The organism is Piscinibacter sp. PDB5-1 (genome assembly GCF_056676035.1).
Genome location: NZ_JBWVZL010000001.1, coordinates 1,365,059 through 1,422,729, shown reverse-complemented (window position 1 = coordinate 1,422,729; position 57,671 = coordinate 1,365,059). Strand labels below are relative to the sequence as shown.

43 protein-coding genes and 2 pseudogenes (1 of these 45 cut by a window edge) are annotated in these 57,671 nt (G+C 70.4%); 27 read left to right on the top strand and 18 right to left on the bottom strand.

All coding sequences use genetic code 11. The features are described from left to right. The 3 genes in view from AC1KAT_RS06445 to AC1KAT_RS06435 are tightly spaced (at most 59 nt apart) and all read left to right on the top strand, a layout consistent with a single transcriptional unit that may run on beyond the window. Positions 1-4,227 carry the 3' portion of a DNA repair ATPase gene (locus tag AC1KAT_RS06445; RefSeq protein ID WP_480323924.1) on the top strand. The gene continues 957 nt to the left of window position 1, outside the view, so the window shows 4,227 of its 5,184 coding nt (coding positions 958-5,184); its start codon lies off the left edge, out of view; its stop codon occupies positions 4,225-4,227. Positions 4,228-4,286: 59 nt separating this feature from the next. Next, on the top strand, positions 4,287-4,967 hold the full coding sequence (locus AC1KAT_RS06440; RefSeq protein WP_480323923.1) for a phospholipase D-like domain-containing protein: 681 nt from the start codon (positions 4,287-4,289) through the stop codon (positions 4,965-4,967). A 21-nt stretch (positions 4,968-4,988) separates the two neighbouring features. Next, entirely contained in the window at positions 4,989-5,756 is a 768-nt protein-coding gene (locus tag AC1KAT_RS06435) for a hypothetical protein (protein WP_480323920.1), read from the top strand. A 19-nt stretch (positions 5,757-5,775) separates the two neighbouring features. Here AC1KAT_RS06435 and AC1KAT_RS06430 read toward each other — a convergent pair whose 3' ends face one another. Together AC1KAT_RS06430 and AC1KAT_RS06425 are read right to left on the bottom strand one after the other, a co-directional pair. Continuing rightward, on the bottom strand, positions 5,776-6,354 hold the full coding sequence (locus AC1KAT_RS06430; protein ID WP_480323918.1) for a 5-formyltetrahydrofolate cyclo-ligase: 579 nt from the start codon (positions 6,352-6,354) through the stop codon (positions 5,776-5,778). Positions 6,355-6,410: 56 nt separating this feature from the next. Then, positions 6,411-6,753, bottom strand: a pseudogene (locus AC1KAT_RS06425) (Lrp/AsnC family transcriptional regulator); the annotation flags it as partial. On the opposite strand from AC1KAT_RS06425, the gene AC1KAT_RS06420 reads away from it, so the two are divergent. Then, entirely contained in the window at positions 6,719-7,339 is a 621-nt protein-coding gene (locus AC1KAT_RS06420; RefSeq protein ID WP_480323916.1) for a TfoX/Sxy family protein, read from the top strand. The pseudogene AC1KAT_RS06425 and the gene AC1KAT_RS06420 overlap by 35 nt on opposite strands. Here the strand turns inward: AC1KAT_RS06420 and AC1KAT_RS06415 are convergent. After that, complete coding sequence (locus AC1KAT_RS06415; RefSeq protein WP_480323914.1) at positions 7,263-7,622, bottom strand: DUF2917 domain-containing protein; 360 nt, start codon at positions 7,620-7,622, stop codon at positions 7,263-7,265. The genes AC1KAT_RS06420 and AC1KAT_RS06415 overlap by 77 nt on opposite strands. A 118-nt stretch (positions 7,623-7,740) precedes the next feature. Here AC1KAT_RS06415 and AC1KAT_RS06410 point away from each other — a divergent pair, with 118 nt between their 5' ends. Next, a complete protein-coding gene (locus AC1KAT_RS06410; protein WP_480323912.1) occupies positions 7,741-8,700 on the top strand; it encodes a LysR substrate-binding domain-containing protein in 960 nt (319 codons plus the stop codon). Between the two features lie 11 nt (positions 8,701-8,711). On the opposite strand, the gene AC1KAT_RS06405 is transcribed toward AC1KAT_RS06410, so the two are convergent. Beyond that, on the bottom strand, positions 8,712-9,284 hold the full coding sequence (locus AC1KAT_RS06405) for a 5-formyltetrahydrofolate cyclo-ligase (RefSeq protein WP_480323910.1): 573 nt from the start codon (positions 9,282-9,284) through the stop codon (positions 8,712-8,714). A 36-nt stretch (positions 9,285-9,320) separates the two neighbouring features. On the opposite strand from AC1KAT_RS06405, the gene AC1KAT_RS06400 reads away from it, so the two are divergent. The 5 genes from AC1KAT_RS06400 to AC1KAT_RS06380 all read left to right on the top strand — a co-directional run bounded on the left by AC1KAT_RS06400 (position 9,321) and on the right by AC1KAT_RS06380 (position 15,563). Continuing rightward, positions 9,321-11,384: a lytic transglycosylase domain-containing protein gene (locus tag AC1KAT_RS06400; protein WP_480323908.1), complete on the top strand. Its 2,064-nt coding sequence runs from the start codon at positions 9,321-9,323 to the stop codon at positions 11,382-11,384. 29 nt (positions 11,385-11,413) lie between these two features. Then, the gene (locus AC1KAT_RS06395; RefSeq protein ID WP_480323906.1) at positions 11,414-12,376 is read left to right on the top strand and encodes a complex I NDUFA9 subunit family protein; all 963 of its coding nucleotides are present in this window, start codon (positions 11,414-11,416) and stop codon (positions 12,374-12,376) included. Between the two features lie 118 nt (positions 12,377-12,494). Continuing rightward, positions 12,495-13,175 carry a glutathione S-transferase family protein gene (locus AC1KAT_RS06390; protein WP_480324317.1) on the top strand — a complete coding sequence of 227 codons (681 nt, stop codon included), beginning with the start codon at positions 12,495-12,497 and terminating at the stop codon, positions 13,173-13,175. A gap of 49 nt (positions 13,176-13,224) precedes the next feature. Continuing rightward, positions 13,225-14,466: a multifunctional CCA addition/repair protein gene (locus tag AC1KAT_RS06385; RefSeq protein WP_480323904.1), complete on the top strand. Its 1,242-nt coding sequence runs from the start codon at positions 13,225-13,227 to the stop codon at positions 14,464-14,466. Positions 14,467-14,522: 56 nt separating this feature from the next. Then, positions 14,523-15,563 (top strand): LacI family DNA-binding transcriptional regulator, encoded by a 1,041-nt coding sequence (locus AC1KAT_RS06380; RefSeq protein WP_480323902.1) that lies wholly within the window; start codon positions 14,523-14,525, stop codon positions 15,561-15,563. Positions 15,564-15,633: 70 nt separating this feature from the next. Here the strand turns inward: AC1KAT_RS06380 and AC1KAT_RS06375 are convergent, their stop codons facing one another. The 5 genes from AC1KAT_RS06375 to AC1KAT_RS06355 are packed head-to-tail and all read right to left on the bottom strand — an operon-like array spanning position 15,634 to position 21,939. After that, the gene (locus AC1KAT_RS06375) at positions 15,634-16,587 is read right to left on the bottom strand and encodes a UbiA family prenyltransferase (protein WP_480323900.1); all 954 of its coding nucleotides are present in this window, start codon (positions 16,585-16,587) and stop codon (positions 15,634-15,636) included. Positions 16,588-16,598: 11 nt separating this feature from the next. Continuing rightward, positions 16,599-19,277, bottom strand: coding sequence for a PEP/pyruvate-binding domain-containing protein (locus tag AC1KAT_RS06370; RefSeq protein WP_480323898.1), 2,679 nt, complete (start codon positions 19,275-19,277; stop codon positions 16,599-16,601). Continuing rightward, positions 19,274-20,233, bottom strand: a complete 960-nt coding sequence (locus AC1KAT_RS06365; protein WP_480323896.1) for an NAD-dependent epimerase/dehydratase family protein — start codon at positions 20,231-20,233, stop codon at positions 19,274-19,276. The genes AC1KAT_RS06370 and AC1KAT_RS06365 overlap by 4 nt, the downstream gene beginning before the upstream one ends. Then, on the bottom strand, positions 20,233-20,895 hold the full coding sequence (locus AC1KAT_RS06360) for a methyltransferase family protein (RefSeq protein WP_480323894.1): 663 nt from the start codon (positions 20,893-20,895) through the stop codon (positions 20,233-20,235). The genes AC1KAT_RS06365 and AC1KAT_RS06360 overlap by 1 nt, the downstream gene beginning before the upstream one ends. 12 nt (positions 20,896-20,907) lie before the next feature. Further along, positions 20,908-21,939 carry an AfsA-related hotdog domain-containing protein gene (locus AC1KAT_RS06355; RefSeq protein ID WP_480323892.1) on the bottom strand — a complete coding sequence of 344 codons (1,032 nt, stop codon included), beginning with the start codon at positions 21,937-21,939 and terminating at the stop codon, positions 20,908-20,910. Positions 21,940-22,240: 301 nt separating this feature from the next. Here AC1KAT_RS06355 and otnI point away from each other — a divergent pair, with 301 nt between their 5' ends. Continuing rightward, on the top strand, positions 22,241-23,029 hold the full coding sequence (gene otnI, locus AC1KAT_RS06350; RefSeq protein WP_480323890.1) for a 2-oxo-tetronate isomerase: 789 nt from the start codon (positions 22,241-22,243) through the stop codon (positions 23,027-23,029). A gap of 12 nt (positions 23,030-23,041) precedes the next feature. Here the strand turns inward: otnI and AC1KAT_RS06345 are convergent, their stop codons facing one another. Then, entirely contained in the window at positions 23,042-23,947 is a 906-nt protein-coding gene (locus AC1KAT_RS06345; RefSeq protein WP_480323888.1) for a 5'-nucleotidase, read from the bottom strand. 193 nt (positions 23,948-24,140) lie between these two features. On the opposite strand from AC1KAT_RS06345, the gene AC1KAT_RS06340 reads away from it, so the two are divergent. The 3 genes from AC1KAT_RS06340 (at position 24,141) to AC1KAT_RS06330 (ending at position 27,253) form a co-directional block, all read left to right on the top strand. Continuing rightward, positions 24,141-24,980: a poly(ethylene terephthalate) hydrolase family protein gene (locus tag AC1KAT_RS06340; RefSeq protein WP_480323886.1), complete on the top strand. Its 840-nt coding sequence runs from the start codon at positions 24,141-24,143 to the stop codon at positions 24,978-24,980. 258 nt (positions 24,981-25,238) lie between these two features. Further along, a complete protein-coding gene (locus AC1KAT_RS06335) occupies positions 25,239-26,075 on the top strand; it encodes an alpha/beta hydrolase family protein (RefSeq protein ID WP_480323884.1) in 837 nt (278 codons plus the stop codon). 326 nt (positions 26,076-26,401) lie between these two features. Next, on the top strand, positions 26,402-27,253 hold the full coding sequence (locus AC1KAT_RS06330; protein WP_480323882.1) for an alpha/beta hydrolase family protein: 852 nt from the start codon (positions 26,402-26,404) through the stop codon (positions 27,251-27,253). 202 nt (positions 27,254-27,455) lie between these two features. Here the strand turns inward: AC1KAT_RS06330 and AC1KAT_RS06325 are convergent, their stop codons facing one another. From AC1KAT_RS06325 to AC1KAT_RS06310, 4 genes are all read right to left on the bottom strand, one after another. Continuing rightward, on the bottom strand, positions 27,456-28,457 hold the full coding sequence (locus AC1KAT_RS06325; RefSeq protein ID WP_480323880.1) for an AAA family ATPase: 1,002 nt from the start codon (positions 28,455-28,457) through the stop codon (positions 27,456-27,458). Between the two features lie 222 nt (positions 28,458-28,679). Further along, a complete protein-coding gene (locus AC1KAT_RS06320; RefSeq protein WP_480323878.1) occupies positions 28,680-29,090 on the bottom strand; it encodes a hypothetical protein in 411 nt (136 codons plus the stop codon). A gap of 315 nt (positions 29,091-29,405) precedes the next feature. Beyond that, the gene (locus AC1KAT_RS06315; protein ID WP_480323876.1) at positions 29,406-31,709 is read right to left on the bottom strand and encodes a TonB-dependent receptor plug domain-containing protein; all 2,304 of its coding nucleotides are present in this window, start codon (positions 31,707-31,709) and stop codon (positions 29,406-29,408) included. Between the two features lie 65 nt (positions 31,710-31,774). After that, a complete protein-coding gene (locus AC1KAT_RS06310) occupies positions 31,775-32,074 on the bottom strand; it encodes a hypothetical protein (RefSeq protein WP_480323874.1) in 300 nt (99 codons plus the stop codon). A gap of 81 nt (positions 32,075-32,155) precedes the next feature. On the opposite strand from AC1KAT_RS06310, the gene AC1KAT_RS06305 reads away from it, so the two are divergent. The 3 genes from AC1KAT_RS06305 to AC1KAT_RS06295 are packed head-to-tail and all read left to right on the top strand — an operon-like array spanning position 32,156 to position 34,121. Continuing rightward, on the top strand, positions 32,156-32,995 hold the full coding sequence (locus AC1KAT_RS06305) for a PA4780 family RIO1-like protein kinase (protein ID WP_480323872.1): 840 nt from the start codon (positions 32,156-32,158) through the stop codon (positions 32,993-32,995). Between the two features lie 11 nt (positions 32,996-33,006). Next, positions 33,007-33,621, top strand: coding sequence for a DUF938 domain-containing protein (locus AC1KAT_RS06300; protein ID WP_480323870.1), 615 nt, complete (start codon positions 33,007-33,009; stop codon positions 33,619-33,621). Next, the gene (locus tag AC1KAT_RS06295) at positions 33,618-34,121 is read left to right on the top strand and encodes a M48 metallopeptidase family protein (RefSeq protein ID WP_480323868.1); all 504 of its coding nucleotides are present in this window, start codon (positions 33,618-33,620) and stop codon (positions 34,119-34,121) included. Before AC1KAT_RS06300 ends, AC1KAT_RS06295 begins: the two co-directional genes overlap by 4 nt. Positions 34,122-34,134: 13 nt before the next feature. Here the strand turns inward: AC1KAT_RS06295 and AC1KAT_RS06290 are convergent, their stop codons facing one another. Then, entirely contained in the window at positions 34,135-35,445 is a 1,311-nt protein-coding gene (locus AC1KAT_RS06290) for a S8/S53 family peptidase (RefSeq protein ID WP_480323866.1), read from the bottom strand. Between the two features lie 119 nt (positions 35,446-35,564). Here AC1KAT_RS06290 and AC1KAT_RS06285 point away from each other — a divergent pair, with 119 nt between their 5' ends. From AC1KAT_RS06285 to AC1KAT_RS06255, 7 genes are all read left to right on the top strand, one after another. Next, entirely contained in the window at positions 35,565-37,079 is a 1,515-nt protein-coding gene (locus AC1KAT_RS06285; RefSeq protein ID WP_480323864.1) for a malonate--CoA ligase, read from the top strand. Between the two features lie 154 nt (positions 37,080-37,233). After that, on the top strand, positions 37,234-38,040 hold the full coding sequence (locus AC1KAT_RS06280) for a PEP-CTERM sorting domain-containing protein (RefSeq protein ID WP_480323862.1): 807 nt from the start codon (positions 37,234-37,236) through the stop codon (positions 38,038-38,040). A gap of 98 nt (positions 38,041-38,138) precedes the next feature. Next, positions 38,139-39,824: an ABC1 kinase family protein gene (locus AC1KAT_RS06275; protein ID WP_480323860.1), complete on the top strand. Its 1,686-nt coding sequence runs from the start codon at positions 38,139-38,141 to the stop codon at positions 39,822-39,824. Between the two features lie 220 nt (positions 39,825-40,044). After that, positions 40,045-43,209 (top strand): hybrid sensor histidine kinase/response regulator, encoded by a 3,165-nt coding sequence (locus AC1KAT_RS06270; protein WP_480323858.1) that lies wholly within the window; start codon positions 40,045-40,047, stop codon positions 43,207-43,209. A gap of 14 nt (positions 43,210-43,223) precedes the next feature. Next, the gene (locus AC1KAT_RS06265) at positions 43,224-44,351 is read left to right on the top strand and encodes a response regulator (RefSeq protein WP_480323856.1); all 1,128 of its coding nucleotides are present in this window, start codon (positions 43,224-43,226) and stop codon (positions 44,349-44,351) included. An 11-nt stretch (positions 44,352-44,362) separates the two neighbouring features. Next, the gene (locus AC1KAT_RS06260; RefSeq protein WP_480323854.1) at positions 44,363-45,670 is read left to right on the top strand and encodes a hypothetical protein; all 1,308 of its coding nucleotides are present in this window, start codon (positions 44,363-44,365) and stop codon (positions 45,668-45,670) included. 10 nt (positions 45,671-45,680) lie between these two features. Then, entirely contained in the window at positions 45,681-46,112 is a 432-nt protein-coding gene (locus tag AC1KAT_RS06255; protein WP_480323852.1) for a hypothetical protein, read from the top strand. A gap of 39 nt (positions 46,113-46,151) precedes the next feature. Here the strand turns inward: AC1KAT_RS06255 and AC1KAT_RS06250 are convergent, their stop codons facing one another. Next, positions 46,152-46,433 (bottom strand): hypothetical protein, encoded by a 282-nt coding sequence (locus AC1KAT_RS06250; protein WP_480323850.1) that lies wholly within the window; start codon positions 46,431-46,433, stop codon positions 46,152-46,154. 79 nt (positions 46,434-46,512) lie between these two features. Here AC1KAT_RS06250 and AC1KAT_RS06245 point away from each other — a divergent pair, with 79 nt between their 5' ends. Then, the gene (locus AC1KAT_RS06245) at positions 46,513-46,980 is read left to right on the top strand and encodes a MerR family transcriptional regulator (RefSeq protein WP_480323848.1); all 468 of its coding nucleotides are present in this window, start codon (positions 46,513-46,515) and stop codon (positions 46,978-46,980) included. Positions 46,981-47,002: 22 nt separating this feature from the next. Here the strand turns inward: AC1KAT_RS06245 and AC1KAT_RS06240 are convergent, their stop codons facing one another. Both AC1KAT_RS06240 and AC1KAT_RS06235 read right to left on the bottom strand, forming a co-directional pair. Next, positions 47,003-55,645 carry a GH36-type glycosyl hydrolase domain-containing protein gene (locus AC1KAT_RS06240; RefSeq protein ID WP_480323846.1) on the bottom strand — a complete coding sequence of 2,881 codons (8,643 nt, stop codon included), beginning with the start codon at positions 55,643-55,645 and terminating at the stop codon, positions 47,003-47,005. After that, positions 55,642-55,863, bottom strand: a complete 222-nt coding sequence (locus AC1KAT_RS06235) for a hypothetical protein (RefSeq protein WP_480323844.1) — start codon at positions 55,861-55,863, stop codon at positions 55,642-55,644. Before AC1KAT_RS06235 ends, AC1KAT_RS06240 begins: the two co-directional genes overlap by 4 nt. A 161-nt stretch (positions 55,864-56,024) precedes the next feature. On the opposite strand from AC1KAT_RS06235, the gene AC1KAT_RS06230 reads away from it, so the two are divergent. Beyond that, complete coding sequence (locus AC1KAT_RS06230; RefSeq protein WP_480323842.1) at positions 56,025-57,071, top strand: NAD-dependent epimerase/dehydratase family protein; 1,047 nt, start codon at positions 56,025-56,027, stop codon at positions 57,069-57,071. Between the two features lie 212 nt (positions 57,072-57,283). Further along, a pseudogene (locus tag AC1KAT_RS06225) lies at positions 57,284-57,671 on the top strand (SGNH/GDSL hydrolase family protein); the annotation flags it as partial.

Below are 57,671 nucleotides of genomic sequence, written 5' to 3'. Positions count from 1 at the left end.
GACCACGGCATCCTCTTCCCCGGCGGCTACTACCTGCAGTCGGGCGAGAACAAGCGCTTCGACCTGCCGGGCGAGGTGGTCGAGAACCTGCGCTTCAAGCGCATGCTCAAGTCGCCCAACGGCGAAGACGTGCTCTATGTCTTCTACCAACCGGGTTCGGGGCACTACGCGCTCTTCACCTACAACCTGATCGAGAAGACGCTCACCACGCCCATCGTGGCGAACGGCTACGCGCGCTTCCCCGACGGGCGCATCCTCGTGTTCCAGGCTGACCGCGGCGAACCGACGCGCGTGCACCCCATGCAGCTTTGGCAGACGCCCTTCGCGAGCGACGAGCACGCGGCCGCGCAACCGGCTGGCACGGGCTTCTTTGGCCGCATCGGCAATGCCGAGCTGGTGCGCGGGGTTTCTGACCTGATGGGCATCGCCCGCGCCGTGCGCGAGCAGGCCCCGACCAAGGCGGCCTACGAAGACCTGATCCGCCAATGCACGCGCGTGGCCGATGCCTACTTCTGGCTCGATGCGCCCGAGACCGGCGGCCTGCAAGCCATGCTGCGCGGCATCGCCGACTCGGCGCGTCACACGCTGGCCGAGTTCGAGAAGGTCGATGCCATTCGCCGCGAGACGGCACGCGCGCTCGCCAATGCCGAGAGCGAACAGCGCGCGCTGGCCACCGACATCGCCAGCATGATGTGGCGCGAGCCCGGTGACTTCGTCGCCGCGCTCAACCGCCTGCGCGAGCAGCGCGGCAAGCTGCAGATGCTGAAGGAGCTGCGCTACGCCGACCTGCCGCGCATCGCCGGCATGGACGCCGACATGCAGGCCGAGCAGCAGCGCGTGGGCGAACGCGCGATGCGCTTCCTCGCCGATGAGAAGGCCTTCGACGGCCAGCGCAAGGCGCTCGACAAGCTCGTCGCCGAGCTGCCGGCCGCGACCACCACCACGGCCGTCGGCCAGTTGCTCGAATCGCTCGACACGCAGGCCGCCGGCCTCGACCTGCTGACCGAACAGCTCGGCAACCTGCCCGGTGGCGACGCGGTCACGCGCACGGCCATCCTCGACCGCATCTCGGGGCTCTACACCGACATCAACCGCCTGCGGGCCGATGCGCGCAACCGCCGCAAGGCCATGGGCGCGACCGAAGCCGCGGCCGAGTTCGGGGCACAGTTCAAGCTCTTCGGCCAGGCCGTCGAGAACGCGCTCGAATTCGCCGACACGCCCGAGAAGTGCGACGACGCGCTGACGCGCCTGCTCGCGCAGCTCGAAGAACTCGAAGGCCGCTTCGCCGAGCAAGAGGGCTTTCTCGGCGACATCGCCGCCAAGCGCGAGTCGGTCTACGAGGCGCTGAGCGCACGCCGCCAGAGCCTGATGGACGCGCGCCAGGGCCGCGCGCAGGCGCTGGGCCAGGCGGCCGAACGCATCCTCGATGGCATCCCGCGTCGCCTGGGGCAGTTGAACGACCTCGCGGCGGTGCACAGCTACTTCGCCGCCGATGCGTTGATCGCCAAGCTGCGCAAGCTCATCGACGACCTGCGCACGCTGGGTTCGGCGGTCGCTGCCGACGACCTCGCCACGCGCCTCAAGACCGCGCAAGACCAGGCCGTGCGCTCGGTGCGCGACAAGCGCGAGCTGGCCGCCGACGACGGCCACACGCTCAAGCTCGGCCGGCACGCGTTCACCATCAACAAGCAGCCGCTCGACCTGACGCTGATCGTCAAGAACGAGCGGCCGACCTTCCACCTCGCCGGCACCGACTACGACGCGCCGGTGAACGACGCGCGCCTCGCGCCGCTGGCCGGCTACTGGGCACAGACGCTGGTGTCCGAAGGGCCGCAGCTGTCGCGTGCCGAGTACCTGGCCGGCGCGATGCTGCAAGCCTGCCAGCACGGGCAGGACGAGCTGACCGGGGCCGAGCTGCAGCGCCTCGTCGCCGAAGGGCCGGAAGGCTTCGCCGCGCTGCTGGCCCACGTGCGCCGCTTCGCCGCGCCGCGCTACCAAGAGGGCTACCAGAAGGGCATCCACGACGAAGACGCGGCGCACCTCCTGGCCGCGCTCGCGGCGATGCAAGACGCGGCCGGCCTGCTGGTCTACGGCCCGACCGAGCGGGCGCTGGCGCTGCTGTACTTCCAGCACAGCCGCTTCGTCGCCGAGCGCGAGGCGCTGCAGCGCAAGTCGCGTGCGGCCTTGCAGATGCAGCAGCTGTTCAACAGCCGCGAGGCGCTGGCGCGGCTCGAAGCCGAGACGGCTGCGGCGCTGACGCAGTTCGCCCGCGAGTTCACGCCCGACCTGCTCGACGCCGGCGACGACCACACCGAGCGCCTGCACACGCTCACCACGCAAGCTGCTGCCTACCTGGTGCGTCAGCTCGCCGCCGATCGCGGCACCGAGGCCTGGGTCGTGTCGGGCGCGGGTGAAGACCTCGTCGCCGCGCTGCACCGCGAGCTCGACCGCGGCGGCCGCTGGCAGGCCTGGCAGCACGACCTCGACGCCGCCACGCCGCCCGAGCGCTGGCGGCTCGCGCGCCAATGGGTGCGCGCCTTCGCGCAGGCGCAGGCGCCGCAGTCGCTGGTGTGGGCGGACGACGCGGCCAGCATCCTCGCCGCACCCGCCGCACGCCAGCGCGTGAACGCGACGCTCGACATGCAGCTCACCGGCCTGCGCAGCGAGCACGCGCGCATCACCGACGGCACGCTCGCGCTCAACCTCAACGACTTCTGGCGGCGCTGGCTGCACCACACCGCGCACGACGTGCCGGGCTTCAACGCGCTGCAGACACTGCGGCACGAACTCATCACGCAAGAGAAGGCGCGGCTGCGGCTGGGGCAGTTCCAGGCCAAGCCGCTGTCGAGCTTCGTGCGCAACCGGCTGATCGACGAGGTGTACCTGCCGCTGGTCGGCGACAACCTCGCCAAGCAGCTGGGCGCAGCCGGCGACAAGGCCCGCACCGACCGCATGGGCCTGCTGCTGCTGATCTCGCCGCCGGGTTATGGCAAGACGACGCTGATGGAGTACGTGGCCGACCGCCTGGGCCTCATCTTCGTGCGCATCAACTGCCCGGCGCTGGGCCACGGCGTCACCGCCATCGACCCGGCCACCGCGCCCAACAGCGCGGCCAAGCAAGAGCTCGAAAAGCTCAACCTCGGCCTGGCGATGGGCAACAACGTGATGCTGTACCTCGACGACATCCAGCACACGAACCCCGAGTTCTTGCAGAAGTTCATCGCGCTCGCCGACGGCACGCGGCGCATCGAAGGCGTGATGAACGGCGAGACGCGCAGCTACGACCTGCGCGGCAAGCGCTTCGCCCTCGTGATGGCCGGCAACCCGTACACAGAGTCGGGCGACGTGTTCAAGATCCCCGACATGCTGGCCAACCGGGCCGACATCTACAACCTGGGCGACGTGCTCTCGGGCAATGAGTCGCTGTTCGCGCTGTCGTACATCGAGAACTGCCTGACCGCGAGCCCGACGCTCTTGCCGCTGGCTTCGCGCGACCCTAAAGACGTGCACCTGCTCGTGCAGATGGCCGAAGGCGCGCAGGTGCCGGCCAGCAGCTTCTCGCACGGCTACAGCGGGGTCGAACTCGAAGAGCTGGCCGCGCTGATGAAGCGCCTGTTCCGTGCGCGCGATTTGCTGCTGAAGGTCAACCTCGCGTACATCGAGTCGGCCGCGCAGCACGACGCCTACCGCACCGCGCCGCCGTTCAAGTTGCAGGGCAGCTACCGCAACATGACCAAGCTCGCCGGCAAGATCACGCCGCTGATGCGTGACGAAGAATTGGATGCACTGCTGCGCGATCACTACCGCGGCGAGGCGCAGACGCTGACCACCGGCGCCGAAGAAAACCTGCTCAAGCTCGCGCAATTGCTCGGCACACCGACCGACGACGAGCGCGAGCGCTTCCAGAACATCTGCGACGAGTTCGTGCGCCGCAAGAAGCTCGGCGGCGACGACACCGACGGCAGCACGCGCATCGCCAGCACCTTGCTCGATGTGGCCCGTGCGGTCGATGGGCTCAAGCCCGCCGAGACCAGCGAAGGCCTGCGCATGGCCGAAGCGCTGCTGGAGCTGTCGGTCACCTACCGCAAGATCATGCTGCCGCTCATCACCGCGACCGAGCAGCGCTTGAAGCTCGACAGCAACATCCGCGACGAGGTCGAGCGCGTGGGGCGTGCACTCGAAGACGTGAAGAAGGGCAAGAAGCCGGGCACGCCAGACAAGGGCTGAGCGTGGGCTTCGGCCGGCTCCACCCACGCAAGCCGCGGATGGCCAACAGGACACCAGACATGGACGAACTGCTGAACGAGATCGAGCAAACCCTCCTCGACGAGCGCCTGAGCGACGAGGAAAAGCGCTCTCTCACGCAGGCGCTGCGTGAGGCCTGCCCACCCGAAGACGGCCTGCGCCAGTTGCGCAACCGGGCCTTCGACCTCGTGCGCGAGCGCACCACCGACGCCGAACACCTCGGCCTGTTGAAGTGGCTCGAAGGCGTGATGCGCGCACTCGACGTGGGCCGCGCACCCATCGGCGCCTTGCGCTCGCACGCGCACTTCAGCCCCGGCAACGACTGCCTCCTGGCCATCCAGCAGCAACTGCGCAGCGCCAAGCGTCAGGCCGACCTGTGCGTGTTCACGATCTCCGATGACCGCATCACCGAAGACGTGCTCGCCGCGCACCGCCGCGGCGTCGCGGTGCGCCTCGTCACCGACAACGAAAAAGAGTTCGACGCCGGCAGCGACGTGGCCCGCTTGCGCGACGCGGGCGTGGCGGTGGCGGTCGATCGCACCGAGGCCCACATGCACCACAAGTTCGCCCTCTTCGACGGCACCTGGCTGCTCAACGGCAGCTACAACTGGACGCGCAGCGCCTGCCAGTACAACGAAGAGAACCTCGTCATCTGCAACGACCCCGGCCTCGTGCGGCAATTCCAGGCGCAGTTCGACGCGCTGTGGAAGTCGCTGCGCTGAGCCCCTTCACCGACCATCGCCATGTCACGCCCCGAATACAACTGGAAGCTGCCCCGCGAGATTGCCGAACGGCTGGGGGCTGAAAGCTACGGCGCGCAGCGCGCGATCTTCGAGAAGGGCTACCTGATGGTGGTGCTGCACGAGCCGCCCAGCGGCGAGGGCAACGAGCGCGTGCACCGGGTCTTCTTGCGCAAACCCGAGGGCGACTGGCTCTTCCACGGCAATCCGCAGGGCCAGCACGCGCTGGCCGACCTGCTCGACCAGTACGACAAGCTGCTCGACCAGCTCGACAAGCGCTACCGCCAGGCGCACAGCGCCGAACTGCTGTTTCAGTTGATCGACCGGCTGATGCCGCTGGCGCGTGCCGGCACCAACCTGAAAGACGCCTTGCAGGCCGCCCGCCAGCACATCGACGGCGACGCGGCGCTGATCACCGCCCGCGACCGCGCGGTCGAGGTGGCGCGCGGGCTCGAACTGCTGCTGGCCAACGCCCGCCTGGCGCTCGACTACCGCCTCGCCCGCCACGCCGAAGAGCAGACGCAGGCCGCGATGGCCGGCACGCAGGCGCAGCTGAAGCTCAACACCATCGCGGCGCTGACCTTTCCGCTGATGACGCTGGCGGCCGTGTTCGGCATGAACCTGCCGAGCGGCCTCGACGGTGCGCCGGCCTGGGTCTTCTGGGCCGTGTTCGCGGCCGGGCTGGGGGTGGGTTTTCTGGTGAAGGGCTGGGTGCGGGCGCTGCCGAAGCCGGCGCTGCCCGCCAAGCCGGTGGCCAAAGGCAAGAAGTAGCGCTTGCCCGCTCAGCCGCTCAGGCGGGCCGCTGCCACATCACGCCCTCTTCGGTGAGCATCGCGTCGAGCGTCAGCTCGTCGGGCTCGGCGCGCAGCATCGGCAAGAAGCCGTGTGAGTAACCCACGCCGACCATCAGGGGGCGCGGGTTCATGTCGATCAGCGAGCGGTGGAAGAAGCCGCCGCCGTAGCCCAGGCGCACGCCGCCGGGGCCGTAGCCGATGCAGGGCAGCAGCAGGATGGCGGGCTTGAACGGGTCCGTGCCCTTGGGCTTGGGGATGTCGTGCGCGTCCAGCTCCATCGGGCAGCCCGGGTACCAGACGTGGAAGCGCAGCTCGCCGGTGGTGCGGTCGCTCACCGGCAGGCCGATGCGGCGTGGCGATCCCTCGGGGCCGCCTTCGCTCCAGCGGTACAGCGCGGCCATCGGGTCGAACTCGCCCTTGATCGGCGAGTAGGCGCCGATCGACGACTCCTTGCGGCTCACCAGCCAGGCGCGCAGCACGCTTTGCAGTTGCACCGCGCGCTCCAGCCGGTCGGGCATGGCTTGGCGGGCGGCGATCAGTTTCTCGCGCAGGGCGCTGCGTTCTTCGGGCGTCATTCAGGCACTTTCGAAGCGTGATGAAGGCGGCTGGATTGTGCAGGAGCCCGTGTGACTCAAATCGGGCTCGGCGCCTTGGCCACCGGGTGCGAGAGCACGAGCGCGGTGGTCACGCTGCCATGCGCGGCGAGCCGGTCCACCACGCGCTCCAGGTCTTCGGGCCGGGCGAAGGCGCAGCGCACGACGAAGCAGTCTTCGCCCGGTCACGCGCACGGCGTCGAGCACCTCGGGCAAGTCCTGAAACAGCGCCACATAGCGCTGGAGGTGCTCGTGCGTCGTGCGCACCCGCACCACCGCCAGCAGGCGCAGGCCGATCGCTTCGACCTTCTTCACGCGCTCGCTCACGGCCGGCTGCGACAGCCCGATGCGCTTGCCCAGCGCCGAGAGCGGGCTGGGCGCGTGGCCGCAGGCCTGGGGCGGGGTGCAGGGCTGGCGAGGCGAGCCACCGGGCCTTCGGCCGAGCCCCCCGGGGGCCGAGGTGGCCGGTCTTCGCGGCACACTGCGGCGCATGGCTGCTTCCAATGAATTCGCTTCGCACTGTGTCGAACTGCTGTCGGCGCTCGGCCCCACGCGTTCGCGCCGCATGTTCGGCGGCTACGGTTTCTATGTGGACGATCTCTTCATCGCCCTGGTGGCCTTCGAGCGGCTGTACCTCAAGGTCGATGGCACGACCCAGCCGCGTTTCGAGGCCGCGGGCTGCGAGCCCTTCGTCTACGAAGGCGGCGGCAAGCGGGTCACGATGGGCTATTTCACCGCGCCCGAGGACGCGATGGAGTCCCCGGCCCTGATGCACCCCTGGGCACGGCTGGCGATGGAAGCGGCGCTGCGGGCGCGTAACGCCAAGCCGGCGCCGAAGCCACGGGCCGCGGAGACGGCCCCGGTCAAGAAGGCGACGCGCCAGCCGGCCCTCAAAGCGCCGGCGACAACCCCGGCGCGAAAGCCCGCCGCGAAGAAAACCGCCGCCGCAGCCAAGCGCCGGGCGTGACCGGCACGCAGGCCGCCGGCGGCACCAGCAGCTGAAAGCGCGCCGCGCCCCAGCCTTCGAGCACCCAGGTGCTGCCGGCCTCGAGCGCCCAGCTGTCGCCGGCACTCAGCCACACGTCGTGCGACGGGGCCTGCACCGTGCCATCGCGCGTCAGCCACACGCGGCCTTCGAGCACGTGGATCTCGCGCCGCCCCGGCCCGACGGTCAGGCGCAGGGCCTGGCCCTCGGCGAGCGGCCAGTGGGCGGTGGACTGTTGCGAATCGGTCATCGAAGCGTGGGGCATGGCGAACCTCGGCGGGCAGGTGATCCAGCAGGTATTTCGGATCGGATGTGCTGGAGAATAGGCAGCCGTCGCCACCCCGTCCAATGACTTGCCAGCCGGGCATTGATTCCACCAGCGCATGAATACGATCCGCCGCCGCCCGCTGTCCGTCGGGCCGATCCGCGCCTTCGAGGCCGTGGCCCGGCACCTGAGCTTTCGCGCCGCCGCCGACGACCTGCACCTCACGCAGTCGGCCGTCAGCCGGCAGATCCAGGCACTCGAAGAAGAACTCGGCGCGGTGCTGTTTCTGCGCGGCACGCGCAAGGTCGAGCTGACCAGCGCCGGCGTCTCGCTGCTGCGCGCCGTGGCGCCCTCGCTCGACCGCATCGACGCGGCGGTGCGGCAACTGCGCCAGGCACGCGGGCGGCGGGTGGTGAGCGTCAGCACCTTCGCGTCGTTCTCGACGCTGTGGCTGATCCCGCGGCTCGAAGCCTTCCAGCGCGAGCACCCGCAGATCGACATCCGCGTCAGCGCGAACGACAACTTCGTGGACCCGGACGGCGGCGAGACCGCCGAGGTGGACATCGCGCTGCGCTACTGCCGCCCGCGCGACTGCCCGCCGCACGCCGTGCGCCTGTTCGACGAACAGCTCACGCCCGTGGCCAGCCCCTGGTTGATCGAGCGCGCGCGCCGCGAGGGCCCGCCGCTGGCCCGGCCCACCGACCTGGCCGCCCACACCCTGATGGAAGAGGACAACCCGCGCGCCAGCGCCGAACACCACAGCTGGGCCAACTGGCTCGGCTCGCAGGGGCTGGCCGAGCTGCAGCCGGCGCGCTGGGTCTACTTCAACTACACGCACCAGCAGGTGCAGGCGGCGGTGGCGGGGCAGGGTGTCGCACTGGCGCGGCTGCCGATGACGGCCGACATGCTGGAGCGCCGCGAGCTGGTCGAGCTGTTTCCCGGCCGGCGCCTCGAATCGCCCTATGCCTACTGGCTGGTCAAGCCGGCACAGGCCAACCTGCCAGCCGAGGTGCAGCAGTTCTGCGACTGGATCGAAGCGCAGGCCGCGCTGACACGCACCGCGATGCAGGCGGTGTGAGCTCGCCGGGCTCAGCCCACCACGCCGCGCTCGGTGATGACGAACATCAAGGCCTGGTCGTGCGCTTCGGGCGCAAACTCGTCGGCAGCGAGGCGGCCGACCTCCCAGGCCACGCCGATCGCCGTGACGTGCGGGTGCGCGGCCAGGTAGCGGTCGTAGTAGCCGCCGCCGTAGCCGAGGCGGAAGCCGCGGTCGTTGAAGCCCACGCAGGGAACCAGCAGCACGTCGGGCACCACCAACTCGCCCTGCGCGGTCGGGATGTCGCACTCGTCGCGCAGCGTGGGCGGCGTGCCGTCCCAGCGGCGAAAGTGCATCTCGTGCGGCTGTTTGCGGGCAAAGGGCAGAGCCAGGGGGATTGCCGCGGTCTTTTCGTCGGCCTGCGCCAGGGTGGCTGCGTTAAATTCAGCACGCAAGGGCCAGTAGATGCCGAGGCAGTCCGGCCCCAGATGGGCCAGGACTTGCAAGAGATGCGCATGCAGCGCCCGCGACGCGGCATCGAACTCGGGCGACGCGGCGAACTGTCGCCGCAGGCTCAGCAGACGTTGCCGCAGCGCGGGGCGATCAGAAATGGCTTCTTGGGGCACAACCCGAGGCGGCGACATCGACAGACAGGGACCGAATTGAACAAGCTCGAATCAGTATATGGGTGGGGTTTTGCGGCGCGCCGCGTGGCAAGCCGTGTGCTCGTCGCAGGCCTTGCGGCAGCGGCCGTGTTGCCGGTGGCGGCGCAATCCAGCGGACCGTACGGCGGCAACAACGCCCTGGTGACCGATGCGCGCAACGCCTACGCCCGCCGCGACCTGCCGCGCCTGGCCTCGCTGCGCGCCAACGCCATTGCCGACAAGCACTCGCTCGCGCCCTGGGTCGATTACTGGGACTTGAGCAGCCGCCTGGCCGGTGCCAGCGTGCCCGAGGTCGAGGCCTTCTACCAGCGCTGGCCCGGCAGCTACGTCGAAGACCGCCTGCGCAACGACTGGCTGCTCGAACTGGGCCGCCGCCGGGACTGGCCGGCGATCGCCGCCGACTACCCGCGCTTTCGCATGAACGACGACCGCCAGGTCGCCTGCTACGCGCTGATGGCCGACCACCTGGCCGGCAAAGACGTGGCCGCCGCGGGCCGTGCCGCCTGGTTTGCGCAGAAAGAGGCCGACGACGGCTGCGCGCTGCTGGCGGCCACCCTCTACGCCAGCAAGCAACTGCCGGCCAGCGTGGTGTGGCGCCGCGCCCGTGTGGCCATCGACGGCAACAAGCCGCGCACCGCGCAGCAGGCCGTCGCGCTGGTCAGCCCCGGCAGCTCGGCCGAGATGGCCGAGGTCACCGACAACGCCGAGCGTTACCTCAAGCAGAAGGCCTCGCCCAACGGTCGGGTCGCGCAAGAGCTGGCCACGCTGGCGCTGATGCGCCTGGCCGCGAGCGACGCGGACACGGCCGCCTCGCTGCTGCGTGCGCGCTGGGAAGAAGCCCTGCCGCCTGAGCTGGCCGCCTGGGCCTGGGCCGCGGTGGGCAAGCAAGCCGCGATGAAGCTGTCGCCCGACGCCCCCAGCCACTACCAGCGCGCCGCGCTCTTCACCACCAAGACCTCGGCCGACATCGACTGGGCCGACGACACGCTCGCCTGGAAGGCCCGCGCCGCGCTGCGCGCCAACAACGGCCAGCCGCGTTGGCAGCAGGTGGTGCAGGCCATCAACGCCATGCAGCCGGCCGAGCAGAAAGACCCGACCTGGGTCTACTGGAAGGCCCGCGCCCTCGCTGCCCTCGCCAAGGATTCGAGCGATCCGGCCGCGCTGAAGACGCAGTCGCAAGAGATGCTGGCGTCGATTGCCGGCCAACTGCACTTCTACGGCTCGCTGGCCGCCGAAGACCTGGGCCAGCCCATCGTCGTGCCGCCCAAGCCCGAGGCGCTGAGTGCTGCCGAGCGCGACGCCGCCGCCCGCGAACCCGGCCTCGTGCGGGCGCTGATGCTCATCGGCATGGGCCTGCGCAACGAAGGCAACCGCGAATGGAACTTCACCCTGCGCGGCATGAGCGACCGCCAGCTGATCGCCGCCGCGCAAGTCGCCTGTGACCGCGAGCTGTGGGACCGCTGCATCAACACCAGCGACCGCACCAAGGCCCTGGTGGACATGGACCAGCGCTTCCCGACGCCGTTCAAGAAAGAGCTGCGCGGCACGCTGCGCGAGGTGGGGCTCGACATGGCCTACGTGTACGGCCTGATCCGCCAAGAGTCGCGCTTCATCGCCGATGCGCGTTCGGGGGTCGGCGCCTCGGGCCTGATGCAGGTGATGCCCGCCACCGCCCGCTGGACGGCCAAGAAGATCGGCCTGCCCTTCACGCAAGACATGATCACCGACCGGCAGACCAACCTGACCATCGGCGCGCACTACCTCAAGCTCGTGCTCGACGACCTGGGTGGCTCGCAGGCCATGGCCGCCGCCGCCTACAACGCCGGCCCCGGCCGCCCGCGCCGCTGGCGCGAAGGCCCGGTGCTCGAACCCGCGATCTGGGCCGAGAACATCCCCTTCAGCGAAACGCGCGACTATGTGAAGAAGGTGATGTCGAACGCCATCTTCTACACGGCGGTGCTGACCGACGCGCCGCAGGCGCCGTCGTTGAAGGCGCGGCTGGGCCGCAGCATCGGCCCGCGCGAAGGCGGCCTGCCGGCGCCCGACCGCGAACTGCCCTGACCGGCGACCCCCACTTCAAGGAACGCGCGATGGGCCACATCCTCGTGTTGGGCGGCACCGGCTTCGTCGGTCGCGCGCTGTGCGAACACCTCGTGCGTCGCCATGGCGGCGGCGGCCCGCGCCTCGTCGTGCCCACGCGGCAGCTGCACCGTGGCGCGCACCGGCTGAGCATGCTGCCGACGGTGGACGTGACCGCCGCCGACGTGCACGACGAAGCCACGCTGGCGCGGCTGGTCGATGGCGCCGAGGCGGTGGTGAACCTCGTGGCCATCTTGCATGGCAACGAGGCCGCGTTTCAGCGCACCCACGTCGAGCTGGCCCGCAAACTGGGGCGCGCCTGTGCCGCAGCGGGTGTGCCGCGGCTGGTGCACGTCAGCGCGCTGGGGGCCAGCGAGGCCGCACCGTCGATGTACCAGCGCAGCAAGGCCGCGGGCGAAGCCGCGCTGCGCGAGGCGGTGCCGCAGGCGGTGGTGCTGCGGCCGTCGGTGATGTTCGGTGCCGAAGACCGCTTCATCAACTTCTTCGCGCAGCTGCAACGTTTCGTGCCCTTCGTGCCGCTGGCGGCGGCCGAGGCGAAGTTCCAGCCCGTGTGGGTGAACGACGTCGCGCTGGGCATCGTGCATGCGCTCGACCGGCGCCCGGCCGCCGGCGGCCTTGTCGTCGAAGCGGTCGGGCCGCAGGTCTTCACGCTGCGTGAACTGGTGCAGTGCGCCGGCCGCTGGTCGGGCCACCCGCGCCCGGTGTTCGGCCTGCCCGACGCCTTGGGCCGCCTGCAGGCGCTGGCGATGGAATGCCTGCCCGGTGAGCCGATGATGTCGCGCGACAACCTCGACTCGGCCTCGGTGCCCAACGTGGCCACCGGCGAACTGCCGGGCCTCGACGCGCTGGGCGTCACGCCGACCGCCATCGACGCGGTGATGCCGGTGCTGCTGGGCGGCCGCGAAGGGCCGGCCCGGCTCGACCCGTGGCGGGCCCGCGCGCGGCGGTCCTGACTCTTTTCGCCCGGGCGCCTTGCCCTGGCGGCATCGTTGCGATGCCGCAAACGCATCGCCAGCGGGCGTGGCTTCTTCTAGCATCGCGGCCCACCCCACGACGAAGGACACCCCGGCCATGCAGCTCTACATCGGCAACAAGAACTACTCGTCCTGGTCGATGCGCCCCTGGGTGCTGATGACGCAGGTCGGCATTCCCTTCGACGAGGTCCGGCTGCGCTTCGACTCGTTCGACGCGGGCTCGCAGTTCAAGACCGCCATCGCGCAGCACAACCCGGTGGGCAAGGTGCCGGTGCTGGTCGATGACGGCTTCGCGGTGTGGGACACGCTGGCCATTGCCGAGTACCTGGCCGAGAAGTTTCCCGACAAGCGCCTGTGGCCGACGGATGTGAAGCAGCGCGCCCGCGCGCGCAGTGTGGTCGCCGAGATGCACTCGGGCTTCTCGGCCCTGCGCAACCACTTCGGCATGAACATCGAAGCCACCTTGCACGAGGTGGGCGCGCGGGTGCTGAAAGAAGAGCCGCAGGTGCGCGCCGACGTCGAACGCCTGGTGCAGATGTGGACCGAGTTGCTCGCGCAATCGGGCGGGCCCATGCTCTTTGGCGAGTTCACGATCGCCGACGCCTTCTATGCGCCGGTGGTCACGCGCTTCGTCACCTATGGCGTGCCGGTGCCGCCGGCCATCGCCGCCTACATCGAGCGCGTGCAGGCCCTGCCCAGCGTGTCCGCGTGGCGCCGCGACGCGCTGGCCGAACAAGACTTTCTGCAGTTCGAAGAGCCGCACCGCACGTCGCGCTGAACGGCGCGCTGGGGCGTGAAGCGCAGGGGCCGCACCTACACTGCGCCGCATGAAACTGTGGACGGTGGGCGGTGCGATCCGCGACGAGATGCTGGGGCGGCCGGTCAACGACCGCGACTGGGTGGCCGTGGGCGCCACGCCCGATGAACTGATCGCCGCCGGCTACCTGCCGGTGGGCAAAGACTTTCCAGTCTTCCTGCACCCGGTCACGAAAGAAGAGGTCGCGCTGGCGCGCACCGAGCGCAAGACCGCACCGGGGTACCACGGCTTCGTCTTTCACGCCGACCCGGCGGTCACGCTCGAAGAGGATCTCGCGCGCCGCGACCTCACCATCAACGCGATGGCACGCGACGAGGTCGGCACCCTGGTCGACCCCTTCCATGGCCAGCGCGACCTGCAAGACCGCGTGCTGCGCCACGTGTCACCGGCCTTTGCCGAAGACCCGGTTCGCATCCTGAGGCTGGCGCGCTTCGCCGCGCGCTTCACCGACTTCAGCGTCGCCCCCGAAACCCAGGCGCTGATGCGCCAGATGGTCGAGGCCGGTGAGGTCGATGCGCTGGTCGCCGAACGGGTGTGGCAAGAGATCTCGCGCGGTCTGATGGAAGCGCGGCCCTCGCGCATGTTCGAGGTCTTGCGTGGCTGCGGGGCGCTCGCGCGCCTGCTGCCCGAGGTGGACCGCCTGTGGGGCGTGCCGCAGCCCGAGGCGCACCACCCCGAGGTGGACACCGGCGTGCACCTGATGCTCGTGATCGACATGGCGGCCTCGCTGAACGCGCCGCTGCCCGTGCGCTTCGCGTGCCTGGGCCACGACCTGGGCAAGGGCACCACGCCGCCCGACGAGTGGCCGCGCCACATCGCACACGAGGCGCGCAGCGTGTCGCTCGTCACCGCCATGAGCGAACGCCTGCGCGTGCCGGTCGAATGCCGCGAGTTGGCCGAAGTGGTGGCGCGCGAGCACGGCAACGTGCACCGCAGCCTGTCGCTCGACGGCGCGGCCGTGATGCGTCTGCTCGAACGCTGCGACGTGTGGCGCCGCCCGCAACGCTTCTCGCAACTGCTGCTGGCCTGCGAGTGCGACGCACGCGGGCGCACCGGGCTCGAAGACCGACCCTACCCGCAACGCGCGCGCCTGCAGGCCGCGCTGGATGCGGCCCTGGCGGTGGACACGGCCCAGGTCTCGGCCGATGCGCTCGCCCAGGGTTGGAAGGGCCACGCCATCGGCGATGCGATCCGCAACGCGCGGGCGGCGGCCGTGAAGGCCTGCTGGGGCGCGTTCGACGGCGTGGTTTGATCTGCATCGCGCCGCGCAGCGGGGCACCGCCGCACGAAGCGCCGACAATCCCGCCCATGTCTGCACGCCCCAAGCCTTCGACCGTCAGCATCCGCGACGTGGCCCAGCTCGCCGGCGTGTCCCTGGGCACCGCTTCGCGGGTGATCAACAAGGTGCCGAACGTGCGCGAGGCCACGCGGCTGAAGGTCGAGGCGGCCATTGCGTCGCTGGACTACCGGCCCAACCACGCGGCGCAGTCGCTGCGCTCGCGCAGCAGCCGCACCATTGGTTGCCTCTTCGCCGATGTGGGCAACCCGCTGTACGCGCAGCTCTTTCGCGCGGCCGAAGAGCGCCTGCTGGCCGAGGGATACATGCTCTTGCTGGCCAACGGCCTGAACGACCCGCAGCGCGAGGTGGCCCTGCTCGGCATGTTCGAAAGCCGCGGCATGGACGGCCTTTTGATCGCCCCCGGCAACGAGCGCGACCCGCGCGTGCAGGCGGCGGTCGAGTCGTTGGCGATGCCGGTGGTCGTGCTCGATCGCGACCTCGCGACGCACAAGGACCAGGTGCTGTTCGACCACGAGCCCGCGATGGCGCAGGCCGTTCGCCACCTCACCGACCTGGGCCACCGCCGAATCGCCCTGGTGCTGGCGCAAACGCCCAACCGGCCGATGCGGCGCCGTGTCGAGGGCTATGAGGCGGCGCTGCGCGCGCGGGGGATCCACCGGGCGCCGCAGTGGCTGGTGCACATCGCCTCGTCCACCAGCTCGGCATTCGAGCCGGTGGCTGCGCTGCTGGCGGCCGACCCGGCCGAGCGCCCCACGGCGCTGATCGTGCAGGGCACGACCATCCTCAACGATGCGCTGAACGCCATCCAGGCGGCGGGCTTGCGCATCCCCGACGACGTGTCGGTGCTGAGCCTGGGTGACCCCACGTTCGCCCGCCACCACCTGCCCGCGATCACCACCTTGCGCATGGACCTCGAACGTGCCGCCGCCGAAAGCACGCGCCTGCTGATGGTGCGCATTCGCGGTGAGCAGGCCGAGACCCCGGTGCGCGTGCTGGTGCCGGCCGAGTTGATCGTGCGTGCGTCGTGTGCCCCACCGCGTGAGCGGTGATGAACCTGATGCCGCGTGAGCGGCGATGACCCTGCACCCGCGTGAGCGGTGACGGGAGTGATCGACCCGATCAGGCCGCGCCCAGCCCCACCGCCGCGTTCAGCACGAAGAACAAAATCATCGCGCCGCCGAACCAGGGCTTGAGCGCACGCGGCGTGGCGGCCTGCCGGTCGCGCGCGAAGCGCCACAGGCCCACCGCCGACAGCAGCAGCGACAGCCACGGCAACCAAGCCCACTCCCCCGCCGTGTGCAGCACCAGCGTGGCCTGCGCGCAGGCCGCCACCCCCAGCGCCATGCACACGAGCACCGCGCCCGTCACGCCCAGCGCCCGCGTGTAGCTCGCTTCGCCGGGCTGCAGGTGCGCGGGCCACGCGAGCTTTCGGCCGAATTCCATGTGCAGGAAGACGGCCACGTGCATCAGCACGGCGGGCCACACCGCGCCCACCGGCATGCCGCGCGCGACCAGCCACTGCAGCACCCACAGGTTCAACACCGCGCTCACCGGGAAGGTCACCACGAGGTTGAGCAGGATCGTGTCTTTGAAGCGTTGCGAGCGGCGTTCGAGCACCAGCAGCACGAGGCCGTAGCCCAGTTGCGCGGCGACCCCCAGCGCGAGCGGCGGCGACAGCCACGCGGCCAGCGCGACCACGAGCCCCGCGACGACGGTGGCGAAGCACGCGACCTCGGTCACGCCGACCGCCCCGCGCACCAGTGGCCGCTCGGGGTGGTGCTGGCGGTCGTAGGGCAGGTCCTTGATCTCGTCGATGGCGCGCAGGTAGAGCAGCACGAGAAAGAAGACCAGCGCCATCAGCGGCGCATCGCGTGGCGGCGCGACGCCGGTGCCGGCCAGCAAGGCCGCGCACAGCGAATACACCCAGCCCACCGACACCAGCGTGTAGACGAGCGGCGGGTGCGTTTCGACCGCGAAGGCGAGCAGGCGACTGAGTGGCGGGCGAGGCGAAGACACGGCGACGCGTTGTTCGGCCTCGCCCGGTGCGTGAGCACCGGGCGGAGGTGTGGGCATGGACGGCAGCCTCACGACAGCACGCACACGCTGCCCCGCCCGCCGTCGATTTCGAGCGTCGCGCCATCGGCAATGCGCGTGCACGCATCGTCCACCCCCACCACGGTCGGGATGCCGAACTTGCGCCCGGTGATCGCGGTGTGCGACAGCATGCTGCCGCGCTCGACCACGATGCCGGCCGAGGCCAGCATCAGGAAGAGCCAGCCGGGGTCGGTCTCGCGGGCGACGAGGATGCTTTGCGGCGGCAGCTCGTCCACGCTGTGCGGGTCGAGCACCACGCGTGCCGTGCCGCGCGCCACGCCCATGCTCGACCCCAGGCCGCTCAGCTCGCGCTCGTCCGAGGTGGCCGCGCGGCGCTGGCGTGTCAGCGGGTTATTGCGCAGCGCCCCATCGGTCACCAGCGTCTCGTGCACCTCGCTTTCGGCGTAGGTCGCCAGTTGCGCGCGGCGGCGCGCGACGGTGGCCTGGAAGCTCTCGTCCACGCCGGTGCCGTCGGTGAAGCCGAGCAGTTCGTCCACCGTCAGGCAGTAGACGTCGGCCCGCTGGTCGATGGCACCGCGTGCGATCAGGTGCTGCGCCTGCGCATGGAAGATGTCGCGGCAGATGCCGAACAGCTCGCTGCGGCAGTAGCGCGAGTTCTCGCGGTGCGCGATCACCTCGCGCAAGAGTTTCAGCATGCCGCGCAAGAGCGCGCGCCGCAGCGAGATGCGGCCCAGGCGCTGCGCCAGCTGCGCTTCGGCCTCGGCGCGTTTGCCCAGCTCGGCGCGGCGGCAGGCCTCGGCGTCGAGCTCGCTCTTGACGAAGCGGCGGATGCCCTTGAACAGCACGCCCGGGTCTTCGCGCAGGCTCGGGTTCTCCATCTTCAGCTCTTCCATCGAGCGGTCGCCGAAGCGCGCGATGTGCGTGTCGATGAGCGCCAGCAAGTCGGCATCGAGGGTGCGCGCGCGGTAGCGCGCCACCACCGCCGCTTCGTCGCCTTCGGCGAAGGCGGCGGCCAGCTCTGGCCGCTCGCGGATGTGCCCGGCGATGCGCAGCACCGACAGGAACACCTCGACGCTCTCGACCGTGTCGTCACCGCACAGCAGGTTGGCGAGCAAGGCCGGGTCGTCGCTGAGCTTCCAGCGCTTGAACAGCCACTCGACCAGCGCGTGCAGCGTGAAGATGTACGCGTCGTTGACCAGCGTCACGCCCCACTCGCGGCCCACGTCGCGCCACAGGCGGTGGAACTCTTCGGTCAGCGCCAGCGCGTCGGGCTTCGCGGCCAGCACCTGGCGCGACTGCGCGGCGCGCTGCGTCCACCACTGCTTGTAGTGGCGCATGCGCCGCGGCAGGCACACGAACTCGACCGCGAAGGTGCCCATCGCGCGCGCGACCTGCCAGCCCCGCGCCCAGCGGCCTTGCGGCGCCGGGGCTTCGCCGCTGTGCATGACGTACGAGGTCTTCAAGCCGACCATGTTTTCCCAGGCCTTCGCCAGCCACGGGAAGATCGGCACCATGCCGTGCAGCAGGTAGAAGGCGTTGAGCGAGTAGTGGATGCGGCCGTTGACGTAGCCGATCATGCGGTCGAGCCGGTGGTGGTTGTCGTGGAGCTGCGTGTCCGACGCGCCGGCGCGCCGGTAGATGTCGCGGAAGATCACGCGGTAGAACAACCGCGCGAGGCTGTAGGTCAGCGGGCTCGACACGCCGGGGTAGCTCTCGGTGACGTTGAGGCCGGTCCACACGCGCTTGGTGGTGTAGTCGATGGCGACCGGCCGCGCCTGCAGCAGGTGGATGCGCCCCTCGGCATCGATCGTGCCTTCGATGTCCTGCGGCCAGCCGAAGAGCTTTTCGATGCGCTCACCCATCGCGCGCAGCGTGTGGATCTCGTCGTCGCCGAGGCAGGGTGGTTCGATGCGTTCGGGCTCGACCGGCATCTCGTGCAGGCCGTGGCCTCGGGTCTCGTCGAAGCCCAGGCGGTGCGTCTTGCGCGCGAGAACGCGCTCGATGGCGCCGCTCTTGGCGTTCACGAAGTAGTGGTCCACCGGCACGGCCTCTTGCACCACGCCTTCGCCGATGCCGTGGCCGGCGACGATCAGCGTGTCGCGCGCGGCCGTGTTGGGGTTGCAGGTGAAGAGCACGAACGAGCGCTCGCCGAAGACCATGCGCTGCACGCCCACGGCCACGCTCACGTCGAGCGGGTCCATGCCCTGCGAGAGGCGGTAGGTCAGCGCCTTCTCAGAGAAGGCCGAGGCCCAGCAGTCGCGCACGCGTTCGATCACGTCGGCGCGGCGCACGTAGAGGTGCGTTTCGCTGATGCCGGCGAAGGGGTTGTCCACCGAGTCTTCGCTGTGCTCGGCCTTCGAGGCGACCATGCAGGCGCGCACCGAGACCCAGCGCGCGTCGGGCAGCTCGCGCGCCATGTGCTGGTCGATGGCCTCGCGCGTGGCGGCCGGCAAGGGCAGGGCGCGCACCAGGGCCTGCAAGGTCTTGGCGGCTTGCGCGAGGCTGGCGCGGTCGCTCACCTTCACCGGTGCGAGCGTGGCCTGCATGCGTTCGCGCTGCGGGGCCACGAGGCGGGCGAACAGGGGCGCGCCGAGGCAGAAGAAATCGGGCACGGGCAGGCCGTGCGTGCGCATCACGGCCTGGTGGGCGAACTTGCCGCCCACGGCCTCGCGCGGCATGCGTTTCGGGTCGGTATAGAAGTCGCTCATCGCGGGGCCTCCAGAGGCAGGGATTGCGCGGCGCGCCGCAGCGCGTCGAGCGGGTTCAGTCGCAGCCAGGGGGCGGGGCCGAGCCGGGCCTGCAGGCGGCTCACGTCGCCGTAGTGGTCGAGGCCGAGCAGGCTCAGGCGCTGAGCCAGTGCGCGCGTGGCGGGCACGCGTTGCAGCAGGCGCAGCAGCGCAGGAGGTGTCGGGATGCGCTTGCGCGGTGGGGCGCTGTGCAGCGCCTGCTCGATCTCGCGCAGCGACAGCGGCCGTTCGTAGCCCACGTTGAAGGCTTCGAATGCCGGCGGGGCACGTTCGGCGTCGAGCAGTTGCCGCGCACGCGCGACGAGGATGCGCGCGAAGTCGTCCACGTCGATCACCGAAAAGCGCTGCTCGCCGCTGCCGAGCGACCAGCCGCGGCGAAACAGCCGCACCAGCCCCGGCAGCACGTGGCGGTCACCGCGCCCCAGCACGAAGCGCGGGCGAAACACCTCGACGCGGCAGGCGCCGGTCTGCGCGAGCCGCTGCAGGCGCGCTTCACAGTCGGCGCGTGAGCGGGCCAGCGCGGTCGTGGGGCGCAGCGGGGCGTCTTCACGCACGCCGCGCTGAGGCCCGTCGCCATACACCGAGCACGAGCTGACGAAGAGCACCGCGCGGGTCTGCGGCCGGGCCGTGACCTGGGTGCAGAGGTGATCGATGCCTTGCGCGTTGACCGCGAAGCCGCTGCCGTCATGGTCGATTTGCTTGCTCGCGCAGTGGATGACCACGTGCGGGCCGTGCGGCCACAAGGCATCGGGCAAGGCCGTCACGTCGCCCAGGTGCGCATGCACGCCGGGCGGCAGCGCGGCGGGCGGGCTGCGGTGCAGCAGCACGTCGGCGCGCAGGCCCTGTTCGGCGATTTGCCGCAGCACCGCACTGCCAACGAAGCCGCTGGCGCCCAGCACCACCAGGTGCGGGCCCATCACCACACCCCGGGCGCGAGGCGGGCGCGGTGCGCCGCGAAGGCCTGGTACTCGGGCATGCGCAGCAGGTGGGATTCTTCGACGCGGATGCGGCGCACCAGCGCAGGCACCAGCGCCAGGCACAGCGCCGCCACCACGAACACGTTGAAGAACAGCACCGCGATGCCCACGTGCGCCAGCAGCATGCCGGTGTAGGCCGGGTGGCGCAGGTGGCGATACGGGCCGTGCGCGACGATGCCGGGGCCGCCCGGCGCCATGCCGTCGGGCGTGCGCACGCGGTGCGAGTAGCTGCGGCCCAGCGTCACGATGGCCCAGGCGCGCAGTGCGATGCCGCCGGCGAAGATGGCCAGCCCGATGGGCAGCCACGGGCCGGCTTCAGTCCACAGCGGGCTGGGTGCGAAGGCCGCGACCATCGTCAGGAAGCGCGCCGTCGCGTAGGCCTCGCAGGTGTAGTGGTCGGTGCGTGCGTCCTGGCTGGCGTCGGCCGTGGTGATGCGCCATTCGGACAGCACCCACAGCACGTAGGCCACGCCGATGGCCGGCGCCAGCCATTGGAAGACGCCGCTTCGCGCGAACGCCGTGTAGGCGGCGGTGGCGCACATCAGCGCGATGCCCGTCGAGGCGATCAGGGGGGCGAAGTGAGAGCGGTTCGGGGTGTTCATGTCAGGTGTCCTTCAGTCCGAGAGGAAGTCGCCGGTGGCGAAGCAACGGTCGAGCTGCTTGGCCTCGATGTGGATCGACAAGGGGCCCGGGTGGGTCGGGTCGATGGGGCCGAGCGTGGCCACCAGCTGCACCGGGGCGTCGAGCTCGGCGAAGTTCTTGAACGCCACTTCGATGCGGCGCAGCAGGGCCGGTGTGTCGGGCGTGCGGCGGAACTTGCCGACGATGTCGAGCGCCATCGCGCGCATGCCTTCGAGCACCAGCATCCCGGGCACGTGGTCGTTGTCGTGGTCGAAGAAGAAGAGGTTCTGCCGGTCCACGTGCAGGGTCGAGACGAAGCGGTTGCCGCTGCTGGCCACCCACAGACCGGGTTCGAGCACGGGCTGTTTCGCGGGTGTGTCCAGGCTGACCAAAAAGCCCGGGCCCAGCGGCGCAACGTCGGTCTTGGCGCCGGGGTGGCGCGCGAAGCGGCTGCGGGCGATCTCGCGCAGGCGCTGGTAGCGGTCGCGCGGCAGGATGCTCCATTGGCTCGACTGGGTGCAGATGCAGCGGTCTTGCGCATGGAAGGCGCCATCGGCCTGCGCGCTGGTCAGCTCGCCCTCGGCGTTGTGCTTTTGCTGGCTGATGGTCGCGTGGCCCCACACGGTCTCTTGCGAGCGCCAGTCCTGTGCGTCGAGCGCGGGCAGGGCCTCGAAGACCATGCGGTCGAGCACGAAGGCGTTGTCGGGCTGCACGTCGAGGTACTCGTGCGACAGCGCGATGCCGATCTGCCGGCCGATCTCGACGATCGACAGCGCCACGTCGTTGGCGTGCGAGCGCATGCCGTTGATGTAGACGTTCGACTGCGGCACGAAGGCGCCGAAGAGAAACTCGTTCGGCAGCGCGGCCGGGCTGAGCGACGTCACGTAGACGTTTTCAAGCCGGCGCTTGTGGGCCAACTCACGCGAAATGGTGTGGCGGTGGGCCACGCGGGAAATCATTTCCCGGGGCGTCGGTGTGGCCGTGGGGTTCAGGCCCATCGATCGGATGTCGGTGACAGCGTTCATGCACTCCCTCGCTTTCAAGCGTGCGATTCGAAACAACGTGCGCGGCGGCCTGCCACGTGGCCGCCGACATGCACTCGATTTGCTCCTCTCACCGCCTGACCCACGTCGGGGCCTCAGGGTATGCACTGATTGCGTTTTTGTTCTTGAATGTGTCTCAACGCAATGTGTGTGCCACGATTCTGACATCCTTTGATGTCAGAAATGCGCTGTTATTGTTCGCGGCCGCCCCGATGTCGCGCATTCGCTTCGACAAATGCTGCATTGCGGGGATTACGTATTCCCTCTGCCGCACGCTTTTGACATGCCCCGTTTTGCCGCGAACCTGAGCCTCATGTACGGCGAGCACGCCTTCCTCGACCGCTTCGCCGCGGCCCGGCGCGACGGCTTCGAGGCGGTCGAGTACCTGTTTCCTTATGAGCACCCGGTGTCGGATTTGTCGGTGCGTCTGCGTGAGCAGGCGCTGACTCAGGCCTTGTTCAACGCGCCGCCCGGCGACTGGGCAGCGGGCGACCGCGGCCTGGCCTGCCTGCCCGACCGGCGCGACGAGTTCCGCGTTGGCATCGCCCGGGCGCTGGTCTACGCGGCGGGCCTGCAGTGCCGGCGGGTGCACGTGATGGCGGGCCTCGCGCCGGCGGCAGCCGACCCTGCGCGCCTGCGCGCCTGCTATGTCGAGAACCTGGCCTGGGCGGCCGCGCAGGCCGCGCCGCAGGGGGTCGAGTTGCTGATCGAGCCGATCAACCGGCGCGACATGCCGGGGTACTTCTTGAATCGCCAGCAGGACGCGCACGAGACCGTCCAGCAGGTCGGCGCCGTCAACCTCAAGGTGCAGATGGACCTGTACCACTGCCAGATCGTCGAGGGCGATGTGGCGATGAAGCTGCGCCAGTACCTGCCCACGGGCCGCGTCGCGCACCTGCAGGTCGCCGGTGTGCCTGAGCGGCACGAGCCGCACACCGGCGAGTTGAACTACCGCTACCTGTTCGAGTTGGTCGACGCGCTGGGCTACGACGGGTTCATCGGCTGCGAGTACCGCCCGGCGGGCGACACCTCGGCCGGCGTGGCGGCCTGGCGCGCGGCCTTGCTGGACTGACGGCGAGCGGGCTCAGCCCGCCGCGTTGACGATGCCGGCCGCGACGTGTCCCGAAGGCACGTGCGCCGAGGCGTTCTCGATGTGCCCGGTCTGGTCGTCGAAGAAGAAGTCGGGCTCGAACTCGCGCAAGAAGGCGCCCTTGGGCAGGCCGCCGAGAAACATCGCTTCGTCGATCTCGATGTCCCACTCCATCAGCGTGCGAATGGCGCGTTCGTGTGCCGGGGCGCTGCGTGCGGTGACGAGCGCGGTGCGGATGCGCATGGCGGGCGTGGCCTGGTCCTGCAGCAGCTTCAAGGCGTCGAGCAGCGGCTTGAACGGCCCGGCCGCCAGCGGCAGGTCGGCACGCTCGCGTTCGTGGGCCTGGAAGGCATCGAGCCCGGCGCGCTGAAACACCTGCTCGGCCTCGTCTGAGAACAGCACCGCGTCGCCGTCGAAGGCAATGCGCACCTCGTTCGGGTGCGCGCCCGAAGCGCGCGCCGAATGCGGAAACACCCGTGCGGCCGGAACCCCGGCGTCGAGCGCCGAGCGCACATCGGGCTCGTTGGTCGAAAGAAAGAGGTGTGCGTTCAGCGGCTTCAGGTAACGCCAGGGTGACTCGCCGCGCGTGAACACGCCGCGCTGGATCGGCAGTCCGTAGTGCTGCGCCGAGCGGAAGACCCGCATGCCCGAGACCGGGTCGTTGCGCGAGAGGATCACTACCTCGACCAGCGGCACTGCCTTGCCCTGGTTGAAGGCCAGCAGCTTGTTCACCAGTGAGAAGGCCACGCCCGGTTTGGCCGGTTGCCCCACGCGCTCGAGCTGCAGTTGCATGTAGGCGCGGTCGTCTTCGGCCTCGAAGAGCCGGTTCTCTTCTTCAAAGTCGAACAGCGCGCGCGAAGAGATGGCCACCACGAGTTGGCCGGCAAGGGTGACGGGCATCGGCCGATGATAGCCAGCGACCCGCGGCTGGAGTGGGGCGGTCAATCCCATACCACAAAGCGTTGAATATGTCTTTTGTTGACTGGCTGGTATCGGCCCGGATGAGACATTTGGCGCAGGTCTGAAGAATGGCGTCACCGGTTTGAACCGGACCCATGGCCTTCAAGGCCGACTCATCCAATCAGGAGACAGCATGTTCAAGATCTGCAAGCTCGCGTTGATCGCCTCGGCGCTCGTCGCCACGTCCTCGGCTTCCTTTGCTCAGTACGAGAAGGGCCCGAACCCCACCGCCAGCGCGCTGGAGCGCACGGGCTCGTTCGCGACCCGCTCGTCGTCGGTCTCGTCGCTGAGTGCCTCGGGCTTCGGTGGTGGCAACCTGTACTACCCGACCGCGTCGGGCTCTTACGGCGGCATCGTGCTGTGCCCGGGCTTCACCGCGGGTGCCAGCTCGATCGCCTGGCTGGGCACCCGCCTGGCTTCGCACGGCTTCGTCGTGCTGATCATCGACACCAACACCCGCCTGGACCAGCCGGGCAGCCGCGCTCGCCAGCTCGAAGCCGGTGTGGCGTACCTGCGCAGCCAAAACTCCAGCGCCAGCAGCGCCATCCGCGGCAAGGTGGACACGAACCGCATGGCCATCGGTGGCCACTCGATGGGTGGTGGCGGCACGCTCGAAGCCGCGCAAGACAACCCGTCGTACAAGGCAGCCCTGCCGCTGACGCCGTGGCACACCACGAAGAGCTTCCGCAGCAACCGCGTGCCGACGCTGATCATCGGTGGCTCGTCCGACACCGTGGCGCCGGATGGCTCGCACTCGATCCCGTTCTACACGAGCCTGCCCTCGACCACGCCGCGCATCTTCCTGGAACTGCGTGGTGCCAGCCACTTCTTCCCGCAGACGTCTAACGCGACTGTGAGCCGCTTCGCCATCTCTTGGTACAAGCGCTACGTCGACGAAGACACCCGCTACTCGCAGTTCTTCGTGCGCCCCAGCGCCACGGTGGCCAGCGACTACCGCTCGGGCGGCTTCTGATTGGTTGTGCCGGCGCTCGCCCTACCGGGTGAGCGCCCTGCTTCATGTGTTTCCAAGGTTCAGGCGCTGCGGCGCCTGTTTTTTTGGAGGTGCGGTGACCGGTTTGGCAATTAACACAAAAAAAGACTCTTGTCTTGAATGGTTGCGGTGGTGAAGCCCCCAAGTTTGCTCCCAGCACGTGCGGACAAAAATCTCTTCGCGCCAAATTGATTCTCACAGGCGCTGGCAACAAGCCAAGACAACCCTCTAGGAGACAACATGTTCAACATCCGCAAAGTCGCAGCGATCACCTCGGTTCTGCTGCTGTCCGCCACGGCATCGGCCCAATACCAAAAGGGCCCGAACCCCACCGCCAGCGCCCTGGAGCGCACCGGCTCGTTCTCGACCTCGGCCACGACCATCTCGTCGCTGAGCGTCTCGGGCTTCGGCGGTGGTCGCCTGACCTACCCGACGGCCTCTGGCAGCTACGGCGCCATCGCCATTTGCCCGGGCTTCACCGCCACCGCTTCGTCGCTGTCGTGGCTCGGCACCCGCCTGGCGTCGCACGGCTTCGTCGTGCTGATCATCGAAACCAACTCGACGCTCGACCAGCCCGGCAGCCGCGCCAACCAGCTCGAAGCCGCCGTCAACTACCTGAAGGCCCAAAACACCCGCACCGGCAGCCCCCTGCGCGGCAAGGTGGACGTGAACCGCGTGGCCATCGGTGGTCACTCGATGGGTGGTGGCGGCACGCTCGAAGCTGCTCAATCCAACCCGTCGTACAAGGCAGCCATGCCGCTGACGCCGTGGCACACCACGAAGAGCTTCCGCAGCAACACCGTGCCGACGCTGATCATCGGTGGCTCGGCCGACACCGTGGCGCCGGACGGCTCGCACTCGATTCCGTTCTACACCAGCCTGCCCTCGTCCACGCCGCGCGTGTTCCTGGAACTGCGTGGTGCCAGCCACTTCTTCCCGCAGTCGTCTGACCCGACCGTCAGCCGCTTCGCCATCTCTTGGTACAAGCGCTATGTGGACGAAGACACCCGCTACTCGCAATTCATCGTGCGTCCCAGCACCACGGTGGCCAGCGACTACCGCGCCGGTGGTTTCTGATCTGACGGTCTGAATTGAACTGACCTCGCCGGCCTTCGGTCGGCGCAACGGCGGCCCCGTGGTGTTCCACGCGGCCGCCGTTTTTCATGGTGCTGCGTTTTCGGTGCTGCGTGCTGGCGGCAATAGTGGCGCCATCTCAAGCGCGTGCGATTACCACATGCGGACAGAATTGTCTTGTACGAGACATGGTTGAAAGCCCTGTGTCGCACACTGGTGCGAAAAAACACAATGGCCTGGCTCGGTGGCAGTTCCATGCATCACCGGGTCCTCGGCAAGGGCCAAAGCCAGCCTGCCGGGGCACATCAACAAGACCCTTGGAGACACCCATGTTCAAGACGCTTCACAAACTGTCGCTGATCGCCGCCGGTGCTTTGGTCGTTTCGACCGCCGCCTTCGCACAGACCAACCCCTACCAGAAGGGCCCGGCCCCCACCGCGAGTGCGCTGGAGCGCACCGGTTCGTTCTCGACCTCGGCCACGACCATCTCGGCACTGAGCGTGTCGGGCTTCGGCGGCGGCCGCCTGACCTACCCGACCGCTTCGGGCACCTACGGCGCCATCGCCATCTGCCCGGGCTACACCGCCTCGGCTTCGTCGCTGTCGTGGCTCGGCACCCGCCTGGCTTCGCACGGCTTCATCGTGCTGATCATCGAAACCAACTCGACGCTCGACCAGCCCGGCAGCCGTGCTCGCCAGCTCGAAGCCGCCGTCAACTACCTGAAGGCGCAAAACACCCGCACCGGCAGCCCGCTGCGTGGCAAGGTGGACGTGAACCGCGTGGCCATCGGTGGTCACTCGATGGGTGGTGGCGGCACGCTCGAAGCCGCGCAAGCCAACCCGTCGTACAAGGCAGCCCTGCCGCTGACGCCGTGGCACACCACGAAGAGCTTCCGCAGCAACACCGTGCCGACGCTGATCATCGGCGGCTCGTCCGACACCGTGGCACCGGATTCCGACCACTCGATCCCGTTCTACACGAGCCTGCCGAGCACCACGCCGCGCATCTTCCTGGAACTGCGTGGCGCCAGCCACTTCTTCCCGCAGTCGGCCGACCCGACCGTGAGCCGCTTCGCCATCTCTTGGTACAAGCGCTGGGTTGACCTCGACACCCGCTACTCGCAATTCTTCGTGCGCCCCAGCACCACGGTCGCCAGCGACTACCGTGCCGGTGGCTTCTGATCTGACGGTCTGAATTGAACTGACTCGCCGGCTCCGGTCGGCGCGACGGCGGCCCCGTGGTGTTCCACGCGGCCGCCGCTTTTCATGGCACGTGGTTTCTGGTCGATAGGAGCCGTTCAGCCGCGCAGGCGCGCGGCCCGGCCGTGACGAACGCCGCTGTCGCCGTCGATGAGCCGCCCACCGTGGCGGCGGCGTGCCTTGCCTACTGCACGAAGCCCATCGCCCCGCGTTTGTTCGATGCCGCCGGCAGGTCGGCCGGCACGATGCGGTCGCGCAGCGCCAGCTTGGCGTTGCCGAAGGCCGTCATCCAGGCGCGGCGCATGTCGCGCGGGGCCATTTCGCTCATGCAGTCGAGCACGTCGGCCTCGGGGTCGGGCGCGAAGCGGCTGCCCCAGTCGTGGTCGGCGCGGATGCTGCGGTACAGCTTGGCCGCGATCAGCCGGGCGGCCTCGCGGTCGGGCGCCTGCACCTCGTAGACGTTCATGCGGTTCAAGATGGGCTCGGGGATCGACCGCTCGTCGTTCGCCGTCGCCACCCAGATGACCTGGCTGGCGTCGATAGGCACCTCGGCGAATTCGTCGGTGAAGCTGCCGGCCGTGTCGTGTTCGAGCAGGCTGTACAGCGCGCCCAGTGGGTCGTAGGCGTGTTCGCCGCCGGCCTTGTCGATCTCGTCCACCACCATCACCGGGTTGGCGTACTGGCCATCGACCAGCGTCTCGAAGACCTTGCCGGGCCGCGCGCCCTTCCATTGGCTCGACGCACCCGAGAGGACCCAGCCCGCGGTCATCGAGCTCATCGAGATGAAGCCCATGCCGGTGCCCAGCAGCTGCGACAGCGCGCGGGCGAAGTGCGTCTTGCCGACGCCCGGCGGGCCGAGCAGCAGCAGCGGCGTGATCTCGAGTGCGTCGCGGCTGTCGTGGCACAGCGCGAGCTGGCGCTTCACGTCGTCGAGCACCTCGGCGAAATTGGGCAGGTCGTCGTACAGCTGCTCCATCGCGGGCAGCCCGGAGGGCTTGACCTGAAAGCGCTCCGGCCCCTTTTCGAGCATGCGCTCGTAGGTCGAACGCAGGTTCTCGTGCTCTTTGTGCGGCAGCTTGTCGAGCTTGCGGCCGACTTCGTCCACGCGGTAGACGCTGCGCATGCGGGCAATGGGTATGCCGCTGCGCGAAGCCGAGGCGGGGACCAGTTCTTTCGATGCGCTCATGCAACCTCCACAAGACAACACACGAGAAAGACGCTCGGGCAAGCCGGGTGTCGGTTTCATTGAAACGCAGCCGGGGCCGCGCCATCCATCAATGAATACCCGAAACGTCTTTTAGTTCGTTGCCACCAGCCTATGCAGAACGCATGCCAATGGGCGCGAAGAATGTGCGGCTTTGTGCACGCGCCCGTCGCCCCCTCGGCACCCGTGCGGGTGCCGGTCGCTTCAGCGGGACTCAGGCGGCGCGATGGACACCACCACCGCCTGCTGCCCCAGGCGCAGCACCCGTCCGCCATGCGCGCCGGCATGGGCCTGCGCTTCCGCCTCGGTCGAAAACCAGTGGTTGGGTGACGAGGCCCAGCCCGGCCCGAAGCGGCCGAGGTGGTAATGGTCGAAGTCGGCCGGTTGCATTTGCGGCAAGTGCGCACGAAAGGCTTCCCAGGTCGGGAAACCGGCCTCGAACGCCAGCGTGCGCAGGAAGTGCTTGCGCTGCAGTTGCCCGCGCTCGCGGTGCAGATGCGTCAAGGCGCATGGCGGCAGCACGCCCGCCGCGTGCAGCCGGCGCAGTGCGGGCAGTGCGTCAAGCAGCGGGCCGGTTGTCGCCGCGCGGTGCAGCCGGCGCGCTTCGCGCCGCACGAGCTCGAGTGCGGTGGGCGCCGTCGGAGCGACGGCCCTGTCAGCGCTTGCGCGCTCGGGTCGCTGGGACGACGAAGGGGACAGTGAAGAATCGTTCGGTTGCATACCTGCTCCGTGAAACATGCAGCCGGTCTCGCACAAGGCCGCGTCGGATGGGTATGCAAGCGAAGGCTTGCGAAGGTCGGGGGCTGGATGCAGGCATCGAGTCCTCGGCAGGTGCATCGGCTTTCGCGAGAGGGGCGTCCTGCCAGCCCGGCGCGCAATGTAGCAGAGGCGGTCAGGGCCCCGGCCGGGCGTCGCCGACCGGGGCGGGGCTCAGAGCCGCATCTCCAGCCGCAACTGCCAGTTCACCGACGTGGTCGAGACGGTCTCGGCGCGTGTGCGGGTGCGCACCACCGGGTCGGGGTTGTCGAAGACCGAGCCGCTGATGCTGTCGTGCGGGGCCACGTTGCTGGCGGTCGCGCGCAACTGGATGCCCGAGGCGAAGCGCCAGGCTGCGTACACGTCGCCGACGCGCTTCTTGCCCGCGAACACCCACGACTGCTCGGTGCTGCGCGTGGTGTAGGCCGGCGTGTAGCCGAGGTTACCGCCCAGCGTGAGCGGCGTGCCGGGCACGCGGTAGTCGGCGCCGATGTTGGCGGTGCGGCCGGGCTGCTGGTCGAGCCGGTTGTCAGGCCCGGGCACGCCATCGACCCGCGAGCGGAAGACGCTCGCGTTCAGGCGCAGGTCCACGCGGGGCGCGTCGGCCCACAGGTCTTGCGTGCGGAACTTCGCCTCGGCCTCGATGCCCTGGGTGGTGGCCTTGCCGACGTTTTCCATCCGCGAGACCCAGCGCGGCGTGGGCGACCAGGGCACGCTCATCTCCACCGGGTCGGTGCGGCGCATGTAGTCGGTGATGCGGCGGTGAAAGAGGTTCACGCTCATCAGCCCATCGCCCGGCAGGTAGCGTTCGATGGCGAGGTCGAGCCCGGTCGACAACTCGGGCCGCAGGTCGGGGTTGCCCGCGCGGTCGGGGTTGGTCTCGCTGTTGGGGCGGCCGGTGTTGTTGACGCGCGGCTGCGTGATCAGGCTTTGCAACTCGGGCTGGCGGTAGCTGCGCGTGAGGCTCAGGCGCACCTGGTCGCGGCTCTTCGGGTCGGGCTTCCACAGCGCGTGCAAGAGCGGCGACCACACGCTGCTTTCGTTGCGCAGCGGGCCGGCCACGTCGGCGTCGGCCCGGGTGACGATGCCTTCCCAGCGCAGGCCGGCGTGCAGCCCCCACTGCGGCGTGAGGTTCCATTCGTCCTGTCCATAGGCGGCGATGCGCGAGCCGCGTGCGCGCGAGTCCACGCGCAGGTCGCCGCTGCGGTCTTGCAGCTCATGGCGGCGGTTGGCTTCGAGCTCGGTGCCCAGCACCACCAGGTGCTCGTCGCCGATCGGGCGTGTGTACTTCGCGCTTACGTTGGCGCGGTCGTCGCGGGTCTCTTCGGCTTCGTCGACGGGGGCGAGCACCGGGCTGCCGCCTTCGTAGCGGCGGTGCACGCGTTGCTCCCACTGGCCGCGGCCGAGGCCGCCGCGCCATTCGATGCGCCCGGCGTCCACCGGCTGGTTGGCCTGCAGGTTGAGGCGCAGCATGCGGTAGCCGCCGTCGCCGTCGGCCTCGCTGCGCACATAGGGCGCGGTGGCCGTGCCGCTGGCTTCGGCCGTGCTCACGCCGCGGCCCTGGCCTTCGCTGAACACCAGCACCGGCGAGATCACCGCGCTGGCGCCGCGTTCACCGCGCCACTGCAGGCGGCCGCTGGCGCTGACGCCGTGGCGCTGGTCGCGGTAGTCCACGGTCTCGCGCTCGGTGCCCGAGACGACGCCCGTGTCGAGCGACTGCGTCGTGGTCGTCGTCACCGACTTGAACACGCGCTCGCTGCGGTAGGCCGTGGCCGAGAGGTTGTAGGTCCAGCTCTCGTTGAGCTTGTCGTTGCGCGTCCACGCGATGTTGGGCTGCGCGTGGCCTTCTTCGACGCCGAGCGTCAGGCGCACCTGGTTGAGCCGCTGGCGCACCGCCTCGCGCATCACGATGTTGATGGTGCCGGCGATGGCGCGTGCGCCGGTCTCGGCGGTCGGCGCCCGCAGGATCTCGATGCGCTCGATCAGCTCCGGCGACAGCGACTCGATGGAAAAACCCGGCGGCACGCGTTCGCCGTCGATCAGGATCTGCGTGTAGCCGCTGCCCAGCCCGCGCATGCGGATCGCGCCGCCGCGCCCCGGGGCGCCACCGATCGTCACGCCGGGCAGGCGCTTGAGCAGGTCGCCCACGGTCGAGTCGCCGAAGCGCTCGATCTCTTCGCGGCCGACCACGATCTTGGCGGCGGTCGATTGGCGGCGCTCTTCGACCTCGGCATTGCGCGTCGCGCGCACCTCGACCGGGGCCAGCATCACCGGCGCCGGGCCGGCGGGCGCGGCTGCCGAGGCCGCGGCGGCGGGCGCGGGAATGGGCTCAGCGGTCGTGCCCTGCGCATGCGCGTGGGCCCACCACTGGCAGGCGATCAGGGCGCCCCAGGCGATCGGCGCGGGGCGCAGCGGGAGATGGCGGACGGGATGGCTCAGCGGGCGCTGGGCCCCGGGTGAAGTCAGGCGATGCGGCATGGTGGTCGGCTTGAGAGTGCGGGCACTTTAACCAGCGGGCGTGGCGTGCCGGCGACGCCGCCGCGTCAGTCGGCCGGCGGGCCGAACGCCGCCACGAGGTCGGCCGCGAACGACGGCGACCCGCTCAGTGTGAGCGTCACCGCGTGCCAGCCGCCGTCTTCGACGTGCACCTGCAGGTCGTGGTCCCAGTCCATGCCTTCGTCGAGCGGGCCGTGCGTGTGCGCGAAGTGCCGCCACGCCCAGTCGAGCACCTGCTGCACCTCGGCCATCACCGCCGCGTGCTGCTCGGCCCGCGTCGAGGCCATGAATTCGAGCGTGGCCGTGCCGTCGCTCGCGTCGCTGAAGTCGAGGGTGAGGTAGTGCACAGGCGTGTCGCGTGAGGGAAGGGCGGCCAGTATCTCTGCCGCCTCGGCAGGGCGGTGCACGGCAGGCCCGAGAATCGGGCGATGAAAGTCCCTGCCCGTTTGCAGACCCTGATGGCCGAAGGCCTGATCGACAGCGTCGTGCGCCAACTCAAGAGCGGCAAGGAAGCCGATGTCTACGTCGTGCGCTGCGGCGACGACACCTGCGCCGCCAAGGTCTACAAAGAGGCGCACAAGCGCAGCTTCCGCCAGGCCGTCGATTACACCGAGAACCGCAAGGTGCGCAACAGCCGCCAGGCCCGCGCGATGGCCAAGGGCACGGCCTTCGGTCGCGAGCAGCAAGAAGCCGCGTGGCAAAGCGCCGAGGTCGATGCGCTGTACCGCCTGGCCGCCGCCGGCGTGCGCGTGCCGCGGCCGATCAACTTCTGCGACGGCGTGCTGCTGATGGAGCTGGTGGCCGACGCCCGCGGCGACGCCGCACCACGACTGAACGACCTGCCCTTCAGCGAAGCCGAGGCGCTGCAGCACCACGCCACGCTCGTCGGCGAGGTGGTGCGCATGCTGTGCGCCGGCGTGGTCCACGGCGACTTGTCGGAGTTCAACATCCTGCTGGCTGACGATGGCCCGGTGATCATCGACTTGCCGCAGGCGGTCGATGCGGCCGGCAACAACCACGCCCCGCGCATGCTGATGCGCGACGTGGACAACCTGCGCCGCTTCTTCGGCCAGCACGCCCCGGCGCTGCTGGCCACGCAGTACGGCCCCGAGATCTGGTCGCTGTACGCCGGCGGCTTGCTGACGCCCGAGGCGCCGCTCAGTGGTCGCTACGAACACCGCCAGGGCGCGGTGGACCTGTCGGGCGTGCTGCGCGAGATCGAAGACGCGCGGCTCGAAGAGGCGGCCCGCCTCGAACGCATGGGCTGAGCCGGCTGGCCATGACCGACGACCTTCGCCTGCACAGCCCCGCCGCCGAGCGCAACGGCGCGCCCATCCTCATCGAACTGCAGCGCGTGCTGCCGGCGCAGGGCGTGTTGCTCGAAGTGGCCAGCGGCACCGGCCAGCACGCGGCGCAGTGCAGCGCGGGGCTGCCCGGCTGGCAATGGTGGCCGAGCGATTTCGACGCCGACGCGCGGGCGTCGATCCGCGCCTGGTGCCAGGGGCTGGCCCGCGTGCAGGCACCGCTGGCGCTCGACGCCGCGCAGCCGCTGTGGCCCGGCGTGCCGGCGCAGGTCGATGCGATCTTCTGCGCCAACCTGGTCCACATCGCGCCCTGGGCTTGTTGCGTGGGCTTGATGCAGGGCGCCGCGCGCCACCTCGCGCCGACCGGGCTGTTGATCACCTACGGGCCCTACCTCGAAGACGGTGTGCCCACCTCGCCCGGCAACGCGGCCTTCGACGCCGACCTGCGCTCGCGTCACCCCGGCTGGGGCCTGCGCCGGCGTGAAGACGTGGCCCTGGCCGCCGCGCAAGCCGGCCTCGTGCTGCGCGAACGCGTGCCCATGCCGGCCAACAACCTGCTGCTCGTGTGGGCCCGGGCCACACCGCCATGAACCTGCCCTACCTGCGGGGCTACCCGCCCGAGCTGCTGGCCCAGGTGCAGGGCTTGATCGACGCCGGCCGCCTGGCCGAGGCCGTGGCCCAGCGCCACCGCGAAACGCACGACGTGCGCAACGAGCGCTCGCTGTACGACTACGTGAGCGAGCTGAAGGCACGCCACATGAAGAGCGCGCCGCCCATCGCGAAGGTCGCCTACGACCCCAAGCTGCATGTGGTGCACAACGCGCTGGGCACGCACAGCGCCGTGTCGCGCGTGCAGGGCGGGCGGCTCAAGGCCAAGCGCGAGATCCGCATCGCGGCGCTCTTCAAAGAGGCGCCGGCCGACTTCTTGCGCATGATCGTCGTGCACGAGCTGGCGCACCTGAAAGAGCGCGAGCATGACAAGGCGTTCTACGCGCTGTGCCTGCACATGGCGCCCGACTACCACCAGCTCGAATTCGACCTGCGGCTGTGGCTGACCGCGCAAGAGCTGCGCGGCCCGGGCCCCGTCTGAGAGTCGTGAGCCGTCACACAGCCGGCGCCTGCTGCAGGCTGCTTTCGGGCGGCAGCGGGGCCGCCAGCAGCGCGTCGATGTCGAGCACGCCGGCGCCGAAGCCGCTGTTCACCTGCCAGCCGGGCGGCACCTGCGCGGTGGACCGGGCCAGCCGCGTGAAGGCCTCGACCACGCACCAGGGCTGGCTGTAGGCGGCCAGGGCCGCGCGGTGGTGGGTGAGCCACAGCGCGGCGGCTCCGCTGGTGATGGCCGTGGCGTACGAGGTGCCGTCGCCGCCCCCGCCGTACCTGAACTGGCTCGTGCTCTTCGGGTCGGCGCGCCGCAGGTCGGCGGCCGGGGCGCTGAAGTCCACCTCGGGGCCGAACGAGCTGCCGCTCCAAGGCCGCAGTTCGCGGGTGACGCCGGCCACGGCCACCGTGCGCGACAGGCGGGCCGGGGCCACCACCGGGTCCACGATGTTGCCGGCCGCACAGACCACGATCACGCCGGCCTCGTAGGCGCGGTTGAGCGCCTGCTTCAGCTCGCGCTCCAGCGGGCTCAGGAAGATGCCGAGGCTGACGTTCACCACCCGCGCCTGGCCGACGGTCACCGCATGGTCGAGCGCCTGGGCGAACTGCTGCTGGGCGTGGTTGATCAACACCGCATCGGTGATGCGCATCGGCAGGTAGGGCACGCGCGGGGCCACCCCGTAGTAGGCCCCGCCCGCAGCCTGCGGGTGCCAGCCGCAGATCGTGGCCCCGATGCGGGTGCCATGGCCCCGGTTGAAGCCCAGCATCGAGTCGAGGCCGCCCCCAGGCTCGGGCGGCAGAAACTGGTCGTGGCTGCCGGTGGTCGGCGGCATGTCGGTCTGGCCGCCGGCCACGTCCACCCAGCTCGCGCCGGGAAAGCCGAAGGCCGGGTGCCGCGTGTAGCCGGTGTCGAGGTGGGCGACCTTGGTGCTGCCCCAGTTGATCTGGTCGGGCCCGCCCAGCAGTTGCCACGCGGCCCGCACCCTGACGGTGTCGAGGTGCCAGTCGAGGCCTTGCCGCTGGGGCAGGGCGGGTGCGGCGCGTGCGGGCACATGCGCCGGGTCGCGCCCCTGCAGCGCGCCGAGCACCTGCTCGTCGGCGAAGGGCTGCAGGCTCTGGATGCCCAGCGTCGTGAGCCACACCTCGCGCGGGGCGGTGTACTCGGTGGCCAGGGCGTCGAGCAGGTGGCCGCGCAGCACGGCCCGCGTCTCGGACAGCGGGAACAGGCGCACGTCGAGCCCGGGCAGGTATTTCTGCAGCTTCGACTGCACCGCCTTCAGCGTGCGGCCATCGGTCTCGATCAGGTATGCGCTCATGGGGCTCCTCCGGGGCACGTCGAGTGGTGGTGGCCGGCGAGCTTATGGGCGCGGCGCGGGGCTGTCGCCCTCATGTCTAGGGATTGCCCCGCCGGGCTTGCACAACAATACGGCCCGCCATGACGAACCACCTCTACGCTGCCCTGCGCGCCGGCTTTCCGGCCGACCTGAACACCCTGGCCGTCGAATGCATCGACGGCGACGGCGCCCGCTACACCTGGGCCGACCTCGACTGCGGCAGCGCGATGCTGGCCAACCTGCTGGCCTCGCTCGACCTGCCCGAGGCCAGCCGCATCGCCGTGCACACCGAGAAGTCGGTCGAGGCGCTGATGCTGTACCTCGCCGTGCTGCGCGCCGGCCACGTGTACCTGCCGCTCAACACCGCCTACCAGGCGGCCGAGATGGGCTACTTCATCGATAACGCCGAGCCCGCCGTCGTCGTGTGCGCCGGCAAGAACCACGGCTGGCTCAGCAAGCTCGCGTTCACGCGCGGTGTGAAACACGTCTTCACCCTCAACGACGACCGCAGCGGCAGCCTGCTCGACCGCGCCGCGCACAACAGCGACCGGCAGGTGCCCGTGCCCCGCGCGGCCGACGACCTGGCCGCCATCCTCTACACCAGCGGCACCACCGGGCGCAGCAAGGGCGCGATGCTCACGCACGGCAACCTGCTGAGCAACGCGCTCACGCTCAAGTCGTACTGGCATTGGCAGCCCGGCGACGTGCTCGTGCACGCGCTGCCCATCTTTCACGTGCACGGCCTCTTCGTCGCGTCGCATGGCGCACTGCTGAACGGCAGCCCGATGCTGTGGTTCGGCAAGTTCGACCCCGTGCGCGTGGTGCAGGTGCTGCCGCGCGCCACGGTCTTCATGGGCGTGCCGACGCTGTACACGCGCCTGCTCGCCGAGCCCAGCTTCACGCGCCAGGCCTGCGCGAACATGCGGCTCTTCATTTCGGGCTCGGCGCCTTTGTTGATCGACACCTTCCAGTCGTTCACTGCCCGCACCGGCCACACGATTCTTGAGCGCTACGGCATGAGCGAGACCGGCATGCTGGTCTCGAACCCGTATGCGGGCGAGCGCAAGGGCGGCACCGTCGGCTTCGCGCTGCCGGGTGTCGGCGTGCGCGTGGTGGCCGAGGGCGGCGTGCTGCCGGCCGGCGAGATCGGCGGCATCGAGGTGCAAGGCCCCAACGTCTTCGCCGGCTACTGGCGCATGCCCGAGAAGACCCGCGAAGAGTTCACCGCCGACGGCTGGTTCAAGACCGGCGACGTCGGCGCCTTCGATGCCGACGGCTACCTCAGCATCGTCGGGCGCAGCAAAGACCTGATCATCAGCGGCGGCTTCAACGTCTACCCGGCCGAGGTCGAAGGCTTCATCAACGAGCTGCCCGGCGTGGCCGAAAGCGCGGTGGTCGGCGTGCCGCATGCCGACTTCGGCGAAGCGGTGGTGGCCGTGGTGGTGCCGCGCCCCGGCGCGACGCTCGACGCCGCCGCGATCACCGCGGCGCTCAAGACCCGCATCGCCAACTTCAAGGTGCCCAAGCAGGTTGTCGTGCAGGCCGAACTGCCGCGCAACGCGATGGGCAAGGTGCAGAAGAACGTGCTGCGCGAGCAGCTCGGCCAAGGCCGATAGCGCGGCGCGGGCCCGAAAACACGCCACGCGGACAAGATCGCGGCTTTTACAAGGCTGGTCGCCTCCCACGCTTGCAGGATGCCGAGCCCCCGGACCCGGGCGCACATTGATGCCCCCCGTGCCGCCGGGCGCGTCAACTCCGTGGAGGGCTCCCATGTCTTGCTTCTCTCGTCTCTGCCTCGCCCCGCTCGTGCTGCTGGGCAGTGCTGCGTCGAACGCGCAGCCGCTGGACCTGTCTTCGTGGCAGGAGCTCACGCTCAACTACCCCGGCGGCCAGAGCGCCGGCAACTGGGTCTTCGAGGCGGGCAACACGGCGGTCCGACAGACCGTCAACGCCGACCCCTCGTTCTTCCTGAACGACGTCAACCAGGGCTCGTACACCATGCGCGGCACCTGGCAGGTGCTCGAATCGGGTGGCGACGACGACTACATGGGCTTCGTGTTCGGCTACCAGAACTCCAGCAACTTCTACCTGTTCGACTGGAAGCAGGGCAGCCAGGGCTATGTGGGGCGCACGGCCGCCGAAGGCATGACCATCAAGCGGTTCACCGGCTCCACCGGCGACGGCCTCGCCGACCTGTCGCTCGAAGAGTTCTGGGAGAACCGGTCCGATTTCGGCGACATGTCGGTGCTCGCGACGAACCACGCCAGCACCGCCGGCTGGGTGGACAACCGGCTCTACACCTTCCAACTCGACTTCAACCACACCACCCCCGGCGCGTTTCGCGTGACAGTGCTCGACGGGGCCACCACGCTGTGGGACCAGACCATCGCCGACTCGACCTTCACCAGTGGCCAGTTCGGCTTCTTCAACAACTCGCAGCAGAGCGTGCGCTACGCCGGCTTCGAGCAGGCCAACGTCAGCCCGCCGGTCGGGGCCATTCCCGAGCCGCACACCTATGCCCTGATGCTGGCCGGCCTGGGCCTGATCGGCGCGATCGCCCGCCGACGCACAGGCTGAGGTGACGCGCGGGCCGGCATCGACCGGCTTGCGCCGGGTCAGCCGGTGGTGGGGGCGGGCCCGTATGCTTCGGCGGTCTGTGACCACCGACCGACCCGATGCTGACTGCCCCGCTCGACACCGCCCGCGACTTCGGTCGGCTCCAGCAAATCGTTGGCGTGTTCGTTCGCCACGGCCTGGGCGACATGGTGCGCCGCCTGGGCTGGGCCGATGCGCTCGACAAGGTGGGCCGGGCCGTGCACTGGGAAAGCGCCGCCGAGCTGGCCCGGCTCGAACCGCCGCAGCAGGTGCGCCGCGCGCTCGAAGAGCTGGGCCCGGCCTTCGTGAAGCTCGGCCAGTTGCTCGCCGGCCGCGCCGACCTCTTCGGCCCCGAGTGGATCTCCGAGTTCGAGAAGCTGCACAGCCGTGTGCCCGCCGTGCCCTTCGACGACTTGCGCGAGCCGCTGACGCTCGACCTCGGCGGCGCGCCCGAAGAGGTGTTCGCGTGGTTCGACACCGAGCCGCTGGCCGCCGCGTCCATCGCCCAGGTGCACCGCGCGCGCCTGAAAGACGGCACCGAGGTCGTCGTCAAGGTGCGCCGCCCCGACATCCGCCGCGTGATCGATGCCGACCTGCGCCTGCTCGAACGCCTGGCCGCGATGGCCGAGCGCGAATGGCCCGAGCTGCAGCCCTACCGCCCGGTCGAGCTGGTGCGCGAGTTCGGCCATTCGCTGCGGCGCGAACTCGACCTGGCCCACGAGTGCCGGCAGGCCGAACGCATCGCCACCAACTTCGCGTCGCAGCCCGACATCGTCGTGCCCCGGGTGCACTGGGAATGGACGCACGAACGCGTCAACGTGCAGGACTTCGTCGCCGGCATTCCCGGCCACGAGCTGGAGCGTGCGCGCGCCGAAGGGCTCGACTGCAAGCTGCTCGCGCAACGCGGCGCACAGGCGGTGCTGAAGATGATCGTGGAAGACGGCCTCTTCCACGCCGACCCTCACCCGGGCAACGTGTTCTACCTGCCGGGCAACCGCATCGCCTTCATCGACTTCGGCATGGTGGGCCGCCTGTCGCCGCAGCGCCGGGGCGAGCTGCTCAAGCTGATGCTGGGCCTGGTGCAGCGTGATGCCACGGCCGTGGCCGACGTGCTCTTCGAGTGGGCCGACGGCAACAGCCCGGCCGACGAGTCGGCGCTCGGCGCCGAGATCGACGCCTTCGTGGACACCTACCACGGCGTGCCGCTCGCGCAGCTGAGCCTGGCCGCGATGCTGTCCGACGTCACCGGCATCTTGCGTCGCCACCGGCTCGTGCTGCCGTCGGACCTGGCCCTGCTGATCAAGGCTTTCATCTCGGTCGAAGGCATGGGGCGCAACCTCGACCCCGACTTCCACATGGCCGGCGAGGCCCTGCCGATCTTGCGCAAGGCGCTGCACGCGCGCTACCACCCGCGCGCGCTGGCGCAACGCAGCTGGCGGTCGCTCAACCGGCTGGTGGACCTGCTCACCGCCGTGCCCGACGACCTGGCGCGCCTGCTGCGCAGCGTGCGGCATGGTGGCGTGCAGCTGCACATCGACGTCCGCAACCTGCAGCGCGTGGCCGACCAGCTCGACCGGGCCGTGAGCCGCCTGACCGTGGGGCTGGTGGTGTCGGCGCTGATCATCGGCTCGTCCATCGTCATGACGGTGGGCGGCGGCCCCCAGCTGCTGGGCCTGCCGGCCTTCGGCTTGATCGGCTTCGTGGGTGCCTGCGTTGGCGCGGTGTGGCTGGTGCATTCGACGCGCGGGGGCAAGCGGCGCGACTGAGAGACCCAGGCGGCCGCCCGGCGGTTTCGGGGTTTCCCCGCCCCGAATCCGGCAATTTGGCGCAGCTGCCAATTTCCACCCGATCAGCGGCTCGCCGATCATCCTCGCCACTGCCGGAGCGTGCGCCGATCCTGTCGATTGCGTTTGTCCACAAAGCCCTGTCCAGGCGCTGGTTCCGGCTTCGATGCCCATGCGCCTGAGTTCCATATCCCGAGGTTTCGTGCTTGCGCTGTTGCTGGCCCTGGCCGTCAACATCGCCTTGCTGCTTGCCATTCGCCAGGCCGATGGCGCGGTGCGCGACGCGCTGGCGCGGCACGACAGCACGCACAAGCTGGTGGGGCAGGTGGTCGAAGAGTCCGACCTGCTGGCCCATCTGGTGCAAAGCTTCACCACCACCGGCGACACGCGCTACCTGGGGCACTACTACGACATCCTCGCGGTGCGCGAGGGCGAGAAGCCGGCCCCGGTGGCCGAAGACGCGGCGCTGTACTGGCGCGAGCTGATCGCCGGGCGACGCAAGAGTGCCGACCGGCCCGCCGACGGCCCGCGCCGCTCGCTGATCCAGCGCATGCAAGACCGCGCCTTCAGCGACGACGAGCTGCAGGTCGCGGCCCGCATGACCGAAGCGGGCGCCCGCATGAAGGCCATCGAACAGGTGGCCTTCGCGGCGACGCAGGGCCTCTACGACCGCCAGCGCGGCGAGTTCGTCTCTGAAGGTGCGGCCGACATTCCCTTCGCCATCGAACAGGTGCATTCGCCGGCGTACGAGGCGCACCGCGCCGACCTGGTGGCCGCGGTGTCGAAGCTGCGCCAGCTGACCGACGCGCGCACGCAGGGCGCCATCGGCCAGGCGCGGCAACGCCTGCGCAACGCCATCCACATGGCGATTGGCGTGGACCTGGTGCTCGTGCCGATGCTGTTCGCCACGCTGGTGCTGCTGCACCGGCGCGTCATCAAGCCCATCGCCATGCTGGGCGACGTGGCGATGCGCCACGCCGGCGGCGACTGGCAGGCGAGCGTCAGCCTGCCACCGGGCAGCGTGCAAGAACTCGAAGTGCTGGCGCACACGCTCGACGGCATGGCCGGCGCCATCGAGAACGACCTGCGCGAGCGCGACGCCGCGCAGGCCGAGCTGATGGCCGCGCGCGCGCAAGCCGAGGCGGCGACGCAGGCGAAGTCGCGCTTCCTGGCGAACATGAGCCACGAGATCCGCACGCCGATGAACGCGATCATCGGCATGACGCACCTGGCCTTGCAGACCGAGTTGACCTCGCAGCAGCGCGACTACCTCAACAAGGCGCACGGGGCCTCGCACCTGCTGCTGGGGCTCATCAACGACGTGCTCGACTTCTCGAAAATCGAAGCCGGCGGCATGACGCTGGAGAGCGCGCCCTTCCGCATCGAAGACGTGGCCAGCCAGGCCATCACGCTGGTGCGGCAGATGGCACAGCACAAAGAGATCGAGCTGCTGTGCGAGTTCGCCGACCCGACGCTCTTGGCCTCGCGCGGGCGCCTGCGCGGCGACGCGCTGCGGCTCACGCAGGTGCTGACCAACCTGCTGTCGAACGCGGTCAAGTTCACGCCCGCCGGGCAGGTGCGCCTGACGCTCAACGCTGAGGCGCCGCCACCGCGCACGCCCCAGGCGCCGGGCAGCGAGACGCTGACGCTGGTGCTGTCGGTGCGCGACACCGGCATCGGCATGACGACCGAGCAGCGCACCGGGCTCTTCCGCGAATTCGCGCAGGCCGATGTGTCCATCACGCGTCGCTATGGCGGCACCGGCTTGGGCCTGACCATCACCGGCCGCCTGGTCGAGCTGATGGGCGGGCGCATCGAAGTCACCAGCGCGCCCGGCCTGGGCAGCACCTTCACCGTGCGCGTGCCGCTGCCGGTCGAGCCGCCCACCCAGCGCAGCACCGACCTGCTGCACGCCGCACCGCTGCGCGTGATGGTGGTCGATGACCAGATCGACACCCGTGCCGCGCTGCTGAGCCACCTGCGCACGCTGGGCGTGGGCGCCACCGGCCGTCTGGCCGCGGCCACCACCGCCGGCGACGCCCTGCAGCGCCTGCACGACGCGGCCCAGGCCGGCGAGCCCTTCCAGCGCGTGCTGCTCGACTGGGTGCTGCCCGACGAAGAAGGCGCCGTGGTGCTGGCGCGCATGCACCAAGTGAACCCGCCGCCGCAGGTGGTGGTCATCACCGGCTACGGCACCGACGCCGTGCGCGCGTCGGCACTCGCGGCCGGGGCCATCGAGGTGATCGACAAGCCCGTGCTGCCCGACGACCTGCGCCGCCTGTTCGGCCAGACCGAGCTGGCCGGCGTGGACCTCAACCCCGACCCGCTGGGCGAGCAGCGCCTCGACGGCCTGCGCGTGCTGCTGGCCGAAGACAACCCGCTCAACCGCGAACTCGCCCTCGAGCTGCTGGCTCGGCGCGGCGTGCGGGTGGACGTGGCGGTGAACGGCCTCGAAGCGCTCGAACGCCTGCACGCCCGCGGCCCCGAGGCCTACGACGTGGTGCTGATGGACCTGCAGATGCCCGTGCTCGATGGCTTCGAGGCCACGCGCCGCCTGCGCGAGCAAAGCCGCTTCGATCGCCTGCCGGTGCTCGCGATGACCGCGCACGCCTTCGAAGAAGAGCGCCGCCGCTGCACCGAACTCGGCATGCAGGGCCACATCGCCAAGCCGCTCGACACCGCCGCGCTCTACGCTGCGCTGCGCCGCTACCTCGCACCGGCCAAGCCCGCCCCTGCGCCAGCCGCGGCACCGGTGGCGGCGCCGGCAACCGGCGGCATTCCGCCGATCCCCGGGCTCGACGTGGCCGGGGCACTGGTGCACTTCGACGGCAACGAGGCGCTGTACCGCCGCACGCTGCGTGCCTTCGTGCAGCACCAGGGCGAGGGCGTCGGGCCCTGGGCCGGGTGGATCGAAGCCGGCCGCTGGCTCGAGGTGCGCCGCGCCGCGCACACCCTGCAAGGGCTGGCCGGCACCATCGGCGCGAGCGACTTGCGCGAAGCCGCGCTGACCGCCGAGCGGCTGGCCATCGAGCAGTCGGCCGGGCCGTTGCTTGCCGCACTGCCGGCCTTGGCCAATGCGCTGGCCACCGTGGTCATGAACATCGAAGCCGCCACCGAAGGCAAGCGTCCCTGGCTGCAAAGCACCACCCGCGTCGGCGACCTCGAACTCGCGCCGGCCGAGGCCGTGGGCCGCCTGCGCGAGCTGCTGGTCGCGAGCGACAGCCATGTGCTCGACTGGTGGCGACAACACGAAACGCTGCTGCGGCAGACGCTGCCCGCCGCGGCGCAGCGCCGCCTCACGCAGGCGCTGGCGGCCTTCGACTTCGACGCGGCGCTCGCCGCGCTGGACTTCCGGGAGACAGTATGAAATCGAGCGCCCTGATGAAGCGCCCCACCGCGGCCAGCCTGGCGATGCAGGCCGACCGCGCGGGGGGCGCGCGGCCCACCGTGCTGGTGGTGGACGACACGCCGACCAACCTGCACCTGCTGGCCGGCCTCTTGAACCCGCACTACCGCGTGCTCGTGGCCCCCAGCGGCGCGAAAGCCCTCGACATCGCCGCCAGCGGCGCCGCCGACCTGGTGCTGCTCGACGTGATGATGCCGGCCATGGACGGCTACGAGGTTTGCCGCCGCCTGAAGGCCGACCCCCGCACCGAGCACCTGCCGGTGCTCTTCATCACCGCGCTGTCGCAGCCCGAGGACGAATCCGCCGGCTTCGAGGCCGGGGCCGCCGATTTCATCCACAAGCCCTTCAACTCGGCCACCGTGCTTGCCCGCGTGCGCACGCACCTGCAGGTCAAGGCCTGGCAAGACTCGCTGCGCGACCACAACCAGCACCTGAGCCGCGCGCTCGAAGTGCGCGAGCGCGAAGTCGAGCGCCTGCGCGACACCTCGCTCTTCGTGATGGTGGGGCTGGCCGAGTTTCGTGACGCCGACACCGGCAACCACATCCAGCGCACGCAAGAGTACGTGCGCGTGCTGGCGACCTGGTACGCCGGGCGGTCCGCGTCGCCGCGCCTGTCGCCCGCGCTGATCGAAGAGCTGGCCAAGGCCGCGCCGCTGCACGACATTGGCAAGGTGGCCATTCCCGACAGCATCCTGCTCAAGCCCGGGCCCCTGGCGGCCGATGAGTGGACCATCATGAAGACGCACACCACGCACGGGGCCGACCTGCTGCAACGCGCGGTCGACCGCCTGGGCGAAGACGCCGGGCCGCTGCTGCGCTTCGGCATCGAGATCGCGCGCCACCACCACGAGAAATGGGACGGCAAGGGCTACCCCGACGGCCTGGCCGGGGAGTCCATCCCGCTGTCGGCGCGCCTGATGGCGGTGGCCGACGTGTACGACGCGCTGATCAGCCGCCGGCCCTACAAAGAGCCGATGAGCCACGAGGTCGCGCTGACCTACATTCGCGAAGGTTCGGGCGCGCACTTCGACCCCGAACTGGTTGAAGGCATCATGGCCTGCAAGCACGAGTTCACCGACATCGCCCGCAGATGGCACGACTGAGCCCCGGCCCCATGCGAACTGCCTGCTTGTCCTCGCGCCCGGGCTGGCGCCTCGCACTCGCGGCGCTGCTGGCGCTGCCGGCGCTGGCCAGCGCCCAAGACCTGTGGTGGTCGGGATTCGGTACCGTGGGCTACGCCCGCTCGAACCACAGCGCCCCGTACGAACGCTTCATCGACAAGAGCGGCACCTTCGACCGCGACACCGTCTTCGGCCTGCAGGCCGATGCGCGCTTCGGTGCCCAGTGGTCGGCCACGCTGCAACTTCGCGCCGCACCCGCGCTCGACCACGAGAGCCGCTGGTCGGTCGAGCCCGCCTGGGCCTTCGTCGGCTGGCGCCCGAGCGACGACTGGCTGCTGCGGGCCGGCCGCCTGCGCGTGCCGCTGTACCTGCACTCCGAATCGCTCGACGTGGGCGTCACGCACGACATGGCAAGGCTGCCGACCGAGATGTACTCGATCGCACCGAGTTCTGACGTCGATGGCCTGTACCTGACGAAGTCCTGGGCCCATGGGCCCGGCGAACTGGTGGCCGATGTCTACACCGGCCGCATCGACACCAATGGCCGCCTGTGGACCCGCGATGGCGTGCCGGGCGCCGTCGCGCCGGGGCCGGTGTACCTCGACATCGACGTGCGCCTGAGCGGCGCGGTGCTCACCTGGCGCCAGCCCGGCCGCGTGTGGCGCGCGGGCCTGCACCGGGGCCGCACGCGCTTGAACAGCGGCGAAGCGTTCCCGGTGGTCTACCCCTTCGTCTCGGTCGGCCCTGGGATGGGGTACTACCAGGTGAGCGCCGGCCTGCCCGGGCCCGGCATCCCCACCGTCCCGAGCCTGCGCAACGATGTGTTCACGCTGAGCTTCGACGAGCAGTTCGGCCACGGCTGGCGCCTCGCGGCCGAGTTCGCGCGCAACGTGCAGCACGACACCGAACTCGGGTCCGACACCCGGGGCGGCTATGTGGCGGTCTTCAAGCAGATGCAGCGGTTCACGCCTTACGTGGCGGTGGGCACGCTGGAGTCGAGCCAGAAGCAGCGCGAGTGGTACACCCGCCTGACCGCGAACCCCTTGCCCGGCGCCATGCCCGGTGCGGCGCAGATCAATGCCTCGCAGCGGCTCGCGGCCGAGTCGATCTACGCGGCCGACCAGCGCTCGTTCGCTGTCGGCGCCTCATGGGCGCTGGCGACGCAGCAGAAGCTCAAGGTCGAATGGAAGCGCACACGCCTCGGTCCGGTCTCTCGCCTGGTGGACACCCAACCCGGCCAGCCCGACACCCACAAGTTGCACATCGACGTCTTGTCGATGAACTACAGCTTCGCCTTCTGAGCCCCTCGCCATGAGCTTGCGTCGTCGCCCGCTGCTGCTCGCCCTGCCGCTGTGCATGGCGGGCGTGCCGGCGCTCGCGCAAGAGGCGGCGGCGCCCTGGGTGGTGGTGGGCCACCCCGGCGTGGCGCGTGTCGATGCCGCCCTGCTGCAGCGCCTGTACACCGGGCGGGCCATCGAGGTCGCCGGCACGGTGGTGACGGTCGTGAACCTGCCCGCCGGGCACCCGCTGCGCGAGCGCTTCCTGGCGCAGGCGCTGGCGCAGGACAACGACAAGTACGTCGCCTACTGGACCGTTCGCCGCCACATCGGCAAGGGCGTGCCGCCACGCGAGGTGAAGTCGGTGGCCGAGGTGGTCGAGTTCGTGCAGGCCACGCCCGGCGGGCTGGGCTACATCCCCGCGAGCGAGGTGCGCGCCGGCATGAACGTCGTCTTCAAGCCCTGAGCGGCCAGTACGACGGCCGGGCTCAGGCGACGGCCGGGCTCAGGGCGCAGGCCCTTTGCCGAATCCTTGGCCGGCCGCGCAGCCGGTGCTGCAGTGGCTGCCCACGGCCGGGGTGCAGGCTGGGGTGGCGGCCTGCCGGCGGCGTGCCCACCACACGAGGGCGACCATGCCCGCCACGCCGATCCCAGCCGCTGCGGGCCAACCGAACGTGAGCCCCACGCCCGAGGCCACCAGGGCCCCGAGCCACGGCAGCAGCATCGGAAACGCACAACACACGCTGCATGCCGCGGCGACCCCGACCAGACCCAGAATCTTCTTCACGTGTACTCCGGCAGTGAGGGCCAGGCCCCCGATAGACTGCACTCTAGAACCTCAAGTGACTTGAGATACAAGGGCCCCGATGACCATGCACCCCACCGCCGACACCTTGACCATCGGCCTCCTGGCCGAGCGCACGGGCTGCACGGTGCCGACGATCCGCTACTACGAAGAGATCGGCCTCATCCCCCCGGCAAAGCGCCGCCCGAGCGGGCACCGTTTCTATTCCGCCGAGGCCGAGGCGCTGTTGACGTTCATCCGCCAGTGCCGCGAGTTCGGCTTTCCGATCGAGCAGGTGCGCGAACTGGTGGCCTTGTCGCAAAGCCAGGACCGCGACTGCGTCGAGACGCTGGCCATCGCGAAGGCCCGCCTCGGGGCCGTGCGGGCCAAGATGGCCGAGCTGCGCGCGCTGGATCGCAGCCTGTCGCGCTTCGTTCGTTCGTGCACCGAGCGGTGCGCGGGGGGGCCGGCGGCCGAGTGCTCGATCGTGAAAGACCTGGCCGCCCCACCCGAGCCCGCCGCATCGGCCGGGCGTGGCTGCTGCGGCTGATCGGGCGGCTGCCCCGCGCCGCTCAACGCCCCTGCCCGTGCGCGGCTTCGGCCGTGAGCCGCTCGGGCAGATTCGCCGACGCACACAGCACCACGCGCACCAGCGGCTCGGTCGCGTGGCTCAGCACGGTCGGCGCGTGCGGCGCCACCTCGACCGCCCGCGGCTCGGCGGCGAGCACCTCGTCGCGCACGCGCGGGTTGGCGCACACGATGAAGCGGTGCCAGTGCCGCTCGTGGCGGATGCGCACCTCCGCGCGGTCCCAGTGCGGGGGCAGGCAGGCGTTCACGCGCACGGTGTCGCGCTCGACCACCACGCCGCAGATCGACTCGACCGAGGCCCGCAGCAGCCAGCCCGCCGAGCCGCTGTACCAGCTCCAGCCGCCCCGGCCCACCCAGGGTGGCGCCGAGTAGATGTCGCCGGCCATCACGTAGGGCTCGATGGCGTAGACCGGGCCCAGCTGCGGGTCGGCCCAACGGTGCGCCGGGCTCACGCCGGTGTAGACCTGCCACATCGCCTGCGGCTGCTGCAGCTTGGCCAGCGCCATCAGGGCCCAGACGGCCGCGTGGTTGTACTGGCCGCCGTTCTCGCGCACCCCGGGCGCGTAGGCCTGGATGTAGCCGGCGCTCGGCTCGGCGTGCGCGAGCGGCGGGTGCAGCAGGCGTGCGAGCTTCGCCTCGGGATCGAGCAGGTGGGTGCAGGCGCTGGCCATCGCGCGGCGCGCGCGCGCCGGGTCGGCGGCCTCGGTGAGCACGGCCCAGCTCTGTGCGATCAGGTCGATGCGGCACTCGGGGTTCGCGGCCGAACCCAGGGCCGAGCCGTCGTCGAAGAAGCCGCGCAGGTACCACTGGCCGTCCCAGGCTCGGGCGTCGAGGGCCTGCACCCAGCCCTGGCGCGCTTCGGACCACGCGCGCACGCGGGCCAGGTCGCCGCGCGAGCCAGCGATGGGCAGGAAGTCGGCCACCACCTGGCACAGGAACCACGCCAGCCACACCGACTCGCCCCGGCCTTCGTGGCCGACGCGGTTCATGCCATCGTTCCAGTCGCCGGTGCCGAACAGTGGCAGGCCGTGCGCACCCGAGGCCAGGCTGCGGTCGATGGCGCGGGCGGCGTGTTCGTAGATCGTTGCGCGCGGCCCGTGCGTCGAGGGGGTCTCGTAGATGTCTTCGGCGCCCGCCGGCACCGGCCGGCCTTCGAGGAAGGGCTCGGTGTCGTCGAGCAGCGTCAGGTCGCCGGTGCGGTTGAGGTAGTGCGCGAGCGCATAGGGGAGCCACAGGCGGTCGTCCGAGAAATGGGTGCGCACGCCGGCGCCGCCGGGTTCGTGCCACCAGTGCTGCACGTCGCCCTCGGCGAACTGGCGTGCCGCGTTGCGGCGGATCTGCGTGGCCAGCAGGTGCGGCGAGAGGCCGACCAGGGCCATCGCGTCTTGCAGCTGGTCGCGGTAGCCGAAGGCGCCGCCGGCCTGGTAGAAGCCCGCGCGGCCCCACATGCGGCACACCAGGGTCTGGTACCCCAGCCAGTGGTTGGTGAGTGCGTCGAAGCGCGCATCGGGCGTGCGCACCTGAACCCCGCCCAGAAGCTCCGGCCACAACGCGCGCTGGTCGTCCAGGCGCTGCGAGGGGTCCACCGCCCAGGCGGCTTCGAGCACCTCGCGCGCGGCCTCGGGCGAGTGCGCGTGCCCCAGCAGCACCGTGAGGCAGGCCGACCGGCCGGGCTCGGGCGTCAACTCGGCCGCGAGCGCCGCACAGGCATCGAGCCCCGGGCCGCTGCGTTGGCCCAGCGCGGTGGGCACGACGAAACGGCCCGCCGCGTCGAAGAACTCGCGGCGGTCGCAGGTCCAGTCTTGCGGCAACACGCGCGCGGCCGAGGTGGCATGGGGCTCGCCCTCGGCATCGTCGCCGGCCTGTGCGGGCCGCAGCACCCAGAAGGCCGTGGCACCGCCGAAGCCGCCCAGGTGGTCGAGCTGCGTGGCCTGCAGCGCCAGCACCTGCCGGGGCTGCGGCAGGCCCGCCCCTTGGGGGCCGATGGCGAGCGGGGCCACGTCGGTGCTCAGTGACAGGCGCTCGCTGCGCGCACTGCCCATCTGCCATTCGGCCAGGGCCACCAGGCGCAGGCGACGGCCGGGGCCGCGCTCGGCGGCCACGCGCACCTGCACCTGCTTGACGGCGCTGCGCGGGTCCACACACCAGCACAGCTCGACCGACAGGCCGTCGATCTGCTGACGCATGCGCGTGTAGCCGATGCCGTGCTCGACCGCGAGCGGCGCGCTGTCGCGCAGCCGCCGCCCGAGCGGCCACACGGTCTGGCGGTCCAGGTCGTGCAGCAGCAGCCATTCGCCGGCCGGGTCGGTCAGCGGGTCGTTCGACCAGGGCGTCACCTGGTGCATGCGGCTGTTGCCGGCCCAGGTGTAGCCGCCGGCCACTTCGGTGACCTGGCAGCCGAAATGCGGGTTGGCCAGCACGTTGACCCAGGGCCGCGACGGGTGGCCCTGCGGCGACAGCTCGAACGAGAAGGCCCCGTGCGCCGGGTCGAAGCTGCCGCTGGGCGCGTGTGCGGCCTCGGCCCGGGCCAGCACCACCGGCGGCACGGGCAGGCGCAGGGCCTGCGGGTCGGGCGCCGAGGCCAGGTATTCGGCATGCCAACGTTCAACATGCTGCGCGAGGCTGCGCCCGTCGGCCAGCAGGCGGATGCGCGCGAGCGTGTGCAAGGTGGCGCGCTCATCGGGCGTCAACTCGTGGTCGCGCAGCACGTGCAGGGCCGAGCACAGGTGCGCCGGGCGGCCCTGGTGCTGGCCTTGCAGGCGTGCCTGCAACTGCTGCAGCGCGTGCTGCACGGGCGAGAGGTACGACGCGGGCTCGTCGTTGCTGACGACCAGGTCGACGCACACGCCGCTGGCGCTCCACATGCGCACGGCCTTCTTGAGCGAGCGCACGAGGTCGAGCCCTTCTTCGCCGCTGATGGCCACCCACACGATGGGTCGGTCGCCCGAAATGCCGAAGCGCCACAGCGTGCGCCGGTCACAGCGGCCAGGCCCGCGCGTCGGCCCGGTGTCGCGCGGGGCCTGGCCGGTGAGCAGCGTGTTGAGCTGCAGCAGCGCGCCCCAGGTGGCCGGGTCGAACTGCAGCTCGCGCAGGCGGATGCCGCCCATGGTGTGCGACATGCTGGCCGCGCGCTCGACATGCGCGGCTTGCTGGTATTTGTCGATCAGCGCGACCAGTGTCTCGGTGTCGCGCGCGGCTGCGGTGCAAAAGGTCAGCTTCACGGTGGCGCCGGGGGCGAGCTGTAGGCCGACCTGCAGGCCGGCCACGGGGTCGAGGCCGGTGTCCATCGGGCGGCCGGGGCCGTCGTCGCCGAGCGACTCGGCCGGCTCTTCGACGAACACGGCGCGCCCTTCGCCCAGCGGGCAGGCCGCCGTGCCGTAGCGGCCCAGCCACTGGGCACGGTCGGCCAGTGGCTGCACGCTGTCGATGCTGCCCTCGACCGAGGCCAGAAAGTGCACCGCCTGGAGCGCGGCTTCGTCTTGCAGCCGGGGCCGGCGGCGCAGGTAGAGCACGCGGTCCACCTCGTCCCAGCGCACCTGCATGAAGAAGTTCGAGAACGCCGGGTGCGCGTCGTCGCCGCGGTGCGGGGCCAGCGTGGCTTCGAAGCTCGCGCACAGCTGCAGCGCCAAGGGCAGCTTGCCGGTGTTGGTCCACTCGACCTGGCGCAGCTCGCAGTCGTCTTCGGGGCTGACCCACACGGTGCAGGTGCTGCGCAGGTCGGGCCAGCGCGCTTCGAGCAGCACGCGTTCGGCCTGCACGCGGCAGTGGTAGCGCGCCGCGGGGTCGGGCGCGGGGTGGGCGGTCAACGAATGCCAGGTGGCCTGGCCCTGGCGGCGCAGGTAGAAAAAGCTGCCGTGCTGGTCGCGCAGCAGGTCGTCGCGCCAGCGCGTGAGGCCGATGCCGTCCCAGCTGCTGTAGCCCCCGCCGTGGCTGCGCAGCACGACCGCATAGCGTCCGTTGGTCAGCAACTGCGTCAGCGGCAGCTGGCCCGCGAGCGGCGCGCTCTCGCGCACCATGCGGGCCTTGGGCACACCGGCGCGCGGCACCGGCGCCGGCAACACCGGCGCGAGCGGCGCCACCTCGCGCGGCGCGCGCTCGTGCAGCAGCGGGGCGACCGCGCGCAGGTGCGGGTCGCTCATCAGCCAGCGTCGCGGCGCGTCGTTCGCCAGCACGTTGGTGAGGGCCACCAGCCCCATCGCCTGGTGGTGCGCCATGTAGGTCTGCACCAGCGTGTGGGTGTGGCCGGCGGTCTGCCGCTGCGGGGTGTAGTCGATCGCCTCGAAGAAGCCCATCGTGCCGCGCGCACCCAGCGCCTCCAGCGCCTGCAGGTTGCGCACTGCCGCGCCGGGTGACACCACGGTGGCCATCAGCGTGGCATAGGGCGCGAGCACGCGCTCGTCCACCGGCAGACGCGCCAGCGCGAGGCGGGGGGCGCCTTGCGGGCCGTACTGGTAGGCCAGGGTGTGGTCCTGGCCGGCGATGGCCGATTCAGAGATGCCCCAGGGTGTGCCGCGCGGCTGGGCCTCGGCGCGCTGCTCGGCCACCGCCGTGCGCGTGGCCTGCGCGAGCACGCTGCCGCTGGGCTCGTGCAGTACGAGCGAGGGCATCAGGTACTCGAACATCGAGCCCGACCACGACTTCAACCCCACTTCGGTGCCTTCGGCAAAGAAGGGGCGGCCCAGGGTGTTCCAGTGCACGACGGGCAGGTCGCCCTTGGCGATGGCCACGAGGCTCGTCAGGCGCGACTCGCTGGCCAGCAGGTCGTAGTGGTTCTCGTCGAGTTGCTGCGCTTCGCCCCGGTAGCCGATGTGCAAGAGGCGGCGCTCCCGGTCGTAGAAGGCTGCGTAGTCGGCGGCGAGGGCCATCGCGCGCGCGCGCCCGGCCAGGGCGCGCAGGCGCGCCGGGGTGTGCTGGCTGCGCTGCTCGTGCCGGGCCGATTCGAGCAAGGTCACGAGGTCGTGTGCGAGCCAGCGGGCGAGGGTGGCTTCGCGTGCCTCGGGCGAGGCGTCGCCTTGGCCCGTGTGTTCGTCGAGTGCCAGGGCATCGAGTTCGGCCCTCGCGGTGTCGATCACCTGCGAGAGCTCGGCGTCGATCCACTCGCCGCGTGTGGGCAGCACGAGCACGGCCAGGGCGGCGAGCGTGGCCGTGCGCGGCTCGGCGGCGAGCACGCGGTGCCGCGCGACCAATTGCTGGCGCAGCGAGGCGTGGCTGCGCTGCAGCGCGGCGAGCACCGCCTCGTCGCTCAACTCGGCCGCCATTTCGCAAGCGCGCGCGACGGCCAGCAGGTGCGCCGAGCAGTTGCCGCTGTCCACCGACGACACGTACGCGGGCGGCAGCACCGCGAGCGTTTGCGTGTCGTACCAGTTGTAGAAGTGGCCGTGCCAGCGCGGCAGGCGGTCGAGCGTGTCGAGCGTGGCCTGCAGGCGGTCGGCCATCGACGCGCGGCCGATGAAGCCGAGTTCGCGCGCGCAGGCCACGACCAGCAGGTAAAGGCCGATGTTGGTGGGCGAGGTGCGGTGCGCGACCATGCGGTGCGGCGTGAGCTGCACGTTGTCCGGCGGCAGGTGGTGGTCGGCCGCGCCGACATGGCACTGGTAGAAGCGCCAGGTGTCGCGCGCGAGCTGGTGCAGGTACGCCGGGTCGTCGGCGGCCAGCGGATCGTCGTGGGGCTGCGCGCGCGGGCGGCTGGCCCACCAGATCCACAGCGGCGCGCTGCCCCACACCGCCAGCAGCACGAGGGCGGGGGCCCATTGCACGTCGGTGCCGGCGCGGTCGGCCGCCACCAGCGCGGCCAGCAGCGCCAGTGCGGCGACGGGCACGCGCCGGTGCTGTCGCCACAGCGCGCCGAGCCCGTGCTGCGCGGCGGCCTGCGCAGCGGCGGCGGTGGTCCATTCGAGCAGCTTGCGACGCGACACCGTCTGGCGCCACAGCGCCCGCACGATGGCGTCGGCATACAGCAGCCCGAGCTGCAGCAGCTGTGCGAGGTGCCACAGCGGCAATGCCAGCGCGCGGGCCAGTTCGCCGCCCGCGTGCCAGTAGAAGAGGCGCGGCGCGATGTCGTCGCGGCTGGGCGCCAGCCCTGCGACCGCACCCAGCAGCGGGCCGGCGCCGAACGCCGATGCCACCACCACCAAAGCCAGCGACACCGGCAGCACGCCGGTCGCCAGCACGAGCAGCAGCAGCGCGAGCGACAGCGGCGCGACCAGCGAGCGGCGCAGGTTGTCGAACAGCTTCCAGCGGTTGATGGCCTCGATGCCGTAGCGGCCTGCATTGAGCAGGAAGGGCAGCAGTTGCCAATCGCCGCGAGTCCAGCGGTGCAGCCGCGCGTGCGCGACGTCGGCGTGCATCGGCGAGTCTTCCATCAAGGTCACGTCTGACACGCCGGCGCAGCGCGCGATCGAGCCCTCGAGCAGGTCGTGGCTGAGCACCTGTTCGGCCGGCAGGCGCCGGTCGAGCACCGCGTGCAGCGCGGCGACGTTGAGCAGGCCTTTGCCGGTGAAGCTGCCTTCGCCGAACAGGTCTTGAAAGATTTCGGAGCTGGCGGCGCTGTACGGGTCGATGCCGAACTGCCCGCTGAACAGCCGGTGGTAGGGCGTGGTGGTGCCCGCTTCGGGCATGGGCGCCAGCATGCGCGGCTGCAGGATGGCGTAGCCATCGACCACGCGGCGCCGGGCGGCATCGACGCGCGGCTGGTTGAGCGGGTGGGCCGCCGTGCCGACCAGCGCCCGCAGGCGACCGGGCGGCATGTCGGTGTCGGCATCGAGCACCAGCACGTGGCGCGTGCCGGGCACCAGGGCCGACAGCGGGCCGAGGTCCAGGAAGGGGCCGGGCGACTCAGGCTCGGCCAGCAGCCGCACCAGCTGTTCGAGCTTGCCGCGCTTGCGTTCCCAGCCGATCCAGCGCTGCTGGGTGTCGGACCACTGGCGCTCACGGTGCAACAACAGGAAGCGTGCCTGGCCGCCGTGCTGCTGGTTCAGCACCGACAGCCGGGCGCGCGCCGCGTCGAGCACGGCCGCGTCGCCCGCGGCGTGCGGGCCTGGTGCGTCGGTGTAGTCGCTCAGCAGCGCGTACTGCGCGTGCGGCTCGGGGTTCGACAGGAAGTGCTGTTCGAGCTGGGCGCACAGCGGCGCCACCGCGTCCACGTCGCCCAGCACCACAGGCATGACGACCAGCGTGCGTTGTTCGGGCGGCAGGCCATGGGCGAAGTCGAGCCGCGGCAGCTTGACCGGCGCGGCCGATTCGCTGATCCAGCGGTTGGTGAGCGCGACGATGGCCTCGCTCAAGGGGCCGAGCAGCAGCAGGCCGGCGAGCCACTTCAGACCCTCAGAGGCCTGCGGGTCGGCGCTGCGCATCAGCCACCATGCGAGGCCGGCGGTCAGCAGCAGCAAGCTCGCGAGGTAGGCCGCCACCACGAAAGGGCGGCGCTCGTTCGGGCCCTTGCGCGTCCACCAGCCGGGCGACAGCCCCAGCGCGCGGTGCAGGCGTTCGCGCTGCGGGCCTCGCCACCAGTAGATCGGTGCGGCCCCGGCCTCGCTGGCCGGCACGTCTTGCGTCAATTCGACGAGCAGGCGGGCCACCTCCAGCTCGCTGCGGCCCGACTTGCGCGCCAGCCGTTCGACCTCGTGCAGCGTCAGGTCCTGCGTCTCTTGCGATTCCGCGGCGTGCACCGGCGCGCCGTCGAGCGTCTGCATGACCGGGCTCACGCTGGCGATCAGCCGGCGCCAGTCGGCTTGTTCGATGCGCCGCAGCGTGGTGATGCAGTTGTGGATGCTTTGCAGGTCTTTGATCGACTCGTCTTGCTGCTGCTGCAAGGTGGCCGTCGGCGAGGGCAGCCGCGTGCTGAGCCAAGCCGTGAGTTGCGCGCCGAGCGCTTCGGGCAGTTCTTCGAGCCGGTGGTCGAGCTGCAACCAGAAGGCCTCGATCACCCCGCGCGCGCGCATGCGAGGCTCCAACGCTTCGAGCGCGGCCAGCCCCTGTTGCGCGGGCTCGTGGTCGAACCAGTGGTGGGCCACGTCGCGCGCCGCCTGCAGGGTCGAGAAGCGTTCGGCCAGCCGGCGCAGGTTTTCGAGCAGCACCACGCGCAAGGTGGTCGGCAAGGCCCACAGCTCGGCCAGCGACAGGGCCCGCTCGGCCTGGTAGGCGCGCAGGTAGGCGCTCAGCAGGCCGGTGTCGAAGCCGCCGTCGGTGTGGGCCACCCAGGCCCAGGCGATGCCATAGATGCGGGGCAAGCCGGCCAGCGGTTCGTCACGCAGGCGCGGCAGCAATCGGAAGAAATTGCGCGGCAGGCCGTGCCGCACCAGGTAGATCTGCTCATCAAGCAGTGCCGCGTTGTCGAGCAGCCACTTGCCGGCGGCGCCCAGGTGGCGGCCGTCGCGCACGCGCTTTTCGAGCAGCGCGCGCGCCTGTCGCAGCATGGCGACGTTGTCTTCGACGCGCGGGAAGAACTTCCCTCGGCCGGCGGTGCCCTGTACTTCTTGCGCGCGGGCGAGGCTTCGCCCATGCTGCTCGAAGCGCGCCAGGCCGAAAAGCACGGCGCGGACCGGCGGCTCCAGCGGGCCCAGGGTGGGTTCGAGCAGCGCGAGTTCTTCCCCGACCTCCGATCGTGCGTGTGTGGCGGCGCGACTCACAGCCAGCGCAGCGCGAGGCCCAGGGCGAGCCCTGCCACTGCGACCGTTGTCGCCAGGCGCGGCGCCATCAGCCCATGCAGCCGTTCAGCCGCCACGGCCACGCTGAACCATCGGCTGCGGGCTTTCTCGCACTGTTTCAAATGCCGGCACAGCACGAGCGACGGGTCTTGGGCGACCGGGCGAGCGGCGGAGGGAAAGGGCACGGCGGGCGGCGTCATGTGTGGTGGTTCCTGCGAGTCGGTCGTTGAAGGCGCACAGGTTTCATGCCCCGCTCCGGCGACTGACGCCAGGGCGGGCCGAAGCCCGTGTTCACCAGCAAGGGCAATCGGGGTGCCTGCCCCTCAAGACAGCACACTTGGACCCTCTGTGTGGAGTCCCGATGGACAACAAGACCCTTCTCGTGACCGGTGCGGCCGGCTACCTGGCGTCATGGGTGGTGCGGCTGCTGCTCGAAGCCGGCTGCACCGTGCATGGCACCGTGCGCAGCCTGGGCGATGGCGACAAGCTGCAGCACCTGCAGGCGCTGGCCGCGCAGCACCCCGGGCGCCTGAAATTGTTCGAAGCCGACCTGCTCAAGCCCGGCAGCTTCGATGCCGCCATGCGTGGCTGCGCGGTGGTCGTCCACACCGCGTCGCCGTATTTCGTCGACAAGCCGAAAGACATCCAGCGCCAGTTGGTGCAGCCGGCGCTGGCCGGCACGCTGAACGTGCTGGGCTCGGTCGAACGCACGCCCGAGGTCGGCCGTGTCGTGCTCACCAGCAGCATCGCCGCGCTCTACAACGACGCGTGTGACCTGACCAAGGCCGACCCGACCGTGCGCGAAGCCGACGTCAACCCCAACACCGACCCGCACCACAACAGCTACGCCTACTCGAAGACAGTGGCCGAGCGGGCCGCTTGGGCGCAGCAGCGCAAGCAGGCACGGTGGGACCTCGTGACCATCCACCCCGGGGCGATCTTCGGCCCCTCGCTGTCACGCCGCGCCGACGCCACCAGCGTCGGCTTGATGACAAGCTTCCTGAAGGGATCGTTCCGCACCGGCGTGCCGCGCCTGACGCTGGGCGTCGTGGACGTGCGCGATGCGGCGCTGGCCCACGTGCGTGCGGCGCTGCAGCCCGAGGCGCACGGGCGCTACATCGTGGTCGGGCATTCGATGCGGCTGCTCGAACTGGCGCGCACGATGCGCGTCGAAGCGCACGGCCTGAGGAACAGGCTGCCGCGGGGCGAGGCACCCAAGGCGCTGCTGTGGCTCATTGCCCCGTGGGTCGGCCTGCAGCGCGACTACGTCGCACGCAACGTGGGCCATGACATCCGCTTCGATGCGACCCGCAGCCGCACCGAGCTCGGCATCGACTACCGCAGCGCCGAACAAACCCTCAACGACCACATCGCGCAGGTCGTGGCCGATGGTCTGGTGACTCGCTGATCACCGCGTTGTGGGTGCTGTGCAGCGACTGCGATCAAAAGAGGCCCCATGAGCAGGGGCTCAGCGGTCTGTGTCGGGGGAATATCCGGATGGTGAGAAAAGTGCATGGGCATCTACATTGGCTTCGCCCGCTGCTCTCAGGCCCCTTTCAACTCTGGGTCCTGGTCGCTCGGCAAGACAAACAAAAGACATGTCCGACCTTGGAGACACCCATGACCCATCCCATGAGCTTCCGCCTTCGCACCGCCCTGCGCGCCCTGCTGCCAGCCCTTGCCCTGCTGGGCTTCGGCGCTGAAGCGACCGCCAGCACGATCACCCAAAACGCCTCGTGGACGGTGAACCGTTCGCTGACGAGCACGAAGTACCGCGTGGTGGCGTACGGCGACTCGATCTTCGCCGGCTTCAACACGGGCATCACCAGCGTGGCCAAGTACCCTGGCCCCACGGTGCACGCCGAGTACCTGTCGGCACTGTGGAAGGCTGACATCGAGAGCATCCGCCGCACGAAGTCGGGTGCTCTGGCCAAGGACATCTACGACAACAAGATCGTCGCCGAACGCACCTACATGCAGAACAGCTCGACCCGCGTGGTCGCGTTCG

Excerpts from the sequence above, each read along its gene's own strand:
- AC1KAT_RS06440 (WP_480323923.1), top strand. The coding sequence starts at position 4,287 with ATGGACGAACTGCTGAACGAGATCGAGCAAACCCTCCTCGACGAGCGC.
- AC1KAT_RS06435 (WP_480323920.1), top strand. The coding sequence starts at position 4,989 with ATGTCACGCCCCGAATACAACTGGAAGCTGCCCCGCGAGATTGCCGAA.
- AC1KAT_RS06430 (WP_480323918.1), bottom strand. The coding sequence starts at position 6,354 with ATGACGCCCGAAGAACGCAGCGCCCTGCGCGAGAAACTGATCGCCGCC.
- AC1KAT_RS06420 (WP_480323916.1), top strand. The coding sequence starts at position 6,719 with ATGCGCTTGCCCAGCGCCGAGAGCGGGCTGGGCGCGTGGCCGCAGGCC.
- AC1KAT_RS06415 (WP_480323914.1), bottom strand. The coding sequence starts at position 7,622 with ATGCCCCACGCTTCGATGACCGATTCGCAACAGTCCACCGCCCACTGG.
- AC1KAT_RS06410 (WP_480323912.1), top strand. The coding sequence starts at position 7,741 with ATGAATACGATCCGCCGCCGCCCGCTGTCCGTCGGGCCGATCCGCGCC.
- AC1KAT_RS06395 (WP_480323906.1), top strand. The coding sequence starts at position 11,414 with ATGGGCCACATCCTCGTGTTGGGCGGCACCGGCTTCGTCGGTCGCGCG.
- AC1KAT_RS06390 (WP_480324317.1), top strand. The coding sequence starts at position 12,495 with ATGCAGCTCTACATCGGCAACAAGAACTACTCGTCCTGGTCGATGCGC.
- AC1KAT_RS06385 (WP_480323904.1), top strand. The coding sequence starts at position 13,225 with ATGAAACTGTGGACGGTGGGCGGTGCGATCCGCGACGAGATGCTGGGG.
- AC1KAT_RS06380 (WP_480323902.1), top strand. The coding sequence starts at position 14,523 with ATGTCTGCACGCCCCAAGCCTTCGACCGTCAGCATCCGCGACGTGGCC.
- AC1KAT_RS06375 (WP_480323900.1), bottom strand. The coding sequence starts at position 16,587 with ATGCCCACACCTCCGCCCGGTGCTCACGCACCGGGCGAGGCCGAACAA.
- AC1KAT_RS06370 (WP_480323898.1), bottom strand. The coding sequence starts at position 19,277 with ATGAGCGACTTCTATACCGACCCGAAACGCATGCCGCGCGAGGCCGTG.
- AC1KAT_RS06365 (WP_480323896.1), bottom strand. The coding sequence starts at position 20,233 with ATGGGCCCGCACCTGGTGGTGCTGGGCGCCAGCGGCTTCGTTGGCAGT.
- AC1KAT_RS06360 (WP_480323894.1), bottom strand. The coding sequence starts at position 20,895 with ATGAACACCCCGAACCGCTCTCACTTCGCCCCCCTGATCGCCTCGACG.
- AC1KAT_RS06355 (WP_480323892.1), bottom strand. The coding sequence starts at position 21,939 with ATGAACGCTGTCACCGACATCCGATCGATGGGCCTGAACCCCACGGCC.
- otnI (WP_480323890.1), top strand. The coding sequence starts at position 22,241 with ATGCCCCGTTTTGCCGCGAACCTGAGCCTCATGTACGGCGAGCACGCC.
- AC1KAT_RS06345 (WP_480323888.1), bottom strand. The coding sequence starts at position 23,947 with ATGCCCGTCACCCTTGCCGGCCAACTCGTGGTGGCCATCTCTTCGCGC.
- AC1KAT_RS06340 (WP_480323886.1), top strand. The coding sequence starts at position 24,141 with ATGTTCAAGATCTGCAAGCTCGCGTTGATCGCCTCGGCGCTCGTCGCC.
- AC1KAT_RS06335 (WP_480323884.1), top strand. The coding sequence starts at position 25,239 with ATGTTCAACATCCGCAAAGTCGCAGCGATCACCTCGGTTCTGCTGCTG.
- AC1KAT_RS06330 (WP_480323882.1), top strand. The coding sequence starts at position 26,402 with ATGTTCAAGACGCTTCACAAACTGTCGCTGATCGCCGCCGGTGCTTTG.
- AC1KAT_RS06325 (WP_480323880.1), bottom strand. The coding sequence starts at position 28,457 with ATGAGCGCATCGAAAGAACTGGTCCCCGCCTCGGCTTCGCGCAGCGGC.
- AC1KAT_RS06315 (WP_480323876.1), bottom strand. The coding sequence starts at position 31,709 with ATGCCGCATCGCCTGACTTCACCCGGGGCCCAGCGCCCGCTGAGCCAT.
- AC1KAT_RS06305 (WP_480323872.1), top strand. The coding sequence starts at position 32,156 with ATGAAAGTCCCTGCCCGTTTGCAGACCCTGATGGCCGAAGGCCTGATC.
- AC1KAT_RS06300 (WP_480323870.1), top strand. The coding sequence starts at position 33,007 with ATGACCGACGACCTTCGCCTGCACAGCCCCGCCGCCGAGCGCAACGGC.
- AC1KAT_RS06295 (WP_480323868.1), top strand. The coding sequence starts at position 33,618 with ATGAACCTGCCCTACCTGCGGGGCTACCCGCCCGAGCTGCTGGCCCAG.
- AC1KAT_RS06290 (WP_480323866.1), bottom strand. The coding sequence starts at position 35,445 with ATGAGCGCATACCTGATCGAGACCGATGGCCGCACGCTGAAGGCGGTG.
- AC1KAT_RS06285 (WP_480323864.1), top strand. The coding sequence starts at position 35,565 with ATGACGAACCACCTCTACGCTGCCCTGCGCGCCGGCTTTCCGGCCGAC.
- AC1KAT_RS06280 (WP_480323862.1), top strand. The coding sequence starts at position 37,234 with ATGTCTTGCTTCTCTCGTCTCTGCCTCGCCCCGCTCGTGCTGCTGGGC.
- AC1KAT_RS06275 (WP_480323860.1), top strand. The coding sequence starts at position 38,139 with ATGCTGACTGCCCCGCTCGACACCGCCCGCGACTTCGGTCGGCTCCAG.
- AC1KAT_RS06265 (WP_480323856.1), top strand. The coding sequence starts at position 43,224 with ATGAAGCGCCCCACCGCGGCCAGCCTGGCGATGCAGGCCGACCGCGCG.
- AC1KAT_RS06260 (WP_480323854.1), top strand. The coding sequence starts at position 44,363 with ATGCGAACTGCCTGCTTGTCCTCGCGCCCGGGCTGGCGCCTCGCACTC.
- AC1KAT_RS06255 (WP_480323852.1), top strand. The coding sequence starts at position 45,681 with ATGAGCTTGCGTCGTCGCCCGCTGCTGCTCGCCCTGCCGCTGTGCATG.
- AC1KAT_RS06245 (WP_480323848.1), top strand. The coding sequence starts at position 46,513 with ATGACCATGCACCCCACCGCCGACACCTTGACCATCGGCCTCCTGGCC.
- AC1KAT_RS06235 (WP_480323844.1), bottom strand. The coding sequence starts at position 55,863 with ATGACGCCGCCCGCCGTGCCCTTTCCCTCCGCCGCTCGCCCGGTCGCC.
- AC1KAT_RS06230 (WP_480323842.1), top strand. The coding sequence starts at position 56,025 with ATGGACAACAAGACCCTTCTCGTGACCGGTGCGGCCGGCTACCTGGCG.